Raw genomic sequence first — 45,906 nt, 5'->3', positions numbered from 1 at the left:
GCTGTAGGCTAACTTCTTTAACAGAAAATCCTTCTTCAGTTACCAGTTTTACAGCGGCGATTTTAAATGCTTTATCAAATGAACGTCTTGGCATAATCTAGATCCTCTCTTTCCCTTAATTTATTGTCTAGTTTATTATACCAAGTCCAGGGGGTCACTACAGATATCGATTGAGTACTGCTTTTCTCCCTTCTGAATAGGGTGTGTTGCGATAATCTGACTGGAACCGACGATTTTCAGTTCATTGAGATACCGTTTCACGATTACTTTCTGACCAACCAGATAATCTGGAACTGAGTAGTAGTTTCCATTCACATGGACAAAACTATACTTATCTACTGTTTGCTTTGTAGTAATACCGTAGTCATAATATCCTCGTAATGACTGTAATTGATCCTGCTCCACAGCGATCGTTGAGTCGACGTTTAATTCAAGTAGAGCTTGGTCTAAATGTCTTTGGGCATGTCCGACTGATTCAAACTCATACTGTTTTGTGAACGCTTTTCGTCGTAAGACCTGAACACTTTTCTCTACATGACCTTTTTCATGGCCGCTGAAAGAATTGGTCACCACTGGCTCAAAACGATAATAAAGGGCCATCTTCACTAACTCGTCATTGAGTTCCTTCTCGTGCCGGCCGACAAAGCGTTTCACTACGTTTCGCATATTGTCATAAACTACAGTAGAATAAACGCCTTGAAGTTGTTCAAAGAAACAAATATGAGCATCTAATAAAACCTGTTGATTAGCAGATTCATAGAGTTTTCCCCAGCGATAACCAGAAGCTGGACAAGAGAATACTGCGAGTGTCAATGTTCTCTTTTTTTGGTTGATCAGACATTGTACTTCACCGAAATCAAACTCGGCTCGATACCCCAACGGATAAAGTTGCTTGATATACGCCTCTTTTTTCGCTTGAAGCTTTTCTCGAATATACGGACGTAGAGTACTCTGACCAATATCATAACCTTCTGATACCAACATTTCGTGAATAGCCACCGTTGTCAATCGTTGTTTATGAGGGCCAAGTTGTTTCGCTTTTAATTGATCAAAGACAAGTATTTCTTCGACCCATTGATCGATTTCAGGTGTATATTTTCTAGGTTGCCGATTGTTTGTTTGATAAGTCGGTGGCGCTGTTAGGTGCTCCTTTTTTATCGGATTTGCAGGATCTTGTTCCAATACTCTTTGTGTTGCTTGATACTGTCGCCAATAACGACCAACAGTTTTTCGATTGAGGCCCAATTCTTTCGCAACAGAACGTTGAGGACGGCCACTTTCCAACAGACGAATGACTGTCAATTTATCCATAAAAGTTATCACTCCAAGACCTCCAATAAGTAAATTGATTCTTTACTTATTGTGAGTTAGTAGTGGTCCCTTTTTCAACCATCGTTACTATGAAAAGTGGCCCCTTTTTAAACTAGCATAAACAATTGCCATAAGAGAGTTTTTGAAGATGAAGACGTTGAGTAATTCTATTAATCACCAAGATAGTTGATTAGTGGAAGATATAAACAACTAGAAAGAAAGGAAGAAGGAAATATGAATTACAGTCAACTGTATCATAAAAAAATGTGGGTAGAAAAATTGGAAACTGATCTGTCAGAAATCGAATCATTAGGGTATAGCAAAGATTCCAAAGTATATAAGTCTGCTGTAAAACGGACTGACAATGCCCGAAAAGAACTAAATAGAAGTCGCTAATAGACAGAAATACACAACTAGAAGGGAAGACTATGAATGTCAAAACAGTATAAAGTACTCGGAGAGACAAGAGTGATCCAAGGTGAAAATGGCAATGCAAAAGTACAAATGTCGAAAGAGTTAGCGAATGACAAGCCTATGCTTGTTACATTTCTCGGCATGAACGTTGAAGTTGTCGCAAATAAATTTAACATGACAGTCGATGATCTTCTGAAACTGATAAAACAAAATATTGAAGTGGAGCCAATGCAATTCGATTAGTCTACTATCCACCAAAACAACCAACTTAGGATGTGAATTAAATGCCTACTTTCCAAGATTTTAGAAATGATGTCCAAGAAATGTTTTTTAAAGAGTTGAATTATATGAATCGGTCAGGTGATACCAGGAGTTGTAATGTTTTGCAGACGGTAATGAACAAACTCGATTACCAATATGGTACCAGGTACGAAAAGACTGCTTTACAGTTTGAACAAGAAGCGCTCAGATCTACTAAAAAAAGAAGATGGGCAACAGAACCTCTTCTAAAAATGATTTATCTAGTTTTGTATTCTTCTGAAGGGACACAAAAAAAGTCCTCCTAGTTTCCGCTAGAAAGACCGAACAAACTTATTATGTCTGTTATCATTATAAATAAAAATTGATTTATTACAAATAAAATTGCTTACTTTTTGTAAATGTATTAAATGCTGCTGCTTGAGAAAAATATTCTCAAGCTTTTTTTAATGGATCAAAAGTAGGGAAAAGATGAACAATGTCTGTCGCAGTCCATAATTGCTGGAAAAAAATGATTGAAGGGAGGGCAGAAACAGATGGAAGCTGAAAAGAAAACCTTGTATTTAACCGTAGGAAAGGGGGTTTCCCTAAGTTTTACAGGAAACGGTGAAGCATTACAGTATATTCGCTTGAGTGTAAATAAACTGGCAGAAATTATTAATAATGGCTTGGTCGATCGTCAAAGTATTTTTGAAATCGATGAAGTATCACTGATCACAAAAAGTAATTATAAGACCGTTGTACAAGTGGTCGCTGGGAAACAAGTTTTACACGGCAATACAAATCATGTAGATGTTGTGATCGATAAGGATAAAACAAAACGAAAAGCTGCTGGAAAAGATATTTTTATCAATGGTGACTTTTTATTTATCGTTGATCAAGAACAACGCATATCAAAACAAGAGCTGCACACGCTAAATATCAAGAACTCAAAAAGCTATTTAAACGAAGGAGACCGCCTATGATCTTAAATGGCTAAGGATTAAAGCATGCGTAATCGAGCGCCGCCGTCGGTTTTGAACATCCATTTTTAAGGAGAGGATTGAACAGGTACTAATGAAAAAGAAACACTTTGTATCGTTTTCTGTGATGATCATTTCGCTTCTTACTATGGCCAATTTACCTTATGTTTTGGCACAAGAACAAAGCACTACGAATGGTGTTAAAACAAATCAAGAGGTGGCTAAAGTATCAGAAGATACATTAAACAAAGAACAAGAATCAACTGTTGTTCAAGGTGCGGATGGTCAATTTTATGTGGTGGCAGATAAATCTGACAAAGATCAGCTGATTTCTTCTGAAACGCCGACGATCGCTGAAAAAACTGAGGGCGATTTTACAGCTGTTGAAGTAGGGATCGATGAAAAGCGTCAAGAAAAAGCGGATCAGGCAGATCAAGAAATCAAGGACTTTGATGAAATCGATCTTAATGACGTTGAATCGCTGCAATCGGCAGTCAATAGTGATGATCTGCCATTTATTGAAGAAGATCAAGTCGCTGAAGAGTTGGCAAAAACCAAAAATACGGAAGAGTCTGAACAAGTTTTGATGCAGACACGTTTCTTTTATGCAGAAGAGATCCTTAATCAAACTAATAACTTGAATGATGTTCCTTCTATGCTAAAAGAAAGCAAAGTTGCTTTGCTGGCTTCTGTTTCAAAAACAGTCTCTGAAACAACGATCAATCCGCCTTCAGGTTATCCTTGGCTGATGTATATCGTTCGCAGCAACGGTTATTCTTACACAGAAGACCGTGGGATCCGGCGAACGATCGATGGAAAAGATGCGTTTTGTTTACAAGCAGGGGTTACGGCAGCTAAGACGTACACGGATGCCGGTAGCAGCTATTTGAGTACTTCTCAAAAAGAAACGATCACGTCCATTATTAGTGCTTACCGTGAATTAGGCGGTTGGGCAAATAACGACGCTGGAAAGCAACGTTGGATGGCCGCACAAATTCTTGTTTGGGAAAATTCAAATGAAAAACCAAAAAGTATCACCATTACCCCAAATCACAAAGCTGGTGTGACTGACTGGAAAAGCAAAATGACTACACGAGCTGGTCAGATCCGTACACGTCCGCAATGGGACGCAACGTCTAAGACGGTCTATGAAGGAGAAAAAGCAACCTTTACTGTGAAAAACAGTTGGGGTGATCATAACCTCTATGTAGAATCCGTCAGCGGTGGGGCAAAAGCGACAATTAGTGGCAATAAATTAACCGTCGATACGAATGGATCCACTGCAACAAAAATCACTGTAAATATGGTGAAAGGGTCGAAAACAAACGAAAAATATCCCACTACTGTCTGGGCGAACGGTTCGTATCAAAAACTGGTCACTGGTTCTTTTTATGTTTCAACTTCCGTAACCGTGAATGTGAAGCGAAAAGGGACTGTGGATGTCTTGAAAGTAGATGCAGATACGAAAAAGCCGTTAGCAAATGCCACCTTCCGCTTTACGTATGATGGAAAGACAACAGACGTAAAATCAGGAACGGATGGGAAGGCAAAGCTAGGAGAACGATTAAAGGCTGGGTCAGTAGTTAAAGTGAAAGAAATAACCGCTCCTTCAGGCTACAAGTTAAACGGAACGGAGTTTTCAATAACGGTAGGGGAAAATACGAATGTTTCGAAGACCTGGACAAACGAGCGACTTGCAGGAGCTGTAGAGCTTACCAAAATCGCAGACGTCGATCAAAAGTCGTTAGATGGTGTGGTATTTACACTATACAAATCGGACGGATCCATTTTACAAGATAACCTAAAAACCGACACAAATGGCCAACTGAAAGTAAAGGATCTAACGCTTGGATCCTATTATTTCAAGGAAAAAGCGTCATTGGTTGGTTTTGAAACAGATAGTAAAAACTACTCGTTTACCATTACTGCAGATGTGACTGAAGCAAAGCCGGTGAAATTAACAATTACCAATCAGTACAAATTGAGTGCTTCAAAGACGGTATCAGACAAGAATGAGACAGGCAAAACCAGCAATACTTGGTCAGCTGCTTCCGATGATTTTCTACAATATGATTTAACGACAAGTACGGTAGAAAAACTAGGATCTCGTTTCTTACCAAATATTTCGATTGAAGACCAGGTAGATTTTTCAAAAGTTTCTATTTCTACGGTTCAAGTACTTGCTCAAGGGATTGATGTGACAAGTCAATTTACAGTTACACAAAATACTGCAGAAAATAAAGTAACAGCTGTTGCGAAAGATTCTGCGCTTTCGACATCTTCTTTTTATGGGAAGACTTATACACTTCGAACGAAGATGAAACTTCTTTCTAGCGTAATCGATGCGAAAGAAAAACAAACAATCACCATAACCAAAAATGGTCTTGTCAAAGCCGGTTCGCTAACTGCAACGTCAAACGCTGTTACAACTACTTTACCAGCATACAAGCTGACAGTGAATCATGTGACAGAAACAGAAAAAGCGCTGCTTAAACAAGTCGTTGAGACCAAATACGATGGGGAGTCGTATGAGTACAAGCCGCTGGATGATCTATTCGACGTGAAAGGCAATCGCTACCGCTCGAAAGTGACTAGAAGTGGGGTCGTTGCTGGCAAAGATCTTGTCCTTGAGATCCCGTATTATCTACCGTCTTTAGAGATCAATGCCGAGAAAGTTTCAATATTGACTGGCAAAGCGTCATTGACGGACAGCTTGAAGGCGACGATCACTTTTTCTAAGTCAGCGAGTTACGAAGAAGAATTGAAAAATGTCCTTTATCGATTGACTGTAACTGATCAAAAACAGAAGAAAACTGTCTTTACAAAAGATATTTCACTTGGTTCCTATGCTTCAAGCCTAGCTGTTGATTTGCCTACTGCAGGCTTTACTAAGGGTGAGAAGGTTCCGTATTCTCTTTCCCTTCAGGTACTGAAAAATCCTGACAAAGTAAAGGCTGAAACAGATACGATCGATTTTTCAACATTCGGCTATACAGCTTCAGAAAAAGTCCTCACCAATGCGGATCTGAAAAGCGGTAAGCTTTCCTATGGCGCAGTGAGTCAAACAGAAGCAACGAGAAAAACCAAAGCGTATGTAGAAAAAAAAGAGACCCTTCAGTTTGATTTTGAAGAACAGCGTTCGTCAAAAACGGGCTATGGACTACCAATCACATTAGCGCCGATCTACAGCAGTGAGATCCAAGATACGCCACTACTTTCGTTTACGCTTTCTTCTCCAACGAAGCTAGTCGATACCTATTTAGATCTTCAGTATGTCGAATCAAAAGGGAACATTCAAATCCCGTTAGATCGTACGGTCAATCAAGTAGCGAAACAAACGACTGCCGCTATTACTTCTACAAAATTTGAGTTTCCTCAAATAAGCGTAGAGGAGAAGACGGGTGCATTGTATACGCAAGAACAAGTAAAAAATCCAACCAAAAAAATTGCGAATAAGTTACTTGATGGGGGAAGAAAGTTTTATTTGCCGATTTGGGCAGAAAAAGGGGACTACAATCTGACGCTGCAATCGAATGTGATTGGCCGGAACTTTATTCAAGTATCGATGAACCAAACGCTTTCGGTCTACGCAAACATGTATGCGACGATTGATAGTAAAACAAAGAAAGAAGATGAATTGTTACTCACGCCGGTTTATCCTGATACGACTGTGCCAAAAGGATGGTCAAAAGCAGAGATCACGTGGTTAAGAGGAAAGTAAGGAGTTGGGCAATATGTATGGTTCAGCCGTTTTTGATGTACGATCGGAATTAAAACAGTCCAGGCACCTATTGCGGAAAGTAGTTCTTAGCAGTTTAGGGATCCTGGTCTTTTTCTTTCTCTTTAAGCAGTTGATCGGGATCCCGTTCAATTACTTGAATCAGATCAGTTCTTCGTTTTTAAACTTTGGTGCTGGAAGCAGCAATGTTTCCGGTTCGCTGACCTCAGCGATTCAACAAAATCAATTTGTACAGGCCGTTATGGTATTCGTTACTGGGATTTTGGCAGTCTGCACCAAGTTTTTTGATGAAATCAAACAACTATTTTTCAAGTAACGATCGGCTTTAATAGCCGGTTTCTATTTCTACTGAAGGGAGGTGACATTCATGGATACAGTTCAACATCATTCTCACACATTAATGAACATTGCGATTGCAGTAGGTTTAGTTGCGATCATCGGGGGTGCAGCTTTCGTATTTTTTCCTGACTTAACAAAACAAATGCTCGCAAAAATCACTACTTACGTTTCAACATTACCAACAAAATAATGGATAAAAAGATGATAGGGGAAGACAATCTTTGTCTTCTCCTTTTTCTTGGTTAGGAGAGGGAGGAATGACACATTATTGGCGACAGATCACGGTTATGGTCGTAGGGGCACTTTTTATGATTTTAATTGCGTGGTTTTTTATCGGAAATGCCAAGAAAGATACGGAAGCATTTAACATTACTGAAGCGTTAAGAACAGCTGCAATCAGTAATAAAGATGATTCTGCACGCATTCAACCAGGCACTTTTTACTTGGATCAAGCCAACTTTGAAAAAGAGTTTGAGCAGACGATCAAGAAGCAGCCGTTTTATGCAAAAAAAACGGTAAAAGTGACGTTCAACTACTTAAAAGAAGCAGATAACAAAGGAATCAAAGGCATTCGTGCCTATGTAGAGTCCGATGGATCCATTGACGAAGCCACATGTATTTTAAGTACGCCGGAAGGAGGGTAAATCAATGGTTGTTATTAGAGAAAAAAAGTCTGTCTTTCAAGATGAAAAAGACGTGTTAAGAAATGTAAGAAATCTCGTGACTACCAATCAATTTCGCAATGTACCGTCAGCTGCTGAAGAAGTGCAAGACGATTATTTGAAAAAATTAGTTGAAGATAGTCGAGTCGAAGTGATTCGAGACGATTTAGTCGAGCACTATCCGGATGAAGTAATGCGTGCCTTCACTTCTAAAGTATCTCGTGAAAAGCTCGTTAAGTTGGTTCAAGAAGAACAACGGTTTGGAAAAAATGACGAAGGACACAAAAAAGCGGCCTATGTTATTAATGAAATCGTAGGTTTTGAATTCATAGATCGCCTGCTTTTACAAGACGAGACAATCACGGATATCGGATGGAACAGCACGTTTCTAACTGTCGAAAATGCGGAGCAACTACGAATTTATACGGCAGAACAATTACAGTTGACCGATCCTGAAAAGACGGTGTTTCGGATCGTAAAAAAATTTGCAGATGCTGTAGGAAAGCCATTTACTCGAAATGACCCTATATTGGATAGCGTATCAGGAAATTTACGATTAAACGCTATGCATCAAGTGATCAGTCCGAGTGGCACCACGATGTCCTTACGGGTCAGTCGACCAGGTCTAGTGTTGACCGAAGAAACGTTTGTCGATTTTGCGCCATCTTTTGTTTTAGATTTTCTTAAAATAATCATGAAGGCTGGATCAATGAGCGTGATCGGTGGGGAGACTGGTTCTGGGAAAACCGAATTGATCAAAATGATGTTGTCTTTTGTGCCTAAAAAAGACCGTATCTTTATGATTGAGGATGTCCCTGAAACAAGAATCAAGGAACTTTTGCCAGATCATGATATTTTTTCTCTTGTTACAGGAAATATTGTGACGATTTCAGATCTGGTTAAAGCCGCTTTACGGAATTATCCTAAATGGATCGTTCCCTCAGAGACACGTGGTTCCGAAGCTTATGAAATGATCCAAGCTGCACGGACAAACCATTCAGGATTGACGTCGATTCACTCAACAAATTGTCGCGCACATCCTCGAAGGTTAGTCACCATGTCTAGTATGGGGTACAAAATCAACGAAGAAGCAGTTACTGAAGATATCCTTACATTCTTTGACTTTGGGTTTCAGATCAAAACTGCTTATATCGAGATCGATTCGGAAAATCTTATTTTCAAAAAAATTCGCTATTTGTCAGAAATCGTTGAGTATTCAGTAAAAGATACGGCCACGACTTTGTTTAAACAAGTATTAAACAATGGGCAGTTCTACGTTACTACGGGTCAGTTGTCAGATCAGTACAAGGAAAAGCTAGCAGAACGCTTCTTATCCTTTGATTTTCCTGAAATGACCAATGAAAAGATTAATAAATCGGAAGAGCTTGGACAGATTCTTCAAAAGGCGGTGAAAGAGTTTGCGAATCAATCAACTTCAGACGGAAACTAAAAACCGTGTAAATCTTGAAGAATTACATGCATTAAACAGTGCTTACGGGCAGCGATTAAAGCAAAAAGAGATCATTCAGCTCGTCGGACTCCCAGCTGTAGTCTTAGGCGTTTTTTCATTGATTCTGACGTATATTTGGTGGATCGTTGTCGGTTGTACAGTGATTGGTGCCATTTACGGCTATCGGTTTATCTTGCCAAAGGTCGTGAATCGGCGGTACCAGATACAGTCATTGGTGGCCAGAAACAAATTTCTTTTGAATCTCACACAAGTGACGATGGACAATGATTTGACTGTTCTTCAGTCGTTGGCCTATGTGATCGATGAAACAGAAGGAGAACTTTCTGAAGATCTACGAAGCTTGTATGCCGCTCTTGGTGTAGGGTCTGATCCGGAACGTGTCTCCTATTTATTGAATACCTTATCTGAAAAGTATCATGATGATGCGATTTTTGGTCAGTATTTGGAACAGCTTGATACGATTATTCAAGAAGGGAAAAACAATACAGATTCGTTGCAATACCTAACAGAACACCACAGTAAAATGTTAGAAAAAGTCAATTCGTTTCTAAAGAAGAAGAATGAAATGTTAAGCGGTGTGCAAACACTTCTTATTTTAATGGGCGCTATTATCTTGCTGTTTCACGGGGTTTCTTTCTTCATGAACGGTGATTTTGCGCAATACATGGACGGCTATGCCCACCATCCAATCGGCTATGTCAGTTCAGCCATTTGTCTTACTTCGCTTAGTATGATCTTAAATAGCTTTTTCAAACAGTATTTTGATGATTCTGTCACGGAATTGGGGGTGCGAACCAAAAAATGAATCTCGTTATTCGAAACAAAACGGCTGAATCAAGTGAGAATCGACCATTTTTTTCTCGCTTACTTTCAGATGGTGTTTATCAAAATCTATTAGAAATGAATAATACTAAGGAAAACATTGAAAAGTGGGCGAAAAAAAAATTCGCACCTCTGCCATCTGTTTTTCTATTTTTGTGGTTCTTGGCTTTTTAATGAGTTTGTATCTGATTCCTATTGGGCTAGTTGTCAGTGTGCTGATTTATTTGGACACGATCAAATCAGTGAAGGTCGTTTATCAGCAGTTTCGATTTGAACGTCAAATTCAATTTTCAAAATTTTCACGGCTACTTGTTCCGATATTAAAACAAACAAGAGGGGGGATCAATCTTCGTTCTGTTTTTGAGCGAATCGTTCCAAGGATGCCACATGAAATCGATAAGAAGATCTTACAACGGCTTATGTTGGATATGAGTCGAAATCCAAGCAGTTTCGATCCGTTTAAGATGTTCGCTAAACAAATGTCTGGCACTGACAGCAGCCGGTTATTTATGGTTACTTTGGCACGTTTGGCACAAGGGTCAGCAAATTTGCAAGTGATCGATCAGTTATCAAGGATCGCTAGTGAAGAAATGATGGCCGGTATTGAACAAATCATCCACTTTAAGCTCAGTCGATTTTCGGGGTTGTATATGAAAATGGTAGGGGCTATTTTGGTTTTTGTTTTGGGGGCGTCGATTGCGATCATTCCTTTCCAACTTGGAAAAGTCTATGTTTATCTCTAAAGAAAGGAGCATAAATTATGGATATAGAAGATAGTCAGGGAGAAATTTTCAGCATGTTGTTTTACTGTTTGACTGTACTTGCCTTTTTGAGCGTCGTCGTTTTCGGTTATCAACTTCAAACGATCACTACTTATCGCCAACAAGTCAATTATCAGATCGAGCGAAAAGGGGGACTGACAGCTGAAGCAGTTTCAGAGCTTAAAGAGTACTCAACTAAACAATTCCACGGCTGGTATACGATAGAAAGTACACAACTAGGGAAAAAGGCTGCCTTTGGAGATACGGTGGCTTATACGATCAAAGCGACCTATCCAGTTTTATTTCTACCAGACAATATCTCTGTGAAAATCGGCATTGAAGGACAAGCGCCTTCTCAAGTGAGGTGAAGATATGGGAAAAGTATTTTCAAAGCTATTGCGGGTGATCATCAGTTTGGTCGTGGGTGCGCTTTTTCTTAAAGTAGTCATTGATTATCAAGACGTCATAAAAGCTGCATGGGAACAGTGGTGGACACAAGGAAGCATAAGAATGTGAAAGGGGTGATCGTGTGTCCGGGCAATATCGGGTACATTTTTCGCACGTCAACAAAAAATTGACACGAAAATACCGTGCATTGAACACAAAGATGGTTCACGGTATCTTTCAAGCACAACAGATCATGGAACAGCTACAGCGTTCAATCACGGAGCCTACGAAATTGTCAGTAGTGATTGACAATGGCGAACAAGAAATAATCTTAGAAGACGTGGTCGTTGATCCTACACGGAACACGGTACAACTGTTAGATATGTTGCAAGAGGAGATATCCACTCTTGAGTCAAACCGCTTGGAAGGAGAAAAGCTTTACCAAGAAATTAATCGGCAATTCAACGAAGAACGAAAAGCATTGCCGGAAATGGAACCAAGACAAAAGCGAACCTACTCGAAAAAATCGAGGGGTTTTTCTTTTTTTAGATAGTCAATTAGCCAGGAAGGAAGAAGCATATGGCAGGGAAAAAATCTACGGCTTCACCATTTGTAGAAGCTGCAAAAGAATTACTTTCTCAAGAAGGTATTACCTTTAAGGAATGGACGAATGATCATTTACGAGATAAAAAAATGGCCATTCTTGAAGGAAAAGACAAGGAATGGGAAGAATCAACGATTGAAAAGCAATGCGAGTCTTACGTGCTTTCAAAAATCAATACTCTTGTATCAGATAAAAACCAAGTGAAAAATGGAGGAAATAAACATGTTAATGAAACTACAACTAGCACTACTAACGCTACCAACGAATGATTGGGTCAGTGAATTAGACAAGGCAGGAACAACGATTTATTCAGCTTTACAAAGACTATCGTTTCCCGTGGCTGTTATTACGACGATCGTAGCTGGTATCATGTTCATGAGTTCCGATCGAAAAGCGGACGTCGCAAAAAGCATCTGGTTTCGTGTAGCAGTTGGGATGATCGTGATCATGTCAGCTGTTTCATTAGCAACGTACTTCCAAGGGATTGGTAAAAAATTCTAATATCAAACGTTTAAAAGATGGGAAGAAATAAAACTTTCCATCTTTTTTCTAAAGGAGAGAACCATGGGAAATTATATTTTGCGTTTTACAAAATTACCAAAAGAAATCAAAGCTACGAAGCGATTGACCCTGAAAAAGAAGTATTCTCTTCCAGAAGCGAGAGAACTTTTTTACCAGGTTCAAGCAGATGTTGGGCCGCTGGATCATAAGATGACTTTAGAGATCCATCGTATAGAAGGAACAAAAGACTATTGGGAGTTCACTCTTCCCTTATCAAAAGATGTGCCTTTAGACCTACTTATTGACGAGGATATTATTCAGGAGCTTAGAAACTTAAAGGGAAGCCAAAAAGAACAGTTTGAGGAATTGGAAAATGATCTTTTAATCGAGTTCGATCAGCCATTTGAACCTGTTGAAGAAGAAGTCAACGAAACAAAACCCTCGTTTCTTAGCGGCTTTTCCTTGTCAGAAGTGAAATTGCCGGAGGTTGCGGAAAATTTACTTTCTCGTGTATTACCGAAAAAACAACAAGAAGCCGTACCACTGATTGAAGAATCACCTTCAGAGAATTTTGTAGAAGAAGCCTTGGAGTTGCCCGAAGACAACTATGTCCCTGATTACGAAACCGTCGAGGAAGAAGATGGAGTTCCTCTTGAAGATTTGGAAATGGAAAAAGAAGAAATTCTTAGCCCACAAGCTTCTCAGGACGATCTTGTTCCTTCTACAGTCAAAGGATCGATTCCAGGTGTTGTTATTCCACCTTTGGACGCCTATTTGGATCTAACGACACAACCGATTTTTATTCCTATCGAATCTCTGATCGCTAAACTAGAATCAAAGCTGGATCGTCAGACGCAAGAATTGATCATGTATTTTGGTTTAGCCGATAAAAACGATTTTATCAGTGAGCGAAAGAAAGAATTTATCCGAACACAATACAATCCAACGTTCTACAAACAGTTGATCTCAAGCCTATATAAATTAAAAAATGACGTAGAGAACAAATTGATCAAAAAGTTGACGATCGCTTATCAAGAAATTACTGCAGACGATGGTTCTGAAGAATGTCTTGCGGAATTAGCTGCTAAAAAAGCAATTCTAAGTGAAGAATTTACTGATAAGATCGAAGCAGCGTTCACTTCTTTAGAGAATCAATTAGCGCTTGATAAAGCGAGGATCCAAAAGCGCCAACAAGAAGAATTGGAACGATTGAATAAGCGCCATCAAGACGAGCTTTATCAAATCGATGTCAAATTGCAGGCAGACAAACAGGAAAAAGCGGCACAACTCGATCAAATGAGACAAGAAGCAATCGAACAAGAAGAAGAAAAAATCACTACTTCTTATGAAGAAAAAGCTCATAAGTCACAGTATAGCCGATTGATTGAGCGTAAGAACAGTCAACTTGAAGAGTTAAGCACGATCCTGGTCGAATCAGTGCAACAAGTCACGGATCAAGAACTGCAGTACTTACAGTCCATGAAATCAAAACTGATTGAATCACAGCCTATCTTTGAAGAGCAACGTCGGATCCATGAACAAGAGTTACGAGAAAAAGCCGTACTTGCGCAGCGTGATCGTGAATTGGCTATAAAAGAAAAAGAATTGTCCCTAAAAGACCAAGCCGTGCAGAATGTTGAATCTACGAAGCAACAAAATCAACAAAAAGAAATGGAAATCTCGCAATTTCTTGCAAAACTGATTGATGATCAGACCCGAAGAGGGGCTGAAAACTTAGCCACGCAACAACAGCTGATGGCATTTATCCAACAGCAACAACAAGGCACGCCTTTACAGGCAGCGCCAACACAACCAGGTGCCGTACAACAAGCAGCAGGGAAACCATCTTTATGGAAAAAAATCACTTTGAGTGGTGCTGTTTTACTTGCCGTGGCAGGATTTGGCGGCTATGTTCATGCAAAAGCCCAACAAGACTCAAATCAAACAACTGTATCTGCAGCTGTTCAAACAGAAAATTCTTATGCGAGTTTCGAATCAACGGAACCAGCGGTTCCTTCTTATGATGATCAAATCAGTGCTGGCAAGTATATTGAAGCGGCTAAAGAATATCCTGAAAATATTGACCATGTGGTTCAAGTCGTCTTTGAAAAAGAGGACATAGACACCTTAAAGCAGTTAACAAAGCTAGGCGAATCTGATTATGGTTTATTGGATCTGGCCATTCTACAACAAGATCAAAAGGCCATTACGTCAATCTACCAAGAGCTTTCAGATGCGTTGAAAAAGGATTTAACCATGGGTCAAAAACAACAGATCGCTTCTGCTTACTTGTTACAGGACAAGCCGAAAGAAGCGAAATCGGTATTGGAATAAGGTGAGCGTCTATGCGAGTACGAAGTAAGAAACGCTCCTTTTTCTATCGATTATTTTCTGTGTTCGGTCTGAAAAAAATTGCCCTTTTTGTCGGAAGGGGTTATTCGATAAAAGGAGAAGGACTAGCCGAAGAACATAAGCGTCATGCGCCAATAGCGTTTCTTGGCTTTTTCAGCGCCTTCTTCTTGGTTTATTTTATGAGCAACTATCTGATCAATTTTATCGTTTCATTTCTGCCGATTCTTGGCAAAGCTTTTACACTTTCGATTAACCAAGACTTTTCAACGGCTGGAAAGCTGTTTCAGACGTTCCCTTATTTTGCACGTTCCTTGTTTATTCATATAGGAACGAACAAGCAGCTGCTTATCACACTGCCTTTGGCTTTCTTTTTTGCCTGGTTCGTCTTTAAAAAGCTGACTCGAAAATTTGATTCATTGAGTTATGGGCAAGAAGGAGACGCTCGTTTGGCGACGATCCAAGAGATCAAAGAGCAATATCCGGCAGTACCTGATCGAAAAGAACGGTTTGAAGGGATCGGCGGTATTCCTATCACGCACTATATGAACAAGTTTTATATCGATCGCAATACAGTCAATTCAATCATTCTAGGGACGAGTCGATCAGGTAAGGGTGAGTCGATCGTTTTTCCACTGACTGATATCTTGAGTCGAGCGAAGGAACAGTGTTCTCTTATTTTCAATGACCCGAAAGGAGAACTTTATAAAGGATCAAAAGAAACATTAGAAGAAAGGGGCTATGAGGTACAAGTACTTAATTTAGAAACACCCGATCAATCTATGAGTTATAATCCGCTGCAGCTGATTATTGATGCTTATGTAAGAGGGGATTCTTCTTCTGCGCAGATGCTAGTGGATCAATTCACGTATGCCTTGTTCAACGATCCAAACGCCGGCCAGAACAAATGGGTCTATAGCGGTGCGCAAAAGCTGCTAAACGGCGTGATCTTAGCCCTAATCGACTATTATTTGGAAAAGGACGATCTAGGAAAGATCACGATGTACAATGCAGCACAGTGGATCATTGAAATGACAAATCGAAAAGTCGTTGATCGGGTCACGAAAAAAGAGTACACGGAACTGGATCTGTATTTTGAACGTTTACCGCAAGGACATATCGCCAAAGCACAATACTCTTCATTTTCTTCTATGGATTCGAAGAATAAAGGGCCAATTCAAAGTGCCGTCTTGGATAAGTTAACGATTTTCCAAGGGTTTGAAGCGATTGCGAAGATGACGTCAAAAAATAGTTTTCGGCTGAAGTCGGTGGGTTTTCCTAAGTCGTTGTTCTTCCAATTTGATCGATCGATGTATGATCAAATTTTGAAAGTTCGCTTCTTGCGCAATGGACAAGTATTAGGAGTAGAAACGATCCGTCCGAATATGGCTGGTGTGGTGGATTTGAACTTCAATTTGAACTTACACACTGGCGATCAATTAGAAGTGGTTTTCCAAGATAAAAAAGCAACCTATTCGATCATTTTACTTGAAAAAGATGGTGAGTTAAATCGAATCAGCGGAGATTTAGACGAGTTGAAGCAATCTGAACTTTTCTACACAGAAAAGCCGATCGCTGTATTCATGATCACGCCGGATTATGATCCGTCTAAAAATGTGATTTCTTCCATGTTTGTTAAACAACTGTATACAACACTTGCACAAAATGCTGGAAATACGAGAGGTGGGAAGTGTTTCCGAAGAGTCCATTTTATCCTGGATGAATTTGGGAACATGCCAGCCATTGAAAGTATGGATAACATTGTGACCGTTTGTTTAGGGCGAAACATTCTGTTCGATCTATTTTTACAAAGCTATGCGCAATTAGGCTCTGTATACGGGGACTATACGGCGAAGATCATCAAAGAGAATTGCCAAAACCACTTATATATCATGAGCCAAGATAAAGATACGCACGAAGAAATATCAAAACGAGTTGGAGAGAAAACGGTGGAAAAACATTCGACTGGTGAACAAGATCCACTTTCTCTTGATACGAGTAAACAAACTAACGTCGGCTCACAACGAATAATCACCCCTTATAAATTATCTACGCTTATGATGGGGGAAATGGTTGTACTAAGGTTGCACAGGGAAAACAAAAAGCGCCAAAAAATCCGGTCGTATTCTATTTTTTCTACGAAAGAGACATCGATGCCTTTCCGATTTGAATATTTGGATGAATACTTTGACCCGAACCGACCGATTGAAGACTTTAACATTCCTTCTGAACATAAAACCTTTGATTTAGCAGCAAACGCAATCGACGTCGATGACTTGATTTCAGAATCAATCAACCGATCGCTGCTTTTGTCTCTGGAAGAAGGCCTTCAGCCAGAAGAGGAACTGTTACAGATTGATGAAGAAGCCTTTGCATCAGTCCTCAAACGGTTTGATACAAAAGATTTGGAGAACTATCGAGAAATTATCAAAGTTTCGATTGTCGAGGATCCGGAAGAATCACAAAAAATTGATTTAATCGACTTTTTGAAACAAGCGGTTACTGAAGATCTTAAACCACTTTTTAAAGAAGAAGAACGGTGTGCATTTCTACAGCTGGCTAATTTTTATTTAAACGACTCATACTATAAAGATATTTCTAATTTAGTCCGATTAGATACAGAGTAGACGTGCTATACTAAATTCAAATCGATAGAAAAAGAGGGGTTAATGTGAAACGTTTAAAAATGAGTGGTTTCGGTTTATTGTTGGGACTTATTGGTGTTTTTTTTCTAAGTGGATGCTCAAATTCACCAGAAAAAAAGCTGTCAGATATTTTTGAAGAGGGAAAATCTTTCTACTTATCTAATTCGCCTTCAGATGAACCAGAATTTAAAATAGATAGAATGAAGGATGGTTCTCTTACTGTTTCCAATATTGATAAGGGAATTTCTGAAACAATGGAATATTCTGTAGAAGAAAAAGAGAACGGCTTGTATCACTACCGAATCGCAAATAGTGAAGATTACGGTATATTCGATGTACTAGATAGTTTTACTTCGGATACCAAAGATTTTAATGTTTTTTTTGATGAAAAGAACAATGGTTATGCGTTTGTACCTGTTTCAAAAATTTCTCTAAAATAGACTCTACGTTAGAAGAGGTAAAAGAAATTTACGATGAAGATCCTCAGTATTTTGTAGCAGAATATAAACAATAGAATGTTAGTAAAGGGAGCCTTTTTAAGGCTCTTTTTTTATACGATTGGAAGGTGAGTAACACGGAAAAAGCAACGGAATTTCTACAGAAATTTAGTGAATGGATCCAAGATGCTAACTTGTTTAGCTATATAGTTAAACAAGTTAGCAGTAATTGGATTAAAGGATTGTACAAGTTGGCTTCCGGAGTGGAAGATATCCTGGATCAAGTATTTAAGGTCTTTAGTTTTCTTGATAATGGGACGATAGGTAAAATTTATACAAGCATGCGGGTAGTCTCCCTAACGGTTTTGATTATCATGATTATTGTTATTGCCTATAAATTTATTTTAAACGAGCGAGTCGATCTAAAGGCAGGTCTTTTCAGGGCTGTCCTTTTTGTTTGTTTGGGTGTTCAACTTCCTGGGGTGATTACATCTAGTGCGGACTTTGCACAAAAAATTTATGGAGAAACAAAAAATCTAGACACGACTGAGAAAAGCACTCTTTCTTATAGTATTGTGAAAGAGAATTTAGCAGATTTACAATATGCTTCTAAGAATGGATTTTCTCGTCTTAATAGTGAAACAGGAACACCAAAAAACAATCTATCAGAACAAGCTTTTAAAATGACAGATCTTACGGAAGTGATAACACCTGATAAATTGTCGAGAATGGCAGAAAATGCACAAAATAAAGACGAAGTCTCTTATTTAGAGTATAAAACTAAAACAGATGAGGATGGAAAAATTACTACAGAAAAAATTGAGTCCGGTATGTTTGACTTTTATAAAGAGGGAAAATTTCGCTTTAAGTATAAGACAGGCACGATAACATTGTCGTTATTGACAGTGTCTTTTGCTTTTGTATGTTCTGCGTTCATAATAGCAACGTCTTTGATTGAGCTACTATTTGCAAAGTTGATGTTTCCAGTTCTTTCTGTTTCTGATATTGAAACCGGACAACGGACAAAAAAAATCCTTTTGGATATTGGGAACAGTTTATTAGCGATTATGTTGACAGGGTTTAGCTTGAGTATCTTTAAGTTATACTTTTCATTTATAGGTAATCTTGATGTCGATTTTCTTCCATATTTAGTACTTTGTATTGTTGGTGTCCGAATTACGATCGACGGCCCAAATTTCTTTGGGAAATTTCTGGGGTTGGATATCGGGCTTCGTTCAGGATGGCAAGCCATGGTCGGTACAGCAGTTGCTGCGAAAGCTGCGACAAGCGCTGTAAAAGGTGGAGTAAATGCTGGTAGTAGTATTAAAGAGCACGCCGGAAATGCAGTCAGCCGTATGAGAGTCAATAACGGTGTACACGAAAATAACAATGACAAATCGATTCAGAGTCGCTCAACTATTCCAGGAAACAATGGATCTTCCAAAAAAAGTATAAAAGAATTTGCAGCGAACATGCGACAGTCGTTTGCCATGCAAGACCAACAAGAGCCGGTGACACAAACGCAAGGATCGAATCGATCAGCGGTTCCAAATGATCAGATAAATCCATCGGTTCAAGACAAGGATCAGGTTTCTGCTAATGGAGAGCTGCCTTCAGGAACCAATCTTTCACCAGAAACAACGTATCAACCAATGAGCGCTTCTACTTCTTCCAGCGCCGTTTCTCAAGGTAAAGAAACAGATGGAAAAAGCATTGGTAATGTTTCAGCTGAAGCGTTGAAACAGATGGGTGAAAGTGGCAATCGAAGCGAATCACCAATCGATCCTATCAACGGCAATCGTACGAATGGTTTGGCAACAGGTCAAACGGTCGCTTCACAAAAAATCCAACGAACGACGATTCCGCCGCTTCAGACGCCAAGTAGAAAAGCCGCCATCCAAGCAGCGACTGACAAAGTCAATCAGAACAACAATATGCAACAGTCAAACAATCCGAGTGCATCTGAAGGAAATCCGATTAACACTCAAAGAGCCAATGATCAGGAAGTGAAACGATCCGCACCAGAAGCGTCTTACGGCACTTCTGCAGCAGCGCCAAGTCAATCTATTCAATCGAGTGAACAAGCGTCTGAAGGAGCTTCTGTGGCATTTGAACGGACTACAAGTGTGAGTCCTTCTACAGCTGCGATCGTACAACGAAGCAATCCATCGTCTACCAGTGCTGGCACTCAAATGGTGAAACAATCACCAAGTAGAGGAATTGATCGATCAACGGTAACACCTGCTAGACGGAGTGAGCCAAAAGCAGGTTCGATCAAACAAACAGGACAACCAACGAATCATCGATCGGTGACTAGCCAGAAACCTGCAGAAAAATCAACGGCACCAACGTATCATATTCCAACGGTTGAATCAAAAACGAAGGAGCTTTCTACACCAAAAGAATTGGCCACCAAATACTTGAAAGAGTCGAGCGTGACACCAGAAAATGATTACTATGATATCTATCAATCCATGAATAAAGTAAATGCCGATGATTATATTTAGGAGGAGATCTCGTGTTAAATGTCCATTGTATTGAAGGCCGATTGGCTGAAAGTCCCATCTTAAAGAAAACGGAACGTGGCACGTGTTATACACGTGTCTTGCTAATATCAAAACGAAACTTCAAGACAAAAAAGGAATCTGACTATCAATCAGATTCCTTTTTATGTGTGCTGTATGGCACGATCGCAAAGTCCTTTGTTGAAATGACGTGTCGAGGATCTCATGTGTCCTTTGTGGCCAGAGTCCAAGTCCGACCTTATGAAAATCAGTCAGGGGAGCGTTGTTATGTGTCTGAAGATATCGTACAAAGCTACAACTTGTTAGAAACCAAAGAAGTGACCGATCGTCGGCGAAAGCATCTATCTGAAGGTCAGCCAGCAGAAGAAATGGCTTCAAATGAGTATCGTCAAGCGGTAGAACATATTCCAACCAGTTATGACGAAGCAGAGTGGTACCAATAGAGGAGGAAAAACATGGATAAATACCATAATATCGTGATTCAACGAAGTATCAAACAAGAACTAAAATACAAATCTTTGTATATCTTGGATCTTCTGATCGTCTTTGGCCCCTCGATGTTCCTTTTGTATCTACAAGGGTATCTGCATTTTTCTCTTGTGACGTCGATCTTATTAGGCATTGTTTTCTTTTTTTTAGGCTTGTTCCTATGTGCAAAGCCTGCGTCAAACGGCAACAGAAGAAATTTGTATACGATCTATTGCTTGATCGTAATGGATCGAAATGTGTATGAAGTACAAAGCTACAAAAAAAGGAGAGGGTAAGGCATGGCCGCAAAACAAGTTCAAAGTTTCCGTTCCGTAGGACGAAAGCGCACTAAAGGGGAGAACCCTTCTATTCAAGAATTGGTACCAATCAAAAAATGATCAGAGGAAACGTGGTCAAAAAAAATGGCCGGTACCTCTCTTTTTTGAAAGTCACGACAAGAAATATTAACGGTCTCAGTGCCAGCGAGCAATATCAGGCTATGCGACATTTTGAAAATATGTTGCGGATATATGAAGAAGAAATGAGTATTTTATCGATGATGTTTCCTACCAATATCGATGACAATCTTGTCTATTGGAACCGACAGCTGCAGCTGGCAAGGGAAGAAAGAAACCCCGTTCGAGCAAGAATCATTCGAGAACAGATCAGCCGGTTGGTGTGGGTCGAACAAGAACTATCAAATTTAGAATTCTATTTAATAGTATATGGAAAAACAGAGAAGGAGCTGAATCTTTCCAAAACGATTCTAAAACGAGCAGGCGGATCCAATCTAGGAATCAAGGATATTCCGCCAAAACAAATTGAGCAGATCTTAATTAAATTAAATAACCTGAATACCCCAATCTAGTCTGGAGGATAAAAATTATGTTAAATGAAAAAGAAATTCAAACACTTATTAAAGAAGGCTTTGACCTCAGTTTCATCGAAAAAATCCAACCTCAAGGTGGCATTACCTTTCCGGAAGACCGAATGGTCGCAGGGGACGGCACCTATGCTTGCCTTCACATCTATCAATTAGCCAAACGGCCAGCGCCATTTTGGTTGACCACAATTATGAACAACCCAAAAACAATCACAAAATTCGATCTTGCTCCGATCGATAAAGAAGCCATTTTAAGCGATATTGACAAAGCCATGCGTGAGTTAGACTCACAAGCAGAAGAAAACCGAACCCGTACCCAACGAAATGAAGCAGTCAATGAGTTCCGATCCTTGGAACGTTATGCAAATGAAATCAATCAAGGCGACGAAGTCAGTAAAATGGTCGATATACGTATCTATGTGACTGCAGATACACAAGAAGAGCTTGAAAAAGAAGTGGGTGATCTTAGACGTTCGCTCAAAGCCATGGGCTACAAATCTGTTTCGTATATTGGCAAACAAGCCCAAGAATGGCTGGCTTTCTTTCAAAGTTATTCTGAACAACAAAATGAACCAGGCAGTAAGGAAGGCATAACCGTGCCAAGTTCTGCGATTGGTGGCGGTTATCCCTTTAACCACCAATTTTTAAATGATACGGGTGGCGGTTATATTGGGAAAACAGACACAGGCGGGCCATTTATCTATAATCCGTATGCGATCACTGCACTCAGAAAATCATTTAGCTCCATGACCCTTGGAAAACCTGGTATGGGAAAGTCGACACTATTAAAATTGCTGGAAGAAATGTTATATGGCAAGCGGACAATCATTCGAGGGTTTGAAAAAAACCGAGATTGGTATAAATTAATCAAGTCGCAAAACGGGAAAATTTATGATCTTTCTGGAAAAGAAGGCATGTTAAATCCGATGGAACCACTAGCCACAATCACCGATACTAGCGGTAAAGTGATTGATGAACTCAACAGTTACTTGCAGCATAGAGCAACTTTTTTTAACAAAGTTCGTTTCTTAAATCCCGCTATGCGTTCAGTAGATATTCTCGATTTCGGTAAGATCATGGATGATTTTTATATCTCTTGCGGCCTATTACCGGAAAACTACACGCAGAATCAAAAAGATATCCATATCATTGGTTTAGATCCTTCAAAATATCCCACAGTTGGTGAATTCAAGCAATTCGTTGATCACTTTGTGGAAAGCGGCTATAAGGATCGTGTGACAGACGTCAAAATGGTGGAAATGGAAAACTTTCAAACGGTGATCACGTCAATGTGCGAACAATATGGATCGATCTTCAATGGACGCAGCACGTTTCGAAATATTGATGAAGAAGATGTCCTCTTCTTTGATATTGAAACGATCGGTCACTTTGACGATGAAGTCTATAAATGTATGCTTTACACCGCTATGAATATCGTTTGGAACCAGGCACTTAAAAATGGCCGGAAACAAAAAATTGCTTTGGAGAATGGCGATATTACTCCTGATGAAGTTCGATTCTTTGCCTTTTTCTTGGATGAATGTCAAGAGATCCTAAGTCCTGATACGGTATTTGTCGTCAAACAAGTGGTCAAATTCTTAAAAGAAATGCGGAAATTTTCTGCAGGTGCTTTCTTTGCGACACAATCACCGCAAGAGCTATTACCTGAAACGTCTTCTGATGATTACATTTCAAAAATCAAACAAGTCTTTGAATTATGTAATGCGAAATTCTTTCTACAGCTGGATGCTTCAGTCAGTGAAACAATGAAAAAAGCAATGGGAAATCTGTTGACTGATGGACAGTATGAAGACCTGGCATTACTCGAACAAGGAGAAGTAATCGTCAATTTAGGAGGAAATAACAACTACAAGATCAAGACGGATCCTGATCAAGAACAGTTGAAACGATTTGCAGGAGGTCATTAATAAAATGAAATCGAAAATAATTAAATTATTGGCTGGAAAAGCAAGTAAGAAGGAGAAAATCCAACTCTTACTTGCTTTTTTAGGTAGTTCAACCGCTGTTTTTACTGCTCTAGTTATTGTGGTAGCCGGATTGCTTCTTGTGATATTTATCGGTGGCGCTTCACAAACGACGTCTACTGAAATAGGTGGTGGCGGAATAAGTGTCTCGGAAATGACGATGCAATGGAAGGATAAGGTCACAAAAGAAGCAGAGAAGAACGGGATCCCTGATATGGTGGATCCCTTACTTGGCATTATTGAAGCGGAGACGCAAGGAAATGCCATTCGTTATCCAGATGTCATGCAGTCCAGTGAGTCACAAGGAAATGCTCCTAACACGATTTCAGATCCTTATACGAGCATTGAAGTCGGTGTAAAGTATTTCGCTAGTTTGGTTAAAGCACATAAGGATATGGATTTGTTAAATCTCATTCAGGCCTATAATTTTGGCCCAGGTTTCTTGTCCTTTTCTACAAACAATTACGACTTAAATCGAGCGATCGCTTTTTCGAATAAATACGCTCACGGCGTACAAGTGACCTACACGAATCCGGTGGCGGTAAACCTCGGTTATACCTATCGTTATGACTATGGAAATATGTTTTATGCCATGATCGTTAAACAATATCTAACGCCGAAAAGTTCCGGTCTTCCTGGCGGAAGCAGTGATATGGCTAAAGTCGCTCAAGCAGAAATCGATGAAGGTTTGCATGTTGGAGGACAAAAATATTGGTCATGGTATGGCTATGGTGGCCGTGTGGAATGGTGTGCAGTCTTTGTTTCCTATGTGGCCGCAAAAGCAAATGTGAACATGGAAAAATTCGCTTACTGTCCAACAGGTATTCAAAATTTCAAACAAAAAAATGAATGGCAGCCAGTCGGTGTGGAACCAAAAGATGGTTGGGTGATCTTCTTTGATTGGGACGCAGATGGCATCAGTGACCATGTGGGTATCGTAAAAAGCTACTCAAACGGAACGGTCTATACGTTGGAAGGAAACTCAGGAGACAGCACGAAAGAGCGCAATTACGGCAAGACCAGTCAGTATATTATGGGCTATGGCACGCCTAAATAAGTCATAGCAAAGGAGCATAACAACATGATAAAAGAAGCTTTTAAACAGTGGAAACATGAACTGAAAGAAGAGCATTTACAAATCAAAATCCAAAACAAATGGTTCGAAGAGCTAAAAAAAACAGACTTTTATCGACAACTTAATAAGTACAAATGGCTGAGGAATAGTTTTATTTTGATCGACTACGTCATTTTAGTCGGGTGTTATCTACCTATTTACACGTTAACAGTTAGCGAAATAAATGCTTTTTTTGGTAGTCATATTACAAAAGAAGCTTATCAAAATATTGTGTTCGCTTATACGACTTTTATTATTATGTTGGCTCTACTTACTATTTCTTTCCTGATAAATGATAAGCTCAAGGCCAGTCGTATATTTACAAATATTATGGCTTTCGGCTTATTTGGAGGATTCAATACTTTCTTGTTAGTCTTCTCTTTTGTCGTTCAACCAGCATACTTATTGTTCGTTTTAGGACTAGGTATTGTAAAACAAGTCTTTGGAAAATGGAAAGAATTACAAAGAGAAGCCGTCTTCCTATCTTATAAAGAAGCAGAGAAAGAAGATTTGATCAATCATTATAATCGTCACGGCATACGATTTGAAATGGAAGATGAGCCACGTATTTATCGAATGGACTATTTCCAAGAAGAAAACAAAAACAAGGAGTTGAGATCATGAGTTATCAACGATTGAGCGGTATTTTAATACTTGGTTTATTAGCTAGCTGGGGAGTTTTTGGACTCTTTATCTGGTATTCAAGCAAACAATCAGAAGCTGTTTCAGAACCTAAAATTGAACAATCTATTGAAGAAAACCATTCGGAGCCGGACAATAGCAGCACTGTTGATCCCACTGAAAATCAGGCATCAGAAACCGTTGAGAGTGAACAAACAAATCAATCAATTGATAAAAAAGTGCCGTTGTGCAAGACTTTGTGACGACCTATTTCAACACAAAAGATGAACCATTTCTTAAAGATCGTGTCTCGCTGTTGAACGAAAAGAAGTTGATTACTGATGAATATAACCAAGAAATGACGCAATCGATTGGGGATATGGACAATGAAGATGCCAAAATGAGCGTAGAAGATTTAAGTGTTTATACGAACGATGATCAAACCTATTTCGTCGTTTTTGATCTCGTGTATGAAGGATTGGATTCAAATCAAGTTCTTGTTTATGTAGCATCTGCGCACGTCAGTGATTCTAATCAAATCGATCATTATGAGCTGATCGCAACAAATACCAAATTAAAAAAGGGGAATGAATGATGGTTATTTTCGGAAAAATCTCTCACTTTATTTCTTCAGTAAAGGAAATGAAATCGAAAATAAAACAAAAACATTTTCGAACGAAGACACAAACATACACCAAAATATTAATGGCTTTTGGTTTTTTATTTCTATCGATCATCGGACAAGCTGTGCTATCAAAACCCGCAAATGCGTATTCGGAATCGTCAGTTGAAAAGCCAATTCCTTTTGATGCAGGAGAGGTCACCGTACTAAAAAAACAATATTCACCAGTTAGTAAAAGTTATCGAATGGATATTTATGTCGATTCAGAAGTCGATCTTGTATCTGATGGAGAGCCAGTTACAAAGGCAACTGTCGTCACAAAAGAAGAGATCAATACACCGTTAAAAATAGAAGTAATTCCCGTTTCTGAAAATTATTTTGTTCTTTTAGCACAAAATATCGACGATGAATTCGGCGCTTTGCGGTTTGATGTTACGTATAAACGATCCAAAGATTCCGATGAATCAGCGCTTAGTCTGTATGGATCCCAAGAAAAATCGACGATCGTTAAAAGTGATCTTTCAACTTTAAGTCAAGCTGAATTGAAAATCAGCGGACTTGAAAATGATATTCGATTACAGCAGCTAACCAGAAAAATGATTGAGGAAGAGAACAAATCTCTTATCGAAGAAATCAAAAATACACGAGAAAAAATTGCTTCTTTCACTGAAGAAAAAGAATATCAAGTCGGGGAGCAGTTAGCAAAAACGGAAGACTCAATCACCAGTTTGGAGAATACGATTGAATCATTTAAAGGGAACATTTCAGATAATCAAACCAAAATTTCTGATATCGAAAAGACGATTCAGTTGATTGAATCGAAAATTGACGAACTCAAAAAAGGTGTGTGAGATAGCATGTCAAAGAAACGAATTCCGGTATTTTTAGATACGGAACATGAAGATGCTTTGAAAGAATTAAAAACCTATTTGCCCGTTGACGAGGATATTAAAGACAGTCCGATGATTCGATATGCGCTGCTTGAATTACTTAATCGGGTGAGAAAAGAAATAAATTTCGAAAAAAAAGTATTGGATTCTTTGTCTTTATTAGAGATTATGACCAATGCAAAATTGGAGCAAGATCATACCAAAATACAAGAACTTTTTTCTTCTGATGTTTATCAAGAAGCAGTCACAATGAGTAAGAAAGTTGTTCGAAATAAGAACTATCGCTTTAAAAATAGGAAGGACGAATCAAAGAAAGAAGAAAAGAAAAAGGTCAAATCTGTTCAAGAAGATGTCAAAAAAGAACGTGATTTTAATGATATTGTTTCCCAATATTTACCAAAATAATTGAGGGTTGATGGTGGCACCTAGGTGGCACTTTATACAAAAAGTACCACCTAGGTGCCATCGGTAGTGGTAGCTGAGTGCCATTAAAAAAAGGGGTGTGGTGACTTCTCTAAAGGTCTTGAAACGCAATAGGCACAGCCTATTTTCCCACTCTCTCCATGAGAGTGGTGCGTTCACCTTATGCTCTTTCATTATTCTCACTCTTTTAGGCACTCATAAGATTCAAAATGATTAAATAGCTGGAGGTTTTCTCATGCCAAGATTTACTTTAATAATTGAAAACGAGCCGTTGGTTGCGTACCTTGAACAGCGTGCTAAGAAACAAACCTTTAATACAGGAAAGAAAGTCACTCGAAACGAAGTGATCAATCAGATTCTTCAAAATGAAATGATCAATGACCTAACGAATAATCGAGAAGTTGATGCGATTAAAGATAGTTTGGATGATTTTAAGCACATTCTACAACAATACGTCGATACGAATAATGCGCTTTTGTATCGTGCATTTGAATCTGATGGCATTTAAATGAACGAGGTGATCACATGGCACAATCTGCTGGCTCTTATATAAACTTAATGAGCGGTTTTGTTATTTCGTTTGATTCTGAGTATGTAAAGTATATGGATCGAGAAGATAAGAAAGTGTATCAAGAAAAAGATCTTTCTGACTTTGAAACAGCAATGACAAATGACGATCCTAGTCAATCATTTGAAGGCTATTTGGATTATATGGATCGAAAAAATGCGTTACTCGCTCAATCAAAATTGACAGCTGAAGAAAGAGTATCATTAGGTGAGATCAACAAGCGTCTCGCTGATTATTCGACTTTATCAAAAGCACAAATAGATATCATGCAAAAAGAAACGCAAGAAAAAATATGGTCGCTGAATACAGGGATGTTTGATTTCAACAATGATGATTTAACGCAACAAGAAGTTGAACAATACAAAGAATTATTCGATCGAGCGAACAAAAATGAATCTGTATTGTTTCAAGATGTGGTGTCTTTCGATACAAAAGCATTGATTGAAGCAGGCATCTACAATCCATATTCAAATGAATTAAAAAGGGAACCGTTGATCATGGCCGGTAGAAAAATGATGAACGTCCTTTATGAGAAAGAAAAATTAAATGGATCGACCATCAGTGTAGGTGAGATCCACTACAATACAGGTCACTTTCACGTGCATTTTGCGACGACAGAAGTTGAACCTACCCGTGAAATGATTTTTGTTAAAGAGCATAATCGCTATGAACGAAAAGGCCAACGTTCCGATGAAACATTAGAAAAAATGAAGTCCACTTTTGCGAATCTTATTTTTGATCGATCAAGCGAATTGGAACGATTGAATGATTTAAGAAATGGTCTTCGTAGTGAAATCAAAACAGAAATGGCAACACCAAAGAATGAAAGTTTTCTGTTGCTTGAGGAATTAAAAGCACAGCTGCCAGAGAATAAAAGCAAGTGGAATAGTAAAAACTTAACGGCGGAAAGTCGAGAAACAATGAACCAGCTGATTGATTCACTGATGAAAGACAATGGCCACTTTGAAGAATTCAAACAGCTGGCAAAAGAGGAAGACATTTTCAAGAAAGCTACTTATGGTGAGGGAGATCCTAACAAAGAGAAAAAATCATTTTACGATGGCCGAATGTACGGGCCGGATGGCATATATTATCGATTAGGAAACAGTATCCTCCAAGAACTGAAAAAGGAAAATAACTCTTCACAACAAGACAAACCTTTCCGTCCGTCTTTGGTATCAGGGCAACAAATCCCTAACAAAGAATTATACAATAGAATGAAACAGGAGTACTTCATTGGGAAAGAAACGAATGAAAGTCGATCACCGCCAAAGAGAAATCCAAGTGAGCGAACCAAACCATTTAAGGAATCATTCAAGTATCGTCGGTCGGTCACAAATCAAGTCAAACACCTGGAATAGGGATGGCCGTGGTGCTATCCCTTCTTAGTATGTGGATCGGCGAACAATTTTTTTCAACGTATCTTCCTAGACTTCCTGAAGCAAGACACGGAATTTCCATTTCTGCCGCAACGTTCTCTATTGTATTGGCACCGATCATTGAAGAATACTTGATACGGGTCAAACTATTGCCTTTTTTGATTCGACGTACGAATTTACCAGCTGCAGTCTTTTTCTCCAGTTTCATTTTTTCTGTTTTACATGGGCAGGTTTTTCTACTGCCCTATTTTTTAAACAGCCTGGTCTATTCGTGGGTTTCACTCAAAACAAAAAAAGCCTATGGATCGATGATCGTTCATAGTGCTTATAATTTTATCGCCCTGATTCCTGGTTTATAAGAAATCTAAACTATTTTTCGTTATACTGATTATCAATCACAAAAAAAGAGGTGTGTACGTATTGACTACCGTAATTTTAGCAGAAAAACCAAGTCAAGCAGCTTCCTATGCTGGTGCGTTAAAGCATAGCTTGAAGAAGGATGGCTTTTTTGAGATCCAAGATCCAATTTTTTCAGATGAGACCTTTATCACCTTTGGCTTCGGTCATTTGGTCGAATTAGCAGAACCAGGACATTATGATGAAAAATGGAAGAATTGGGTATTGGATGCATTGCCTATCTTTCCGCAACAATATGATTTTCAGGTCGCAGCTGACAAGAAAAAACAATTTAAGATCGTTTCCGGACTGCTAAAGAAAGCCGATACGATCATTATTGCAACAGATAGCGATCGAGAGGGGGAAAATATCGCCTGGTCGATCATTCATGAATCAGGTGTTTTTTCTAATAAAAAAACATACAAGCGTTTATGGATCAACAGTCTTGAAAAAGATGTAATTCGCAGTGGGTTTAAAAACTTAAAACCAGGTATGGACTATTATCCTTTTTATCAAGAAGCACAGACACGGCAAATTGCCGACTGGCTCATTGGCATGAACGGGAGTATGCTTTACACGTTGAATCTTCGTTCGAAAGGAGCAAATGGAACGTTTTCTCTTGGACGGGTACAAACGCCAACGCTTTACATGATCTATCAACGCCAAGAACTGATCGAGCATTTCAAAAAAGAACCATTTTATGAGATCGAATCATTGATCAAGGCAACGAATGGCTCGTTCAAAGCCCTATTAAGCCCGTCACAACGTTTTTCTACTAAAGAGGAACTACTTTCCTATGTTTCTTCTAAGGGCGCTGCAATCGGCACACAACCAGGCACGATTAAAGATCTTCAAACAAAAATGAAGAAAACGAATAGTCCCAATTTATTCTCATTGAGCAGCCTGCAGTCAAAAATCAATCAGCTGTACAAAGCAACAGCCAGTCAGACGTTGAAAGCCATGCAAGGACTGTATGAAGCAAAATTGTTGAGCTATCCAAGAACAGATACACCATTTATTACAGACAGTGAATTTCAGTACTTAAAAGCGAATTACGACAGTTATGCCCGTTTTTTATCCATAGATGAACCCATGACACAAGATCAGCCAAGAAAGCGATATGTCGATGGCAGTAAGGTGCAAGAGCATTATGCCATTATCCCGACGAAGCAAGTCGCAAGTGAGTCGGTATTCAACAAATTAGATGATCTACAAAAGAAAATCTATCTGCTCGTCATGAAAACAACGATCGCCATGTTTTTACCAGATTACACTTATGAAGAAACTGTCATAGAAACCATGGTGTCAACTCTCTGTTTCAAAGCGACGGGAAAAGTGCCAAAAGTCGAGGGGTGGAAGATCTTATTCAAAGCCGATACCAACAAGGAAAGCAAGGATAATGAAGAGAGCCAAACGTTACCAGCTGTGATGATCGGTAAAGCGATTCAAGCAGAGGTTAAAAGCGTGGAGAAAGAGACGCAGCCGCCGAAACCATTTACTGAAGGCACGTTGCTTACAGCAATGAAGACGGCTAATAAGACCGTAGATGATGAACAAGCGATCAAAATCCTTCAGGAAGTCGAAGGAATCGGTACTGAAGCGACACGTGCAAGCATTATTGAAACACTGAAGCAAAAAGAATATATCAAAGTAGAAAAAAATAAATTGATCGTCACCGAAAAAGGAAAATTATTGTGCCAGGCAGTCGAAAGCCAGCACTTATTGACGAGTGCTGAAATGACGGCAAAATGGGAAACGTACTTAAAGAAAATCGGGAAAAAAGAAGGGAATCAAGAGACCTTTATTACTAATATCAAGAAGTTTATCGTGCATTTGATCGAACACGTGCCAGATGATGTGCAGAAGTTGAATTTCCACACCTACCAAGCGGAAGTCAAAAAAGAAGCTGATAAGCAGACGATCGGTAAATGTCCGAAATGTGGCGGAAATGTGGTGTTGAAAAAGTCTTTCTACGGTTGTTCGAATTATCCCAACTGTACGTTTACGTTATCTGATCAGTTCCGGAAGAAAAAATTGACGAAAACCAATCTGAAGGATTTGTTAGTCGGGAAAGAAACCGTGGTTTCAGGAATCAAAAAGGCAGACAAGACGACCTATAATGCAAAAATCAAGTTGAGCGATACGGGACAGATCACTTTTGTATCATTTGTCAATGCGCCTAAAAAAGCAAAGAAAGTAGGGAGTAAAGCATGATCAACAACGTTGTATTAGTAGGCAGATTAACGAGAGATCCAGAATTAAAATTTACACCGAACGGTGCTGCAGTGGCCACGTTCACTTTGGCCGTGAATCGAAATTTTACCAACCAAAGCGGTCAAAAAGAAGCTGACTTCATCAATTGTGTCATTTGGCGCAAACCAGCCGAAACCCTTGCCAATTATGCAAAGAAAGGGACGCTTCTCGGCGTGACTGGTCGCATTCAGACAAGATCTTACGATAACCCACAAGGACAGCGAGTGTATGTCACAGAAGTCGTGGCAGAGACGTTTCAATTAATGGAATCAAAAGATGTGTCTGAACAGCGTGCGAATGAATCCAACGAAACAGCTGAAAAAAACAAGCCAACACCGCCACCGCTACCTAAACAAGAAACGAATCCATTTGCACAAAGCAGCACGGCCATCGATTTACCAGATGATGATTTGCCATTTTGAGAAACAAAGACGAAAAAAGACCTGGAAACCCCAGGTCTTTTTTGATATAAAATTCAGGTTCAAACGACAACTGTTTGTATCACCTATCATGAAAAGAGGAATAATGTGCGATTATTTGATGTTCACCAATTTGAATTACCTGAAAAAGAGGTGATCGATTGGGAAAAAACCAAAGGAGAGATCGGATCGATGCTCTCTAGTTATCTTGTTTCAAGAGAAAGGATGGGATTGACGAGGATGCCGCCGATCCATTCAACGTATTCGCTCTTAGACCAAGACATACCAGAAATCAAACACTCCAGCTTTGTTCAAGAAAATCAGCAGTTCAAACAAGAGTTTCTTTATTTTCACCACTTGTTTTCTTTGGGTCTGACGGCCATTAGCCATCCATATAAACCAGAAATTACCGATCGGCGACGGAAGATTTTTTTGATGCGTTTTGTCTACGGATTATCAATCAATCACGTGAGTGATCGGATCCATTATCAGAAAAATGTGATCGTCGATGATTCTCAATCCAGCTTACTGCAGTTTGCGAATGCTTTGTCTATTCTGGTACTAAAAGAACAAGAGATCTCTGCCTGACCCTGGTATTTTTTTCTATCGATCACTTCGGGTTGTGTCAGCAACACGGTTTATGAAGGAGCGGAGGTGGTGGCTGGAGCGACAGAAGGAACAAGCCTTTCGCTTGAATTCAGACATAAAAAAACGCTAAAAGCCTTGATAAATATAGGTTTTTAGCGTGGGTTATAGTATAATAGGAGTACAGTAAAGTTTGTGACGGTGGCGCTTTTTTGAAAGGTGGTGATGCTTATGAAAGTAAGTGTTCACTCTTTAGAAAGGAGAAGCCTTTTGTCTGTAGCTGAAGCATTAGGGCTAATGATTAGTTTCGGTTCTTTAATCGCAACGATCATCTTTGGCATCCTAACAGCAGTGAAAAATGACAAAAAAATAACCGTCATCTTTAGCAGGTCAGCGGTTATTTTTTAACTTAAATATCTGCCACCGTCTTAAACGGTGCTGTAGGGGAGTTGTTAGCGCAACTCCTCTTTACATAGTAATTATAGCAAGATTTCAGTGAAATATCAACCTTTTGCTCTACAGAGATAGTGTCAAGAATTTGTTGGAAAGTAGATTTCTCCAAAATTAAATTTATTATTGAGTGTTGATTTATTAAGTTTTTTTACTGCATAGCACTGGCTATTGGTTTACTTGTTCCAGTAATTAATCTATTTTCCAACAAAGGAAATTAGGTAAGAAACTGTTGAGTGGTTCAGTGAGTCGCCGTAGCTTTTTAGAAATTACAATTGTGCTATATTTTTAATATAGGTAAAGTACTTTATACCTACGAAAAATCAATTAATAAAGAGGAATCCTGTTATGAAGCTAATCCCATACAATCGATCATTTCAAACGAATATTGAGAATTACCATTTAAACGATATGTCCTATACCGCACTGCCCAAAGAAATTCTCAAAGATTCACCAGAAACTTTTTTTCCTGTACTTTGTTTTGAGAAAGATCAATTAGTCTGTTTCTTTATTTTAGATAGCGGGAAAGACAAGTTTAACTACACAAACGATACAGATAGTTTGTTACTTAGGGCATTTTCAACCGATTCTTTCCATACGAAAAAAGGATTTGCCACTTCCGCATTAAAGAAGTTACCAGCGTTCGCTAAAAGAACGTTTCCATCAGTAAATGGTATCTATTTAGGCGTAAATGTAAAAAATGAATTAGCCATTCATTTATACGAAAATGTAGGTTTTAAAGATACAAAAAGAACGTTTAACGGCCCTAAAGGAATACAAAGAATATTCACTTTGAGCCTCCAGTAGTGATGTCAATTACAAAGAACAGGTAGCTTATTTATCAAATAAATTTTACCATGAAAAATTGATCTAACAAAGGCTCTTTACTGCATAACACTGACTATTCGATTACGTGCTCCAGTAATTAATCCATTTTCTAACAGAGGGAATTTGGCAAGAAATTGTTGATTGAATTCCTTTTTAGGTCCAATCACACGTTTATCCAAACGCTTAATTCGGGTTTCTTTTTGAATTTTTTTGTTTTCATTCTCTAAATAGACCAATAACTTTCCTTGATTTTTTAGAAATACGCGTAACTTGGCTATATTGTTCGCGCCAGTTTTACTCCAGCCCAAAGGGCAGGAACTTAAGCGAGAGGACAAAACATGGCTCACATGACCCTCAGCGCTACAACCAATATAATCCTCATTGTGTTGCTTTTGAATAGCTGCCCAATTCCCGAGTAAATAGCTTTGGGCATTGAGAATGTTCTTTCTTTGATTCTCTGAAAGCGTACCATCTTCTAAGCGACTCTTAAAGAAGGCTTTTACATATTTTTTCTTATTTTGATTGACCCAATCAAGTAGAATAGCCGTACATGAAAGCATACCTATACAAGCTTTTTTTACATACTTCACTACATGAAATCGGTCTAAAACAAAAATTGTCTTCGGAAGATATCTCATACCTTCCTTAATCCATTTTGCTCCATCTCCAGAAAAATAGATTTTTTCTACTGATTTTAAGTTATATGAATCATCTAAGTAGCTGTATACCTCTTCCCAAAGACGTTGGCTATCTTGATACAGACCACTGAAATAGTGACAATTTTTTAGCTTTTTCCGTGTCGATTTCCCAGGATCCTTCTCATAAACTTCATGAACATAAACTAATTTCATAAAACGGTTCACCCCATCTTGATAAGCAACATGATCTTCGTCAGCTTCAATATAGAGCACCGTGGGTGTCTTACTTTTTTTCTTTGTAGGGACGATTAAGTTTTCCATATCTACACGATGAATCATATTCTTTATGGTTTCTTTGCTTGTGATTCCTGTGTGTTGAAATTGAGTAACCGTTTGTTGATACGATCGCTCAGATGCAGTTTCTAGAATTTTGGTTTTTAATCCCAAATCAACACGCTCATACGGTACTATGTCTAAATACTCGTCTAGTAGATAAGAGAAATGGCCATCTTTTTTGTGTTTGTAATACGTACGTCTAATTTCTATTGGTCCAAGCAGCGTGGCACAGATTTTTGTGTCTTCACTACGCTGAATATACCATTCCCGTTTTCTAACAGGGGACTGACGTAAGGCCGCGTCAGCTTCGGTAATCAACGTTTCAACCATGGAGGTACCGATCTCATTGACGCACGTTTGAATATTTTCAACAAGATCAGTAAAACTCACTTCATGATTTTGTATACCAACAAATTGTTTTACCATTTCTTGACTGATTTTTTCAGCAGCTTGTTGTACAATGTTCATAAGAGATTCCTCCTTGATGATGTTTTAAGGTTTCAAGCACCTTCATTCTAACACATCGGGAGAAACCTCTTTTTTTGTTTTCCAACAATTATTTTACGCTAACACACTATCTCTGTAGAGAGTTCAGTAAAATTTTGAGGGATAAATTACGCTATCATAATGTTAATTTTTTAGAGTATTAGACAAAAAAACTCGCCAGATATCATCCGTGAGGCTCGATACAGCTAAAGGGTATTCCTATATTTTTGTTAACATTAACTGATTTTTGTTCAAAAATAAAAAAATCAATCTATGATTGTAAAAAAGCTAGCATCAAGGAGTGAAAACTATGTTTAAACTAATTAATGATGAATCGGGATGGGAGATCTTTCAAAATGTTATTAATTCATCTGGAATTTTGTATGCGAAGTCGAAAAGTGATAGAGAATTACTAAAAAAATTAAATCCATGAGTTGGGAAGATAATACGGACAACAGACCCGTTTTTTTTCTGATGAAGTTATGATTGAAATTTTTGAAGTAGATGATATAGTAACAACTAAAAGAGGAAAGAAAAATCCGCAGAGAGAAGCTGATGCTAGAGCGTTAAGAACAGTTAAAAACTTGAATATGGACCTAACTGAGAATGCAAAAATTTTAGCAATAGGTGACAAAAGCTTTGATCCTAAAACAAAAATTTCATTCCAGGTAAAACAGAGGATCATCATAATTATCAAGTATATATTAATAATTGTAAACGAATTTGCGGTAAACATCTAGATAGTGTTTTGGCATATAGGAAAAATTATCCTGATAGAAAGCTCGTATTTTTAATTATAGATGATGCAACGGGATATGTTCCAAAAGAATCCAATCTAGTTATAGATGTATTTTATAGTTTGCCATTCTTTGATAAGAACTTCATGCATTTGTTTATTAAATCAGAAGTGGACTTTGTTTCTAGGCTTTTAATAATAAATATGTTCGTGTAAATGGTGATCATGAACAAAATTCTTATATTCCGGACTTGGTTTTAGTCTCTAAAGAGAACTACTATACCAAAAAAAACTAGAAAATATACTTCTGATAAAATGGTTTTACTAGAAATGTAGTAGTAATTTTTGTTTATTGAAAAAATGCTAACTTTGACAATTAAGCTTTATAGTAGAGGGTTAGGAGTGCAAATTGAGAACTTTATACATTATTGGAAATGGTTTTGATTTGGGTCATGGATTAAAGACTAGTTACATTGACTTTTCAGAATGGGTCAAAAAATACTATAGGGATATCTTCGAAAAAATTAATTTAATGATCAAAGAGAATAATGTATTAGAATATACTGGTGAGCATGATATAGGTTGGTTTGATTTCGAAAATAGTTTGGATAAGCTAATCCAAAGTCCGGTATTTGAAAATTATGTGCAAGGATTGTTCAGATGCTTATTTAATGGGTTATGGTGATGAAAATTGGTCAGATTCTGCACATCATGATTTTCAATATCAGGTTCAGGATTACGCTGTATCTCTGCAAGAACTACAGGATCATTTCAAAGAGTGGATACGTGAAGAAGTCTATCCGACTATAGACAGTTTATCTAGTTCTGTTGCAAAGTTTTTTGATAAACCTATTTTAGGGTAAAATGAAAGTAAAAGATAGCCTGGAGGGATGAAGATGAACCATTTTAAAGGGAAACAATTTCAAAAAGACGTGATTATTGTAGCTGTAGGTTATTATCTTAGCTATAACCTCAGTTAGCGAGACGTTCAGGAAATGCTCTATGATCGTGGCATTAACGTTTCTCATACCATGATTTTTCGTTGGGTGCAAGAATACGGTAAGCTACTATATCAAATCTGGAAAAAGAAAAATAGACAATCCTTCTATTCGTGGAAAATGGACGAAACCTACGTTAAAATCAAAGGGAAGTGGCATTATCTGTATCGTGCGATCGATGCCGATGGGTTAACTTTAGATATTTGGATACGAAAAAAGCGCAATGCGCAAGCAGCGTATGCGTTTCTAAAGAGATTGTTCAAGCAATTTGGAGAGCCAAAGTTCCTAGTGACGGATAAAGCACAGTCGATTGCTTGTGCTTTCAAAAAGTTACAAAACTATGGATTTTATAAGCAGACAAAGCACCGAACAGTAAAATACTTGAATAATCTGATTGAACAAGACCAACGTCCTATCAAGCGTCGCAACAAATTTTATCGAAGCCTACTTACTGTCTCAACCACGATTAAAGGCATGGAAGCGATTCGAGGAATATACAAAAAAGTCGAAAAGAAGGGAATCTATTTGGCTCTTCATTCTCCACAGAAATCAACATATTACTGGGAATTCCAACTTAAGATGTTGATAAAATGGATCAGTAGTATTAATTGTTAAACTTTGCAACAGAAACAAAATAACCTATAGAAAAAGGACGTATGCCATGAAACAATTATTTTTAGACGGATCTCAGTCATTTTCCAAAAGGAATCAGCCTTATCTTGCCTATGTCAGTAAGGTTGAAGCGATGGACTTGTCACATCCTCGTATTCTGCATTCTCATAAAGATATCGTGGAAATCATTTTAATTACAAGTGGACATGACGAGATTTTTATTGATGCTAATCAATACCCAATCAAAAAAGGGGACTTGCTCATCTACAATAGCGGTGTCGTTCATGATGAGCTTTTTCAAAATGAGAAAAATCCGATAGCTCTTTATTGTGTCGGTATCAAAAATATCCATGAAGAGCAATTGCCTGCAAACAGCTTGATTCCTGAATCCTTTTCACCAATTTTTGCAACAAAAGCTTGCTTTGGTCTCTTAATGCACTTATTTTCATCCATTTTTCTTCTTGTAGATGATCCCTTCGTTCACTATGAGATTGCTGTACAAAACATCCTTGCTGCACTTTTAGAAATCATCAAAACAACTATTCTAGCTGACACAGTCTCTTTGCCCAATAGAAAAAATGAGGAAAGTGCCATCTTGCAATCAATCAAGCGTTACATTGATCAACATTTCAGTGAACCTATCCAACTGCAATATCTAGAAGAAAATTGGCACATCAGCCGCTACTATCTTTCCCATAAATTCAAAGAAGCTTATGGGTATTCGACGATCGATTACCTGAATCGCCGACGAATCGGTGAAGCCCAAACATTGTTGCTCAATACCAAAAAAACGATCACTGAGATTTCCTTAGCAGTGGGCTTTAATAGTGCTGCTTATTTCAATAATGTCTTTAAAAGAAATGTCTCTTTGACCCCTAAAGAATACCGCAAGCGCTATTTAAAATAAGAATAGCGCTTTTTTAGCGCAAGATTTTCTAATTTATCCTTTTTGATCACTGCTTTTCATAAGAAAACCAACATTTTTTTAAACAAGATTTTGAAATAAACTTCCACTGATACATGTTACTCTTTTCACATAGACAATAACTTTCTCTAAAACTTAGGGGAAGAAAAAAATCATTCATTTGGAATAGATTAGGAGGATATTATGGGAAACATACTACTTGGACTCGTCCCAGCTTTAATGTGGGGGATCCAACCACTTGTCATGCAAAAAATCGGGGGGAAAACAACCAATCAACAAATGGGCATGGCAATGGGGACATTACTCTTTTCAATTGGCGTCATCTTGATTCATCAACCACAGGCTTGGACGATGAATCTTATCGTTTCTTCATTGGCTTGCGGCATCATCTGGTCTCTTGGACAAATCAATCAGATCAAGGGATTCCATCTAATGGGGGTTTCAAAGGCAATGCCTATTTCTACAGGAACACAATTGATTGGAACCTCTCTTGTCGGAATTTTATATTTCCACGAATGGGATAAAAGTATGCAGTATCTATTGGGCATCACCGCCTTGATCCTGATTATCATCGGTGTCGCCTTTACGGCATTTCAAGAGTCTCAAACTAACCAAACAAATGAAACAGTGAACATGAAAAAAGGATTCTTGATTTTATTGTTGTCTTCTGCTGCCTTTGTTTTATACGCTGTGATTCCACGACTTGCCAACGTCAATGGATGGGATGCTGTCTTCCCTCAGGCAATCGGTATGTTTTTAGGCTCTCTTCTTTTTTGTTCTTTTGAAAAATCGCCAAATCTTTTTGGAAAAAAATCTCTTCAAAATATTTTAACTGGTCTTATTTTTGCTGTTGCCAACATTGCTATGATGCTTTCAAATGAGAAAAATGGCGTAGCCATTGGCTTTACATTATCACAAATGAATGTGGTCATCTCTACCTTAGGGGGGGTGCTGATATTGAAAGAAGCAAAAACCTCCAAAGAATTAAAATATACATTGATTGGCGTCTTGTTAGTTGCTGCTGGCGGAATTTTGATTGGTTTGACCAAGGCACCATAATAAAGAGTCTTTCATCATTAAGTTATTGGGAGGAATGGGGACATGGTTTTAAATTTGGGAATAATTGGAACTGGAGCCATTGGTAGAGATCATATTGAAAGAATATCAACAGTTATTCAAGGGGCAAAAATCACTGGTGTTTTTGATATTTTAGCGGATGCCGCCAACAAAGCAGTAGCAGACTTCAAATTAGACGCCACCGTATTTTCTTCGGAAGAAGAACTGATTGCATCAAAAAACGTAGATGCTATTCTTGTCTGCAGTAAAAACGATACCCACTTTTCTCCTATCATGAAAGCAATTGAGGCCGGAAAATGTGTATTCACTGAGAAGCCGATGACAACTACCGAAGCAGAAAGTGAACAAATCATTGACACGGAAGTTGCCAAAAAGCATCGTTTTGTTCAAGTTGGCTTTATGCGGCGTTATGACCCCGGCTATCAAGCACTAAAAAAAGTCATCGATGCAGGAGAAATCGGTCTGCCTCTGTTGGGAAATTGCCGCCATTACTGTGCTAAAGCCCCGACAAATTATTTTACGACTGAAATGGTCGTCAATGATTCCTTTATTCATGAAATTGATATTTTGCACTACTTATTCAATGAGGATTATCAAAGTATTGAAATGAAATTTGCTCGGCCAAACACACTGAATCCTGCAAAAAAACTGCGGGATCCACAACTAGCCATCGTTACGATGAAAAGCGGTGCGATCATTACCGTCGAATTGAATTTAAATAGCCAGTACGGCTATGATATCCAATGCAGGATCGTTGGTGAAACAGGAAGTGTTTCCTTACCAGAAGTTCAAAGTACTGAGATTCGTAAAAATGGTGAAATTACTTATCCCATCCATAAGGACTGGAGTTTACGCTTTGTCGAAGCTTATAATAGAGAAATACAGGCCTTCGTTGATCAGGTCACTCGTTTTAATACACCAGCCATGCCAACCGCCTGGGATGGCTACATTGCAGCGGTTGCATCAGATGCGGCCATTCGATCACAAAAAGAAGAAAAAGCAATACCTGTTGAATTAAAGAAAATCCCAACGATTTATCAAAATTAAGGAGAGCAGACGTAACATCCACTCTGTCGCATCCATCAAATGACGAGGACACCGGAAAAAAATTTTCCAAAAAAATCGAAAAATCATACGACTATACGGAGTTGTTTTCACATGCTCTATTTTATTTCCAGAAGTGACTTACTTCTGCTGCAATCTTAGGAGGAATGAAAATGAAAGTAAAAATAGCTATTATCGGTACCGGAAGAATTGGACGCCTGCATCTTAAGAATATCGCTGCTTTGAGAGAGCTTTATGAGATTGTTGCTATCGCCGATCCCTATGATAAAAATCTTGCTGCATTAGCAACGGAGTACAATGTCCCATTTTATACAACTGATTATAAAGAAATCTTTACCCAACCGCCTGTAGAGGCCATCGTCATCGCTTCTTCAACGGATACCCATGCTGAGATCATTTTGGCGGGCGTTGCCCACAGTAAAGTGATTTTTTGTGAAAAACCCATTGATACTAGCCTTGAACGGATCAAAGAAGTATTAAAGGCTGTCGAGGATGCAGGCGCACTGTTACAAATAGGATTTAATCGCCGCTTTGACCACAATTTTAGAAAAGTACAAGAAACGGTGGTGGCTGGTAATATCGGACAGCCCCACATCATCAAAATCACTTCAAGAGATCCTGAACCACCTTCCATCAGCTACATCAAAATCTCTGGCGGCTTGTTTAATGATATGATGATCCACGACTTTGACATGGCTCGCTATTTAAGCGGAAGTGAAGTCGTAGAGGTTTATGCCAATGGTGCCGTTCTTGTAGATCCTGCAATTGGTGAGGCAGGCGACATCGATACTGCGATCGTCACCTTAAAATTTGCCAATGGTGCCTTAGGGGTCATTGACAATAGTCGGCAAGCAAAATACGGTTATGACCAACGCGTCGAAGTCTTTGGCTCAAAGGGTCAAGTGGTCGCCTACAATGATCATAAGACAAATGTGGAGATCGACACCGTTGAAGGAGGCTTAAAAGATAAAATTCCTTTCTTCTTTTTAGACCGTTATGAACAAGCTTATCGTGATCAATTTAAAGAGTTTTATCAAGTAGTCATCAATAAAACAGCCCCAATCGTTGATGGCCAAGACGGCTTAAAATCAGTTGTGATCGCCAAAGCCGCCCTTCGCTCCTTACAAGAAGGAAAGCCTGTGGAGTTGTAAGCCTGTCATCTTATTTCATCAAGATAAAAAAAGGCTGTGACAGTAGTGCTAAGCTCCGAGAAATAAGAAGGACAAGCCAAAAATAGCTCCTTTTATTTTTGAGATTGTTCGCCGTATTTCCGAGAGAGCTACTCCTGGAACACCGCTTATTCGTATTTTAGAGGCTGCACCATACAATTGTCACAGCCCCATTGCTCATGTTACTTGTCTCTCAGCCATTGTATCTCTTTTTATTCCTTGAATTATTTTTCATGAGTACAAGGATACGAATGCTAAGAATAAAAGCAGCCTTGCAAGCGTATAACTCTACTCATAGAAGTTGGCCACTTTTCCTTGTTACGAGCATCGTCTGATTACTGCTCGTAACAAAGTCAAGTTGGCCTTCTATTTTTTTTTTGACAATGTTTTAATCTGACTGAGGCTACACCAAAACTAAGAATGCTTTGTTTGTGGACCAAAAAATCAGGCTATTTCTGATTCATTGAATAGTTATCGATCATGCCATTTCCCTTTAATTATTGCCTCATACCCACGTTTTCTAACAGCCTTAGCCGTGGTCTCACCGATCGTAAGAATCGTCAAGTCGGTTTCTGGATATTTTTTGAGCAAAGGATAAAATCGATGCCACGCAGAAGGGCTGGTCAAATAAACACACGCTATCTGGCCTGTTCTCAACAATCGATGGATTTCTTGGCTGCTGCCTTTAGGCTGAGTGTTAGTATATGCAATAAAGCTGTAAATATCATGTTTGTCAGATAATAGCTGTTCGATTTGTTGATTGGCTAATTGACTCTTTGGATAACTAATTGTTGACTTTTGCGGGTATTCTTGTTGCCACTGTAAAAGCATCTCCTCTTTTATTGGGATAGAGCTGATGAAGGTTGGATCAAAACCGCACCCACGAACAGCTTGAGCAGTACTTTCACCAATAACCGCAATTTTGATAGTTCTAGGAACCACAGCTAAAACCGGCTTGACAGCAGCTTGACTCGTAAAAAAGACCCACTCACTTTGACGTAATTGCATTTGGGTGACTGCAGATATCTCTTCATAATGGATTTCGCTTAAAGGCTGGATCACCGTTTGATAGCCTTTGGATTCAAAAAAATTGGTCTTTTTTGTTTAATCCATCTCCTCGAGTCAATAAGATACGCTTAGGTGTTATTTCAAGGCTTGGTAAGCTTTTGTCGCTATCGATAGTGGATCACTCCCTGTTAAACAAATCTTTCTTCCTTTGGCCTTTTTATTTTCCGCAAGAAACCCATAAAATTTCCAGCCGCTATCTGTAGACTGTGCAAATCCGCCAATTGGAATTTCACAATTCCCTTGCATTTGTCTTAAAAAATGACGTTCCGCCATAGCTGCCAGTTCTGTTTTTGGCTCCGTTATTTGCTTCAAATAGTCTCTTAAACAACGATCATTTTTCCGGCATTCAACACCTAAAATACCTTGTCCGACTTCAGGGACACATTCTTCTGGTGTCAAAATGCGATAGGCTGGGATCTTTGAAAAATAATCCATTCTGGCTAATCCCGCACAAGCTAAAACAGTTCCGTCCATTTTTTGCGCGTGCATTTTTTGAAGCTGGGTTTCTATTTTTCCTCGTATTGGAACAAAATGCATATCAGAATAAAGGGCTCTTAATTGAAGTTCTCTGCGACTGCTGCTGGTTCCGATAGTCAACCCATTCTTTTCTTTTGGCTCTTTTTCTTCTCGCCAAATCAAGCAATCATAGGGCATGGCACGTGTTGGTGTAGCTGCTAGTACTAAATCTTCAGGCAATTGAGCGGGCATGTCCTTCAAGTTGTGGACCGCAAAATCGATGGCTCCTTGTTGGAGCTGGTATTCCACTTCTTTCACAAAAACACCTTTTCCACCAATTTGGCTCAAGCTCACGTGTTGTTGTCTATCCCCTTTTGTTGACAGCCCTACGATCTCAAAGGTCTGCTTAGGATTGATTTTTTGTAATTCCTCAATAACGAGAGTTGTTTGCTTCATTGCTAATGGACTTTTTCGTGTCCCTACTTTTAAAGATTTCATCATGGCCTCTTTTTTCTAAAATATTTTCTTAATTATAGAAGATACATTCACATTCGCCAATACCTTCACTTGATTTGCCACAACTCAAAAACAACGACCCCACATTATTCACTGTGGTTCTGTTGCAAAGTTTTTTGATAAACCTATTTTAGGGTAAAATGAAAGTAAAAGATAGCCTGGAGGGACGAAGATGAACCATTTTAAAGGGAAACAATTTCAAAAAGACGTGATTATTGTAGCTGTAGGTTATTATCTTAGCTATAACCTCAGTTAGTGAGACGTTCAGGAAATGTTCTATGATCGTGGTGTGAATCCCGATAGTAGAATGTAAGAAAGGGGGGACGGATGTTTTTTTTGACTTTTTCAACAATTACATTCCTGTTTCTTCCGATATTGAAGAGAACTTAGTCCTCCTAAAGATAACTTGATCCGATGATTATTATTCCTCTGGATTTAATCATCCAAGTGATCCATAATATAATTCATTGAGGTGTTTTTTCAGTCCCGTTGGTAAAACATTTCATTCTTTAATCGCCCAAAGAAGCCTTCACACGCAGTGTTATCTGGTGAACAAACTTTTTTTGACATGGAACGTGGCAAATTTGCTTTGTTCATCCTTTCAATCTAACCAGGCCATCTATAATGAGCCCCGCGATTAAAATGAACAATTGGCCGCTCTTGGTTTTGAAGTATAGCTAGTCCAACATCTAACATAGTATTCACTAATGCTGCATCAGGCATGGTGCCAATTGTCCAGCTAATAATAGCTTCATCATAATAATCAACAATTGGCGACAAATAAACTTTTCCTGCCGAGATTTTGAATTCAGTAATATCAGTCAACCGTTTTTCATTAGGCTTTGTCGCTTTAAAATTACGATTCAATAAGTTTGGTTTTGCAGTTCTGATCTCACCAGCATACGCAATGGAAAATCCCTTCCAAGATACATGCCTTTCCATTGATACAGAGTGACTCTACTGATGCCTTCGGCTTCAGCTAAGCGTTTTTTGTTGGTTTGAGGCGCTTAGAATTTTTTTAACACGTTATTTTTTTGATCTTGGTTTAACTTTATTGCACTTTTCCGAAGTTTTCTAGCCCTGGGCGCCAGTTCTTCACACCATTGCCGCAATGACTCTCTATTTGGGTATCCAAGCATCCGAATGGTTCGTGCGTAACATTGACCATATTCAAAATAATGATTCACTGCTATTCGTTTTTGTTCTTCAAAATACTTTGATTTTTTTCGGTGCTTTAGATGAAGCGCTCCAGTTATCAAATATTTCTTGTACCATTTGCGAAGTGCGCCAACGGAAGGATAGTCTAATTCACGAATGCTAGTAGTATAGGAACAATCGTACTTTAAAAATAACTGAATGGCTTTTACACGTTCTTCATGGGAAAACATACGGACTTTCCTTCTAAGTTCATTTTTGGTCCAGGATTATATCCGCATCTCCAATATCAAATAATATATTTTTGTTCATTAATTCCTTCTAAGTTAAAAATGATATAAAATGAGCACGAGCTATGTATGAAGTGACCCTAGAAAACTAGATTTTTTGTTATAACTTCCGAGTGGAGTTGTCAAGAAAAACTGGACACTTAGTTAAGAGAATAAGTTTGGACTTGGTATAATAAACTAGACAATAAATTAAGGGAAAGAGAGGATCTAGATTATGCCAAGACGTTCATTTGATAAAGCATTTAAAATCGCCGCTGTAAAACTGGTAACTGAAGAAGGATTTTCTGTTAAAGAAGTTAGCCTACAGC

50 protein-coding genes and 4 pseudogenes are annotated in these 45,906 nt (G+C 38.6%); 47 read left to right on the top strand and 7 right to left on the bottom strand.

The features are described 5' to 3' along the window. Both FJU10_RS17015 and istA read right to left on the bottom strand, forming a co-directional pair. The coding region (locus FJU10_RS17015) for a transposase (RefSeq protein ID WP_140966450.1) at nt 1–94 on the bottom strand (94 nt) is incomplete at its 3' end. A gap of 41 nt (nt 95–135) precedes the next feature. Further along, complete coding sequence (gene istA / locus FJU10_RS17010) at nt 136–1,311, bottom strand: IS21 family transposase (RefSeq protein WP_223273121.1); 1,176 nt, start codon at nt 1,309–1,311, stop codon at nt 136–138. Between the two features lie 234 nt (nt 1,312–1,545). On the opposite strand from istA, the gene FJU10_RS19130 reads away from it, so the two are divergent. From FJU10_RS19130 to FJU10_RS16835, 37 genes are all read left to right on the top strand, one after another. After that, nucleotides 1,546–1,707, top strand: a complete 162-nt coding sequence (locus tag FJU10_RS19130; RefSeq protein ID WP_189372381.1) for a hypothetical protein — start codon at nt 1,546–1,548, stop codon at nt 1,705–1,707. A gap of 36 nt (nt 1,708–1,743) precedes the next feature. Continuing rightward, on the top strand, nt 1,744–1,968 hold the full coding sequence (locus FJU10_RS17005) for a hypothetical protein (RefSeq protein ID WP_140966484.1): 225 nt from the start codon (nt 1,744–1,746) through the stop codon (nt 1,966–1,968). Nucleotides 1,969–2,519: 551 nt separating this feature from the next. After that, nucleotides 2,520–2,948: a hypothetical protein gene (locus FJU10_RS17000; protein ID WP_223273120.1), complete on the top strand. Its 429-nt coding sequence runs from the start codon at nt 2,520–2,522 to the stop codon at nt 2,946–2,948. Nucleotides 2,949–3,039: 91 nt separating this feature from the next. Further along, a complete protein-coding gene (locus FJU10_RS16995; RefSeq protein ID WP_140966482.1) occupies nt 3,040–6,666 on the top strand; it encodes a collagen binding domain-containing protein in 3,627 nt (1,208 codons plus the stop codon). Between the two features lie 13 nt (nt 6,667–6,679). After that, on the top strand, nt 6,680–7,000 hold the full coding sequence (locus tag FJU10_RS16990; RefSeq protein WP_140966481.1) for a hypothetical protein: 321 nt from the start codon (nt 6,680–6,682) through the stop codon (nt 6,998–7,000). A 51-nt stretch (nt 7,001–7,051) separates the two neighbouring features. Next, the gene (locus tag FJU10_RS16985) at nt 7,052–7,213 is read left to right on the top strand and encodes a DUF2065 family protein (RefSeq protein WP_140966480.1); all 162 of its coding nucleotides are present in this window, start codon (nt 7,052–7,054) and stop codon (nt 7,211–7,213) included. 67 nt (nt 7,214–7,280) lie between these two features. Then, nucleotides 7,281–7,667, top strand: a complete 387-nt coding sequence (locus FJU10_RS16980; RefSeq protein ID WP_140966479.1) for a hypothetical protein — start codon at nt 7,281–7,283, stop codon at nt 7,665–7,667. A 4-nt stretch (nt 7,668–7,671) separates the two neighbouring features. Beyond that, the gene (locus FJU10_RS16975) at nt 7,672–9,135 is read left to right on the top strand and encodes a CpaF/VirB11 family protein (RefSeq protein WP_140966478.1); all 1,464 of its coding nucleotides are present in this window, start codon (nt 7,672–7,674) and stop codon (nt 9,133–9,135) included. Then, nucleotides 9,104–9,961, top strand: coding sequence for a type II secretion system F family protein (locus FJU10_RS16970; RefSeq protein WP_140966477.1), 858 nt, complete (start codon nt 9,104–9,106; stop codon nt 9,959–9,961). The genes FJU10_RS16975 and FJU10_RS16970 overlap by 32 nt, the downstream gene beginning before the upstream one ends. A 124-nt stretch (nt 9,962–10,085) precedes the next feature. Next, nucleotides 10,086–10,721 carry a hypothetical protein gene (locus FJU10_RS16965; protein ID WP_223273119.1) on the top strand — a complete coding sequence of 212 codons (636 nt, stop codon included), beginning with the start codon at nt 10,086–10,088 and terminating at the stop codon, nt 10,719–10,721. Nucleotides 10,722–10,738: 17 nt separating this feature from the next. Then, nucleotides 10,739–11,107 (top strand): hypothetical protein, encoded by a 369-nt coding sequence (locus FJU10_RS16960; protein WP_140966476.1) that lies wholly within the window; start codon nt 10,739–10,741, stop codon nt 11,105–11,107. 4 nt (nt 11,108–11,111) lie between these two features. After that, nucleotides 11,112–11,255, top strand: coding sequence for a hypothetical protein (locus tag FJU10_RS19125; RefSeq protein WP_185953298.1), 144 nt, complete (start codon nt 11,112–11,114; stop codon nt 11,253–11,255). A 13-nt stretch (nt 11,256–11,268) separates the two neighbouring features. Next, the gene (locus FJU10_RS16955) at nt 11,269–11,679 is read left to right on the top strand and encodes a hypothetical protein (protein ID WP_010749182.1); all 411 of its coding nucleotides are present in this window, start codon (nt 11,269–11,271) and stop codon (nt 11,677–11,679) included. Nucleotides 11,680–11,705: 26 nt separating this feature from the next. Continuing rightward, nucleotides 11,706–11,999 (top strand): DUF5415 family protein, encoded by a 294-nt coding sequence (locus tag FJU10_RS16950; RefSeq protein ID WP_086373487.1) that lies wholly within the window; start codon nt 11,706–11,708, stop codon nt 11,997–11,999. Then, entirely contained in the window at nt 11,953–12,231 is a 279-nt protein-coding gene (locus FJU10_RS16945) for a TrbC/VirB2 family protein (protein ID WP_010749184.1), read from the top strand. Before FJU10_RS16950 ends, FJU10_RS16945 begins: the two co-directional genes overlap by 47 nt. A gap of 63 nt (nt 12,232–12,294) precedes the next feature. Next, nucleotides 12,295–14,565 carry a hypothetical protein gene (locus FJU10_RS16940; protein ID WP_140966475.1) on the top strand — a complete coding sequence of 757 codons (2,271 nt, stop codon included), beginning with the start codon at nt 12,295–12,297 and terminating at the stop codon, nt 14,563–14,565. An 11-nt stretch (nt 14,566–14,576) separates the two neighbouring features. Further along, a complete protein-coding gene (locus FJU10_RS16935; RefSeq protein WP_140966474.1) occupies nt 14,577–17,207 on the top strand; it encodes a VirD4-like conjugal transfer protein, CD1115 family in 2,631 nt (876 codons plus the stop codon). A gap of 44 nt (nt 17,208–17,251) precedes the next feature. Next, nucleotides 17,252–17,665 (top strand): hypothetical protein, encoded by a 414-nt coding sequence (locus FJU10_RS16930; RefSeq protein ID WP_223273118.1) that lies wholly within the window; start codon nt 17,252–17,254, stop codon nt 17,663–17,665. Nucleotides 17,666–17,790: 125 nt separating this feature from the next. Next, nucleotides 17,791–20,169 carry a pLS20_p028 family conjugation system transmembrane protein gene (locus FJU10_RS16925; protein ID WP_140966473.1) on the top strand — a complete coding sequence of 793 codons (2,379 nt, stop codon included), beginning with the start codon at nt 17,791–17,793 and terminating at the stop codon, nt 20,167–20,169. Between the two features lie 11 nt (nt 20,170–20,180). Next, entirely contained in the window at nt 20,181–20,630 is a 450-nt protein-coding gene (locus tag FJU10_RS16920) for a single-stranded DNA-binding protein (RefSeq protein WP_140966472.1), read from the top strand. Nucleotides 20,631–20,642: 12 nt separating this feature from the next. After that, on the top strand, nt 20,643–20,951 hold the full coding sequence (locus tag FJU10_RS16915; protein ID WP_005230821.1) for a DUF5592 family protein: 309 nt from the start codon (nt 20,643–20,645) through the stop codon (nt 20,949–20,951). A gap of 113 nt (nt 20,952–21,064) precedes the next feature. Next, nucleotides 21,065–21,523: a hypothetical protein gene (locus FJU10_RS16910; RefSeq protein WP_223273116.1), complete on the top strand. Its 459-nt coding sequence runs from the start codon at nt 21,065–21,067 to the stop codon at nt 21,521–21,523. Between the two features lie 17 nt (nt 21,524–21,540). Then, nucleotides 21,541–23,466: a VirB4 family type IV secretion system protein gene (locus FJU10_RS16905; RefSeq protein WP_140966471.1), complete on the top strand. Its 1,926-nt coding sequence runs from the start codon at nt 21,541–21,543 to the stop codon at nt 23,464–23,466. A gap of 4 nt (nt 23,467–23,470) precedes the next feature. Then, on the top strand, nt 23,471–24,580 hold the full coding sequence (locus tag FJU10_RS16900) for a lysozyme family protein (RefSeq protein WP_140966470.1): 1,110 nt from the start codon (nt 23,471–23,473) through the stop codon (nt 24,578–24,580). A gap of 24 nt (nt 24,581–24,604) precedes the next feature. Further along, nucleotides 24,605–25,261, top strand: a complete 657-nt coding sequence (locus FJU10_RS16895) for a hypothetical protein (RefSeq protein ID WP_140966469.1) — start codon at nt 24,605–24,607, stop codon at nt 25,259–25,261. Further along, the gene (locus FJU10_RS16890; protein WP_140966468.1) at nt 25,258–25,521 is read left to right on the top strand and encodes a hypothetical protein; all 264 of its coding nucleotides are present in this window, start codon (nt 25,258–25,260) and stop codon (nt 25,519–25,521) included. Before FJU10_RS16895 ends, FJU10_RS16890 begins: the two co-directional genes overlap by 4 nt. A gap of 95 nt (nt 25,522–25,616) precedes the next feature. Beyond that, entirely contained in the window at nt 25,617–25,853 is a 237-nt protein-coding gene (locus FJU10_RS16885) for a hypothetical protein (protein ID WP_140966485.1), read from the top strand. Further along, complete coding sequence (locus FJU10_RS16880) at nt 25,853–26,731, top strand: hypothetical protein (RefSeq protein ID WP_223273114.1); 879 nt, start codon at nt 25,853–25,855, stop codon at nt 26,729–26,731. Before FJU10_RS16885 ends, FJU10_RS16880 begins: the two co-directional genes overlap by 1 nt. A gap of 6 nt (nt 26,732–26,737) precedes the next feature. After that, nucleotides 26,738–27,175: a hypothetical protein gene (locus tag FJU10_RS19120; RefSeq protein ID WP_170924071.1), complete on the top strand. Its 438-nt coding sequence runs from the start codon at nt 26,738–26,740 to the stop codon at nt 27,173–27,175. 253 nt (nt 27,176–27,428) lie between these two features. Then, nucleotides 27,429–27,701 carry a hypothetical protein gene (locus tag FJU10_RS16870; protein ID WP_005237637.1) on the top strand — a complete coding sequence of 91 codons (273 nt, stop codon included), beginning with the start codon at nt 27,429–27,431 and terminating at the stop codon, nt 27,699–27,701. A gap of 17 nt (nt 27,702–27,718) precedes the next feature. Further along, nucleotides 27,719–29,122 (top strand): MobP2 family relaxase, encoded by a 1,404-nt coding sequence (mobP2, locus tag FJU10_RS16865; protein ID WP_223273113.1) that lies wholly within the window; start codon nt 27,719–27,721, stop codon nt 29,120–29,122. Between the two features lie 2 nt (nt 29,123–29,124). Then, on the top strand, nt 29,125–29,499 hold the full coding sequence (locus FJU10_RS16860) for a CPBP family intramembrane glutamic endopeptidase (protein WP_140966466.1): 375 nt from the start codon (nt 29,125–29,127) through the stop codon (nt 29,497–29,499). A gap of 61 nt (nt 29,500–29,560) precedes the next feature. After that, the gene (locus tag FJU10_RS16855; RefSeq protein ID WP_140966465.1) at nt 29,561–31,750 is read left to right on the top strand and encodes a DNA topoisomerase 3; all 2,190 of its coding nucleotides are present in this window, start codon (nt 29,561–29,563) and stop codon (nt 31,748–31,750) included. Beyond that, a complete protein-coding gene (ssb, locus tag FJU10_RS16850; protein ID WP_140966464.1) occupies nt 31,747–32,211 on the top strand; it encodes a single-stranded DNA-binding protein in 465 nt (154 codons plus the stop codon). Before FJU10_RS16855 ends, ssb begins: the two co-directional genes overlap by 4 nt. Nucleotides 32,212–32,316: 105 nt before the next feature. Further along, the gene (locus FJU10_RS16845; protein WP_140966463.1) at nt 32,317–32,796 is read left to right on the top strand and encodes a transcriptional regulator; all 480 of its coding nucleotides are present in this window, start codon (nt 32,317–32,319) and stop codon (nt 32,794–32,796) included. A 228-nt stretch (nt 32,797–33,024) separates the two neighbouring features. After that, nucleotides 33,025–33,201 (top strand): putative holin-like toxin, encoded by a 177-nt coding sequence (locus FJU10_RS16840; RefSeq protein WP_140966462.1) that lies wholly within the window; start codon nt 33,025–33,027, stop codon nt 33,199–33,201. A gap of 390 nt (nt 33,202–33,591) precedes the next feature. Continuing rightward, a complete protein-coding gene (locus FJU10_RS16835; protein ID WP_140966461.1) occupies nt 33,592–34,050 on the top strand; it encodes a GNAT family N-acetyltransferase in 459 nt (152 codons plus the stop codon). A gap of 77 nt (nt 34,051–34,127) precedes the next feature. On the opposite strand, the gene FJU10_RS16830 is transcribed toward FJU10_RS16835, so the two are convergent. Further along, nucleotides 34,128–35,471, bottom strand: coding sequence for an ISLre2 family transposase (locus tag FJU10_RS16830; protein ID WP_411268847.1), 1,344 nt, complete (start codon nt 35,469–35,471; stop codon nt 34,128–34,130). A gap of 542 nt (nt 35,472–36,013) precedes the next feature. Here FJU10_RS16830 and FJU10_RS16825 point away from each other — a divergent pair. From FJU10_RS16825 to iolG, 8 genes and pseudogenes are all read left to right on the top strand, one after another. Next, nucleotides 36,014–36,271 carry a hypothetical protein gene (locus FJU10_RS16825; protein ID WP_140966459.1) on the top strand — a complete coding sequence of 86 codons (258 nt, stop codon included), beginning with the start codon at nt 36,014–36,016 and terminating at the stop codon, nt 36,269–36,271. A 405-nt stretch (nt 36,272–36,676) separates the two neighbouring features. Next, nucleotides 36,677–36,952: an AbiH family protein gene (locus tag FJU10_RS19515; protein ID WP_140966458.1), complete on the top strand. Its 276-nt coding sequence runs from the start codon at nt 36,677–36,679 to the stop codon at nt 36,950–36,952. Beyond that, nucleotides 36,939–37,130, top strand: a complete 192-nt coding sequence (locus FJU10_RS19510) for a hypothetical protein (RefSeq protein WP_140966457.1) — start codon at nt 36,939–36,941, stop codon at nt 37,128–37,130. The genes FJU10_RS19515 and FJU10_RS19510 overlap by 14 nt, the downstream gene beginning before the upstream one ends. 33 nt (nt 37,131–37,163) lie before the next feature. Next, a pseudogene (locus FJU10_RS16810) lies at nt 37,164–37,843 on the top strand (IS6 family transposase). Between the two features lie 83 nt (nt 37,844–37,926). Continuing rightward, nucleotides 37,927–38,784, top strand: a complete 858-nt coding sequence (locus FJU10_RS16805) for an AraC family transcriptional regulator (RefSeq protein WP_140966456.1) — start codon at nt 37,927–37,929, stop codon at nt 38,782–38,784. Nucleotides 38,785–38,985: 201 nt separating this feature from the next. Further along, entirely contained in the window at nt 38,986–39,861 is an 876-nt protein-coding gene (locus tag FJU10_RS16800; protein WP_140966455.1) for a GRP family sugar transporter, read from the top strand. Between the two features lie 42 nt (nt 39,862–39,903). Beyond that, the gene (locus tag FJU10_RS16795; protein ID WP_140966454.1) at nt 39,904–40,926 is read left to right on the top strand and encodes a Gfo/Idh/MocA family protein; all 1,023 of its coding nucleotides are present in this window, start codon (nt 39,904–39,906) and stop codon (nt 40,924–40,926) included. Nucleotides 40,927–41,096: 170 nt separating this feature from the next. Beyond that, on the top strand, nt 41,097–42,095 hold the full coding sequence (iolG, locus tag FJU10_RS16790) for an inositol 2-dehydrogenase (RefSeq protein WP_140966453.1): 999 nt from the start codon (nt 41,097–41,099) through the stop codon (nt 42,093–42,095). A gap of 489 nt (nt 42,096–42,584) precedes the next feature. On the opposite strand, the pseudogene FJU10_RS16785 reads toward iolG, so the two are convergent. Together FJU10_RS16785 and hemC are read right to left on the bottom strand one after the other, a co-directional pair. Beyond that, nucleotides 42,585–43,187: pseudogene (locus tag FJU10_RS16785) on the bottom strand (uroporphyrinogen-III synthase); the annotation flags it as partial. A 69-nt stretch (nt 43,188–43,256) separates the two neighbouring features. Then, nucleotides 43,257–44,135: a hydroxymethylbilane synthase gene (hemC, locus tag FJU10_RS16780; RefSeq protein WP_140966451.1), complete on the bottom strand. Its 879-nt coding sequence runs from the start codon at nt 44,133–44,135 to the stop codon at nt 43,257–43,259. Nucleotides 44,136–44,325: 190 nt separating this feature from the next. On the opposite strand from hemC, the pseudogene FJU10_RS16775 reads away from it, so the two are divergent. After that, nucleotides 44,326–44,448 (top strand): annotated as a pseudogene (locus tag FJU10_RS16775) (IS6 family transposase); the annotation flags it as partial. Nucleotides 44,449–44,666: 218 nt separating this feature from the next. Here the strand turns inward: FJU10_RS16775 and FJU10_RS19890 are convergent. Beyond that, nucleotides 44,667–45,059, bottom strand: a pseudogene (locus FJU10_RS19890) (DDE-type integrase/transposase/recombinase); the annotation flags it as partial. A 101-nt stretch (nt 45,060–45,160) separates the two neighbouring features. Beyond that, nucleotides 45,161–45,541, bottom strand: a complete 381-nt coding sequence (locus FJU10_RS19885) for a hypothetical protein (RefSeq protein WP_411268846.1) — start codon at nt 45,539–45,541, stop codon at nt 45,161–45,163. 271 nt (nt 45,542–45,812) lie between these two features. Here FJU10_RS19885 and FJU10_RS16765 point away from each other — a divergent pair. After that, nucleotides 45,813–45,906, top strand: a 94-nt coding sequence (locus FJU10_RS16765; protein WP_140966450.1) for a transposase, incomplete at its 3' end; no start/stop codon positions are given.

Source organism: Enterococcus sp. OL5 (assembly GCF_006491895.1).
GTDB lineage: Bacteria > Bacillota > Bacilli > Lactobacillales > Enterococcaceae > Enterococcus_D > Enterococcus_D innesii.
This window is presented reverse-complemented; position numbering and strand designations above follow the sequence as displayed.

What these genes read in the sequence shown, in the direction of transcription:
- FJU10_RS19130 (WP_189372381.1), top strand. Translation starts at nt 1,546, where the DNA reads ATGAATTACAGTCAACTGTATCATAAAAAAATGTGGGTAGAAAAATTG.
- FJU10_RS16835 (WP_140966461.1), top strand. Translation starts at nt 33,592, where the DNA reads ATGAAGCTAATCCCATACAATCGATCATTTCAAACGAATATTGAGAAT.
- FJU10_RS19510 (WP_140966457.1), top strand. Translation starts at nt 36,939, where the DNA reads ATGGGTTATGGTGATGAAAATTGGTCAGATTCTGCACATCATGATTTT.
- FJU10_RS17000 (WP_223273120.1), top strand. Translation starts at nt 2,520, where the DNA reads ATGGAAGCTGAAAAGAAAACCTTGTATTTAACCGTAGGAAAGGGGGTT.
- FJU10_RS16905 (WP_140966471.1), top strand. Translation starts at nt 21,541, where the DNA reads ATGTTAAATGAAAAAGAAATTCAAACACTTATTAAAGAAGGCTTTGAC.
- FJU10_RS16980 (WP_140966479.1), top strand. Translation starts at nt 7,281, where the DNA reads ATGACACATTATTGGCGACAGATCACGGTTATGGTCGTAGGGGCACTT.
- FJU10_RS16840 (WP_140966462.1), top strand. Translation starts at nt 33,025, where the DNA reads ATGAAAGTAAGTGTTCACTCTTTAGAAAGGAGAAGCCTTTTGTCTGTA.
- hemC (WP_140966451.1), bottom strand. Translation starts at nt 44,135, where the DNA reads ATGAAATCTTTAAAAGTAGGGACACGAAAAAGTCCATTAGCAATGAAG.
- FJU10_RS16950 (WP_086373487.1), top strand. Translation starts at nt 11,706, where the DNA reads ATGGCAGGGAAAAAATCTACGGCTTCACCATTTGTAGAAGCTGCAAAA.
- FJU10_RS16885 (WP_140966485.1), top strand. Translation starts at nt 25,617, where the DNA reads ATGACGCAATCGATTGGGGATATGGACAATGAAGATGCCAAAATGAGC.
- FJU10_RS16900 (WP_140966470.1), top strand. Translation starts at nt 23,471, where the DNA reads ATGAAATCGAAAATAATTAAATTATTGGCTGGAAAAGCAAGTAAGAAG.
- FJU10_RS16860 (WP_140966466.1), top strand. Translation starts at nt 29,125, where the DNA reads ATGGCCGTGGTGCTATCCCTTCTTAGTATGTGGATCGGCGAACAATTT.
- FJU10_RS16995 (WP_140966482.1), top strand. Translation starts at nt 3,040, where the DNA reads ATGAAAAAGAAACACTTTGTATCGTTTTCTGTGATGATCATTTCGCTT.
- FJU10_RS16800 (WP_140966455.1), top strand. Translation starts at nt 38,986, where the DNA reads ATGGGAAACATACTACTTGGACTCGTCCCAGCTTTAATGTGGGGGATC.
- FJU10_RS16975 (WP_140966478.1), top strand. Translation starts at nt 7,672, where the DNA reads ATGGTTGTTATTAGAGAAAAAAAGTCTGTCTTTCAAGATGAAAAAGAC.
- FJU10_RS16830 (WP_411268847.1), bottom strand. Translation starts at nt 35,471, where the DNA reads ATGGTAAAACAATTTGTTGGTATACAAAATCATGAAGTGAGTTTTACT.
- FJU10_RS16990 (WP_140966481.1), top strand. Translation starts at nt 6,680, where the DNA reads ATGTATGGTTCAGCCGTTTTTGATGTACGATCGGAATTAAAACAGTCC.
- FJU10_RS19125 (WP_185953298.1), top strand. Translation starts at nt 11,112, where the DNA reads ATGGGAAAAGTATTTTCAAAGCTATTGCGGGTGATCATCAGTTTGGTC.
- FJU10_RS16870 (WP_005237637.1), top strand. Translation starts at nt 27,429, where the DNA reads ATGCCAAGATTTACTTTAATAATTGAAAACGAGCCGTTGGTTGCGTAC.
- iolG (WP_140966453.1), top strand. Translation starts at nt 41,097, where the DNA reads ATGAAAGTAAAAATAGCTATTATCGGTACCGGAAGAATTGGACGCCTG.
- FJU10_RS16895 (WP_140966469.1), top strand. Translation starts at nt 24,605, where the DNA reads ATGATAAAAGAAGCTTTTAAACAGTGGAAACATGAACTGAAAGAAGAG.
- FJU10_RS16795 (WP_140966454.1), top strand. Translation starts at nt 39,904, where the DNA reads ATGGTTTTAAATTTGGGAATAATTGGAACTGGAGCCATTGGTAGAGAT.
- FJU10_RS19885 (WP_411268846.1), bottom strand. Translation starts at nt 45,541, where the DNA reads ATGTTTTCCCATGAAGAACGTGTAAAAGCCATTCAGTTATTTTTAAAG.
- ssb (WP_140966464.1), top strand. Translation starts at nt 31,747, where the DNA reads ATGATCAACAACGTTGTATTAGTAGGCAGATTAACGAGAGATCCAGAA.
- FJU10_RS16985 (WP_140966480.1), top strand. Translation starts at nt 7,052, where the DNA reads ATGGATACAGTTCAACATCATTCTCACACATTAATGAACATTGCGATT.
- FJU10_RS19120 (WP_170924071.1), top strand. Translation starts at nt 26,738, where the DNA reads ATGTCAAAGAAACGAATTCCGGTATTTTTAGATACGGAACATGAAGAT.
- istA (WP_223273121.1), bottom strand. Translation starts at nt 1,311, where the DNA reads ATGGATAAATTGACAGTCATTCGTCTGTTGGAAAGTGGCCGTCCTCAA.
- FJU10_RS16915 (WP_005230821.1), top strand. Translation starts at nt 20,643, where the DNA reads ATGGATAAATACCATAATATCGTGATTCAACGAAGTATCAAACAAGAA.
- mobP2 (WP_223273113.1), top strand. Translation starts at nt 27,719, where the DNA reads ATGGCACAATCTGCTGGCTCTTATATAAACTTAATGAGCGGTTTTGTT.
- FJU10_RS16960 (WP_140966476.1), top strand. Translation starts at nt 10,739, where the DNA reads ATGGATATAGAAGATAGTCAGGGAGAAATTTTCAGCATGTTGTTTTAC.
- FJU10_RS16880 (WP_223273114.1), top strand. Translation starts at nt 25,853, where the DNA reads ATGGTTATTTTCGGAAAAATCTCTCACTTTATTTCTTCAGTAAAGGAA.
- FJU10_RS16945 (WP_010749184.1), top strand. Translation starts at nt 11,953, where the DNA reads ATGTTAATGAAACTACAACTAGCACTACTAACGCTACCAACGAATGAT.
- FJU10_RS16805 (WP_140966456.1), top strand. Translation starts at nt 37,927, where the DNA reads ATGAAACAATTATTTTTAGACGGATCTCAGTCATTTTCCAAAAGGAAT.
- FJU10_RS16890 (WP_140966468.1), top strand. Translation starts at nt 25,258, where the DNA reads ATGAGTTATCAACGATTGAGCGGTATTTTAATACTTGGTTTATTAGCT.
- FJU10_RS16825 (WP_140966459.1), top strand. Translation starts at nt 36,014, where the DNA reads ATGATTGAAATTTTTGAAGTAGATGATATAGTAACAACTAAAAGAGGA.
- FJU10_RS16935 (WP_140966474.1), top strand. Translation starts at nt 14,577, where the DNA reads ATGCGAGTACGAAGTAAGAAACGCTCCTTTTTCTATCGATTATTTTCT.
- FJU10_RS16940 (WP_140966475.1), top strand. Translation starts at nt 12,295, where the DNA reads ATGGGAAATTATATTTTGCGTTTTACAAAATTACCAAAAGAAATCAAA.
- FJU10_RS17005 (WP_140966484.1), top strand. Translation starts at nt 1,744, where the DNA reads ATGTCAAAACAGTATAAAGTACTCGGAGAGACAAGAGTGATCCAAGGT.